The 55091-nt window shown below is 71.7% G+C and carries 53 protein-coding genes and 7 tRNA genes (2 of these 60 only partly in view); 19 read left to right on the forward strand and 41 right to left on the reverse strand.

Translation table 11 applies throughout. The features are described 5' to 3' along the window. The 8 genes from ruvC to pgsA form a co-directional block, all read right to left on the reverse strand. Positions 1-421, reverse strand: partial view of a crossover junction endodeoxyribonuclease RuvC gene (ruvC, locus tag AB0D53_RS08805; protein WP_362442168.1) — the 5' portion only. It extends 152 nt beyond the left edge of the window; the window shows 421 of its 573 coding nt (coding positions 1-421); the start codon lies at positions 419-421; the stop codon falls past the left edge of the window. Positions 422-545: 124 nt separating this feature from the next. Continuing rightward, on the reverse strand, positions 546-1298 hold the full coding sequence (locus AB0D53_RS08810) for a YebC/PmpR family DNA-binding transcriptional regulator (RefSeq protein WP_329817738.1): 753 nt from the start codon (positions 1296-1298) through the stop codon (positions 546-548). Between the two features lie 61 nt (positions 1299-1359). Beyond that, positions 1360-1953 carry a pyridoxal 5'-phosphate synthase glutaminase subunit PdxT gene (gene pdxT, locus AB0D53_RS08815; RefSeq protein ID WP_362442172.1) on the reverse strand — a complete coding sequence of 198 codons (594 nt, stop codon included), beginning with the start codon at positions 1951-1953 and terminating at the stop codon, positions 1360-1362. Between the two features lie 6 nt (positions 1954-1959). After that, on the reverse strand, positions 1960-2880 hold the full coding sequence (pdxS, locus tag AB0D53_RS08820) for a pyridoxal 5'-phosphate synthase lyase subunit PdxS (protein ID WP_266421896.1): 921 nt from the start codon (positions 2878-2880) through the stop codon (positions 1960-1962). A 169-nt stretch (positions 2881-3049) separates the two neighbouring features. Then, positions 3050-3547 carry a hypothetical protein gene (locus tag AB0D53_RS08825; RefSeq protein WP_362442953.1) on the reverse strand — a complete coding sequence of 166 codons (498 nt, stop codon included), beginning with the start codon at positions 3545-3547 and terminating at the stop codon, positions 3050-3052. Positions 3548-3670: 123 nt separating this feature from the next. Further along, on the reverse strand, positions 3671-4831 hold the full coding sequence (locus AB0D53_RS08830) for a glycosyltransferase family 4 protein (protein WP_329817740.1): 1161 nt from the start codon (positions 4829-4831) through the stop codon (positions 3671-3673). Further along, positions 4828-5763: a phosphatidylinositol mannoside acyltransferase gene (locus AB0D53_RS08835; protein WP_362442177.1), complete on the reverse strand. Its 936-nt coding sequence runs from the start codon at positions 5761-5763 to the stop codon at positions 4828-4830. Before AB0D53_RS08835 ends, AB0D53_RS08830 begins: the two co-directional genes overlap by 4 nt. Next, entirely contained in the window at positions 5760-6431 is a 672-nt protein-coding gene (gene pgsA / locus AB0D53_RS08840) for a phosphatidylinositol phosphate synthase (protein ID WP_362442180.1), read from the reverse strand. The genes AB0D53_RS08835 and pgsA overlap by 4 nt, the downstream gene beginning before the upstream one ends. 266 nt (positions 6432-6697) lie before the next feature. Here pgsA and AB0D53_RS08845 point away from each other — a divergent pair, with 266 nt between their 5' ends. Beyond that, positions 6698-8923: an elongation factor G-like protein EF-G2 gene (locus AB0D53_RS08845; RefSeq protein ID WP_362442183.1), complete on the forward strand. Its 2226-nt coding sequence runs from the start codon at positions 6698-6700 to the stop codon at positions 8921-8923. 147 nt (positions 8924-9070) lie between these two features. Further along, positions 9071-10741, forward strand: a complete 1671-nt coding sequence (locus AB0D53_RS08850) for a hypothetical protein (RefSeq protein ID WP_362442186.1) — start codon at positions 9071-9073, stop codon at positions 10739-10741. 76 nt (positions 10742-10817) lie between these two features. On the opposite strand, the gene AB0D53_RS08855 is transcribed toward AB0D53_RS08850, so the two are convergent. Then, positions 10818-11378, reverse strand: coding sequence for an HIT domain-containing protein (locus AB0D53_RS08855; RefSeq protein WP_362442189.1), 561 nt, complete (start codon positions 11376-11378; stop codon positions 10818-10820). Between the two features lie 66 nt (positions 11379-11444). On the opposite strand from AB0D53_RS08855, the gene AB0D53_RS08860 reads away from it, so the two are divergent. After that, positions 11445-12122, forward strand: a complete 678-nt coding sequence (locus tag AB0D53_RS08860; protein WP_362442192.1) for a potassium channel family protein — start codon at positions 11445-11447, stop codon at positions 12120-12122. A 30-nt stretch (positions 12123-12152) separates the two neighbouring features. Here the strand turns inward: AB0D53_RS08860 and thrS are convergent, their stop codons facing one another. The 3 genes from thrS to AB0D53_RS08875 form a co-directional block, all read right to left on the reverse strand. Then, the gene (gene thrS, locus AB0D53_RS08865; RefSeq protein WP_362442195.1) at positions 12153-14129 is read right to left on the reverse strand and encodes a threonine--tRNA ligase; all 1977 of its coding nucleotides are present in this window, start codon (positions 14127-14129) and stop codon (positions 12153-12155) included. Positions 14130-14267: 138 nt separating this feature from the next. Further along, complete coding sequence (locus AB0D53_RS08870) at positions 14268-15533, reverse strand: hypothetical protein (RefSeq protein WP_362442198.1); 1266 nt, start codon at positions 15531-15533, stop codon at positions 14268-14270. Beyond that, positions 15533-16099: a DUF4365 domain-containing protein gene (locus AB0D53_RS08875; RefSeq protein WP_329817750.1), complete on the reverse strand. Its 567-nt coding sequence runs from the start codon at positions 16097-16099 to the stop codon at positions 15533-15535. The genes AB0D53_RS08870 and AB0D53_RS08875 overlap by 1 nt, the downstream gene beginning before the upstream one ends. A gap of 191 nt (positions 16100-16290) precedes the next feature. On the opposite strand from AB0D53_RS08875, the gene AB0D53_RS08880 reads away from it, so the two are divergent. Beyond that, on the forward strand, positions 16291-17016 hold the full coding sequence (locus AB0D53_RS08880) for a 3'-5' exonuclease (protein ID WP_329817752.1): 726 nt from the start codon (positions 16291-16293) through the stop codon (positions 17014-17016). 55 nt (positions 17017-17071) lie between these two features. Here AB0D53_RS08880 and AB0D53_RS08885 read toward each other — a convergent pair. After that, a tRNA-Val gene (locus AB0D53_RS08885) sits at positions 17072-17143 on the reverse strand. Between the two features lie 39 nt (positions 17144-17182). Continuing rightward, entirely contained in the window at positions 17183-17629 is a 447-nt protein-coding gene (locus tag AB0D53_RS08890) for an SRPBCC family protein (RefSeq protein WP_362442202.1), read from the reverse strand. An 83-nt stretch (positions 17630-17712) separates the two neighbouring features. Here AB0D53_RS08890 and AB0D53_RS08895 point away from each other — a divergent pair, with 83 nt between their 5' ends. Then, positions 17713-20229 carry a hypothetical protein gene (locus AB0D53_RS08895; RefSeq protein WP_362442205.1) on the forward strand — a complete coding sequence of 839 codons (2517 nt, stop codon included), beginning with the start codon at positions 17713-17715 and terminating at the stop codon, positions 20227-20229. A gap of 374 nt (positions 20230-20603) precedes the next feature. On the opposite strand, the gene AB0D53_RS08900 is transcribed toward AB0D53_RS08895, so the two are convergent. Together AB0D53_RS08900 and AB0D53_RS08905 are read right to left on the reverse strand one after the other, a co-directional pair. Then, a tRNA-Val gene (locus AB0D53_RS08900) sits at positions 20604-20675 on the reverse strand. Positions 20676-20729: 54 nt separating this feature from the next. After that, positions 20730-21218, reverse strand: coding sequence for a TIGR02611 family protein (locus AB0D53_RS08905; protein ID WP_362442208.1), 489 nt, complete (start codon positions 21216-21218; stop codon positions 20730-20732). A gap of 190 nt (positions 21219-21408) precedes the next feature. Between AB0D53_RS08905 and AB0D53_RS08910 the strand changes: the two genes are divergently transcribed. Both AB0D53_RS08910 and AB0D53_RS08915 read left to right on the forward strand, forming a co-directional pair. Then, positions 21409-21822 (forward strand): SsgA family sporulation/cell division regulator, encoded by a 414-nt coding sequence (locus AB0D53_RS08910; protein ID WP_003959770.1) that lies wholly within the window; start codon positions 21409-21411, stop codon positions 21820-21822. 311 nt (positions 21823-22133) lie between these two features. After that, complete coding sequence (locus AB0D53_RS08915) at positions 22134-22721, forward strand: CGNR zinc finger domain-containing protein (RefSeq protein ID WP_362442211.1); 588 nt, start codon at positions 22134-22136, stop codon at positions 22719-22721. A 4-nt stretch (positions 22722-22725) separates the two neighbouring features. Here the strand turns inward: AB0D53_RS08915 and AB0D53_RS08920 are convergent, their stop codons facing one another. From AB0D53_RS08920 to AB0D53_RS08930, 3 genes are all read right to left on the reverse strand, one after another. Further along, positions 22726-22881: a hypothetical protein gene (locus AB0D53_RS08920; protein WP_177328061.1), complete on the reverse strand. Its 156-nt coding sequence runs from the start codon at positions 22879-22881 to the stop codon at positions 22726-22728. Positions 22882-23020: 139 nt separating this feature from the next. Beyond that, complete coding sequence (locus tag AB0D53_RS08925) at positions 23021-24040, reverse strand: LacI family DNA-binding transcriptional regulator (RefSeq protein ID WP_362442215.1); 1020 nt, start codon at positions 24038-24040, stop codon at positions 23021-23023. A 106-nt stretch (positions 24041-24146) separates the two neighbouring features. Continuing rightward, a complete protein-coding gene (locus AB0D53_RS08930) occupies positions 24147-24602 on the reverse strand; it encodes a hypothetical protein (RefSeq protein ID WP_362442218.1) in 456 nt (151 codons plus the stop codon). A 202-nt stretch (positions 24603-24804) separates the two neighbouring features. Here AB0D53_RS08930 and AB0D53_RS08935 point away from each other — a divergent pair, with 202 nt between their 5' ends. Continuing rightward, a complete protein-coding gene (locus AB0D53_RS08935) occupies positions 24805-25320 on the forward strand; it encodes a DsbA family protein (protein WP_362442221.1) in 516 nt (171 codons plus the stop codon). Positions 25321-25332: 12 nt separating this feature from the next. Here the strand turns inward: AB0D53_RS08935 and AB0D53_RS08940 are convergent, their stop codons facing one another. The 3 genes from AB0D53_RS08940 to AB0D53_RS08950 are packed head-to-tail and all read right to left on the reverse strand — an operon-like array spanning position 25333 to position 28067. Further along, positions 25333-26169 (reverse strand): GNAT family N-acetyltransferase, encoded by an 837-nt coding sequence (locus AB0D53_RS08940; protein WP_362442224.1) that lies wholly within the window; start codon positions 26167-26169, stop codon positions 25333-25335. A gap of 42 nt (positions 26170-26211) precedes the next feature. Next, on the reverse strand, positions 26212-27033 hold the full coding sequence (locus AB0D53_RS08945) for an aminodeoxychorismate lyase (protein ID WP_362442227.1): 822 nt from the start codon (positions 27031-27033) through the stop codon (positions 26212-26214). Next, positions 27030-28067, reverse strand: coding sequence for a chorismate-binding protein (locus AB0D53_RS08950; RefSeq protein ID WP_362442955.1), 1038 nt, complete (start codon positions 28065-28067; stop codon positions 27030-27032). Before AB0D53_RS08950 ends, AB0D53_RS08945 begins: the two co-directional genes overlap by 4 nt. A gap of 163 nt (positions 28068-28230) precedes the next feature. Here AB0D53_RS08950 and AB0D53_RS08955 point away from each other — a divergent pair. The 5 genes from AB0D53_RS08955 to AB0D53_RS08975 all read left to right on the forward strand — a co-directional run bounded on the left by AB0D53_RS08955 (position 28231) and on the right by AB0D53_RS08975 (position 28678). After that, positions 28231-28303: transfer RNA gene (locus AB0D53_RS08955), tRNA-Gly, on the forward strand. Positions 28304-28342: 39 nt separating this feature from the next. Beyond that, a tRNA-Cys gene (locus tag AB0D53_RS08960) sits at positions 28343-28416 on the forward strand. Between the two features lies 1 nt (position 28417). Continuing rightward, positions 28418-28489 (forward strand) — tRNA-Val (locus AB0D53_RS08965). A 19-nt stretch (positions 28490-28508) separates the two neighbouring features. Further along, a tRNA-Val gene (locus AB0D53_RS08970) sits at positions 28509-28580 on the forward strand. 23 nt (positions 28581-28603) lie between these two features. After that, positions 28604-28678, forward strand: a tRNA-Val gene (locus AB0D53_RS08975). 139 nt (positions 28679-28817) lie between these two features. Here the strand turns inward: AB0D53_RS08975 and AB0D53_RS08980 are convergent. The 3 genes from AB0D53_RS08980 to AB0D53_RS08990 form a co-directional block, all read right to left on the reverse strand. Continuing rightward, positions 28818-29102 carry a zf-TFIIB domain-containing protein gene (locus tag AB0D53_RS08980; protein ID WP_329817793.1) on the reverse strand — a complete coding sequence of 95 codons (285 nt, stop codon included), beginning with the start codon at positions 29100-29102 and terminating at the stop codon, positions 28818-28820. A 68-nt stretch (positions 29103-29170) separates the two neighbouring features. Next, a complete protein-coding gene (locus tag AB0D53_RS08985) occupies positions 29171-30133 on the reverse strand; it encodes an aminoglycoside phosphotransferase family protein (RefSeq protein ID WP_362442231.1) in 963 nt (320 codons plus the stop codon). A 208-nt stretch (positions 30134-30341) separates the two neighbouring features. Further along, positions 30342-30548 carry a hypothetical protein gene (locus tag AB0D53_RS08990; RefSeq protein WP_362442234.1) on the reverse strand — a complete coding sequence of 69 codons (207 nt, stop codon included), beginning with the start codon at positions 30546-30548 and terminating at the stop codon, positions 30342-30344. Positions 30549-31158: 610 nt separating this feature from the next. Between AB0D53_RS08990 and AB0D53_RS08995 the strand changes: the two genes are divergently transcribed. Further along, complete coding sequence (locus AB0D53_RS08995; protein ID WP_362442237.1) at positions 31159-32496, forward strand: serine/threonine-protein kinase; 1338 nt, start codon at positions 31159-31161, stop codon at positions 32494-32496. Positions 32497-32500: 4 nt separating this feature from the next. Here the strand turns inward: AB0D53_RS08995 and AB0D53_RS09000 are convergent, their stop codons facing one another. The 8 genes from AB0D53_RS09000 to AB0D53_RS09035 form a co-directional block, all read right to left on the reverse strand. Continuing rightward, positions 32501-33319, reverse strand: coding sequence for an RNA methyltransferase (locus tag AB0D53_RS09000; protein WP_362442240.1), 819 nt, complete (start codon positions 33317-33319; stop codon positions 32501-32503). Positions 33320-33421: 102 nt separating this feature from the next. Then, positions 33422-34678 (reverse strand): uroporphyrinogen-III C-methyltransferase, encoded by a 1257-nt coding sequence (gene cobA / locus AB0D53_RS09005; protein ID WP_362442244.1) that lies wholly within the window; start codon positions 34676-34678, stop codon positions 33422-33424. 237 nt (positions 34679-34915) lie between these two features. Then, the gene (gene cobT / locus AB0D53_RS09010) at positions 34916-38437 is read right to left on the reverse strand and encodes a nicotinate-nucleotide--dimethylbenzimidazole phosphoribosyltransferase (RefSeq protein WP_362442247.1); all 3522 of its coding nucleotides are present in this window, start codon (positions 38435-38437) and stop codon (positions 34916-34918) included. 333 nt (positions 38438-38770) lie between these two features. Next, the gene (gene cbiE, locus AB0D53_RS09015; protein WP_362442250.1) at positions 38771-40009 is read right to left on the reverse strand and encodes a precorrin-6y C5,15-methyltransferase (decarboxylating) subunit CbiE; all 1239 of its coding nucleotides are present in this window, start codon (positions 40007-40009) and stop codon (positions 38771-38773) included. A 106-nt stretch (positions 40010-40115) separates the two neighbouring features. After that, positions 40116-40763, reverse strand: coding sequence for a GNAT family N-acetyltransferase (locus tag AB0D53_RS09020; protein ID WP_362442253.1), 648 nt, complete (start codon positions 40761-40763; stop codon positions 40116-40118). Between the two features lie 141 nt (positions 40764-40904). Next, on the reverse strand, positions 40905-41768 hold the full coding sequence (locus tag AB0D53_RS09025) for a MetQ/NlpA family ABC transporter substrate-binding protein (protein ID WP_362442256.1): 864 nt from the start codon (positions 41766-41768) through the stop codon (positions 40905-40907). A gap of 75 nt (positions 41769-41843) precedes the next feature. Then, a complete protein-coding gene (locus AB0D53_RS09030; protein WP_329817803.1) occupies positions 41844-42515 on the reverse strand; it encodes a methionine ABC transporter permease in 672 nt (223 codons plus the stop codon). Then, on the reverse strand, positions 42512-43573 hold the full coding sequence (locus AB0D53_RS09035; RefSeq protein ID WP_362442260.1) for an ATP-binding cassette domain-containing protein: 1062 nt from the start codon (positions 43571-43573) through the stop codon (positions 42512-42514). The genes AB0D53_RS09030 and AB0D53_RS09035 overlap by 4 nt, the downstream gene beginning before the upstream one ends. Before the next feature lie 619 nt (positions 43574-44192). Between AB0D53_RS09035 and AB0D53_RS09040 the strand changes: the two genes are divergently transcribed. Together AB0D53_RS09040 and AB0D53_RS09045 are read left to right on the forward strand one after the other, a co-directional pair. After that, on the forward strand, positions 44193-44552 hold the full coding sequence (locus AB0D53_RS09040) for a hypothetical protein (protein WP_072484474.1): 360 nt from the start codon (positions 44193-44195) through the stop codon (positions 44550-44552). Between the two features lie 2 nt (positions 44553-44554). Then, the gene (locus AB0D53_RS09045) at positions 44555-44992 is read left to right on the forward strand and encodes a hypothetical protein (RefSeq protein WP_362442263.1); all 438 of its coding nucleotides are present in this window, start codon (positions 44555-44557) and stop codon (positions 44990-44992) included. Positions 44993-44996: 4 nt separating this feature from the next. Here AB0D53_RS09045 and AB0D53_RS09050 read toward each other — a convergent pair whose 3' ends face one another. The 3 genes from AB0D53_RS09050 to AB0D53_RS09060 all read right to left on the reverse strand — a co-directional run bounded on the left by AB0D53_RS09050 (position 44997) and on the right by AB0D53_RS09060 (position 47363). Beyond that, entirely contained in the window at positions 44997-45500 is a 504-nt protein-coding gene (locus tag AB0D53_RS09050) for a GNAT family N-acetyltransferase (RefSeq protein ID WP_329817806.1), read from the reverse strand. Positions 45501-45536: 36 nt separating this feature from the next. Next, a complete protein-coding gene (locus tag AB0D53_RS09055) occupies positions 45537-46097 on the reverse strand; it encodes a sigma-70 family RNA polymerase sigma factor (RefSeq protein WP_362442267.1) in 561 nt (186 codons plus the stop codon). Between the two features lie 93 nt (positions 46098-46190). Next, entirely contained in the window at positions 46191-47363 is a 1173-nt protein-coding gene (locus tag AB0D53_RS09060; protein WP_362442270.1) for a glycerophosphodiester phosphodiesterase family protein, read from the reverse strand. 234 nt (positions 47364-47597) lie between these two features. On the opposite strand from AB0D53_RS09060, the gene AB0D53_RS09065 reads away from it, so the two are divergent. Next, complete coding sequence (locus tag AB0D53_RS09065; RefSeq protein WP_362442273.1) at positions 47598-48269, forward strand: lysophospholipid acyltransferase family protein; 672 nt, start codon at positions 47598-47600, stop codon at positions 48267-48269. A 91-nt stretch (positions 48270-48360) separates the two neighbouring features. On the opposite strand, the gene AB0D53_RS09070 is transcribed toward AB0D53_RS09065, so the two are convergent. Next, positions 48361-49905, reverse strand: coding sequence for an MFS transporter (locus AB0D53_RS09070; RefSeq protein ID WP_362442276.1), 1545 nt, complete (start codon positions 49903-49905; stop codon positions 48361-48363). Next, entirely contained in the window at positions 49902-50453 is a 552-nt protein-coding gene (locus AB0D53_RS09075) for a helix-turn-helix domain-containing protein (protein WP_362442279.1), read from the reverse strand. The genes AB0D53_RS09070 and AB0D53_RS09075 overlap by 4 nt, the downstream gene beginning before the upstream one ends. Before the next feature lie 83 nt (positions 50454-50536). Between AB0D53_RS09075 and AB0D53_RS09080 the strand changes: the two genes are divergently transcribed. Next, positions 50537-51070, forward strand: coding sequence for a hypothetical protein (locus tag AB0D53_RS09080; RefSeq protein ID WP_362442282.1), 534 nt, complete (start codon positions 50537-50539; stop codon positions 51068-51070). Here AB0D53_RS09080 and AB0D53_RS09085 read toward each other — a convergent pair. From AB0D53_RS09085 to argH, 3 genes are all read right to left on the reverse strand, one after another. After that, a complete protein-coding gene (locus tag AB0D53_RS09085; RefSeq protein WP_362442285.1) occupies positions 51060-51953 on the reverse strand; it encodes a sigma-70 family RNA polymerase sigma factor in 894 nt (297 codons plus the stop codon). The two genes, AB0D53_RS09080 and AB0D53_RS09085, sit on opposite strands and share 11 nt — an antisense overlap. A gap of 84 nt (positions 51954-52037) precedes the next feature. Then, on the reverse strand, positions 52038-53009 hold the full coding sequence (locus AB0D53_RS09090) for an aldo/keto reductase (protein WP_362442288.1): 972 nt from the start codon (positions 53007-53009) through the stop codon (positions 52038-52040). A gap of 115 nt (positions 53010-53124) precedes the next feature. Beyond that, positions 53125-54558, reverse strand: a complete 1434-nt coding sequence (argH, locus tag AB0D53_RS09095; RefSeq protein WP_362442291.1) for an argininosuccinate lyase — start codon at positions 54556-54558, stop codon at positions 53125-53127. A 284-nt stretch (positions 54559-54842) separates the two neighbouring features. Between argH and AB0D53_RS09100 the strand changes: the two genes are divergently transcribed. Next, positions 54843-55091 carry the start of a pyridoxamine 5'-phosphate oxidase family protein gene (locus AB0D53_RS09100; protein WP_362442294.1) on the forward strand. It continues 351 nt past the right edge of the window, so the window shows 249 of its 600 coding nt (coding positions 1-249); its start codon is at positions 54843-54845; its stop codon lies beyond the right edge, outside the window.

Here is a 55091-nt window from a genome sequence, read left to right on the forward strand (position 1 = left end):
CGGCCGGCTTCGGCGGGGCGTCGAGCCGCAGCAGCCGGGTGACCATGGCGCCGACCTGGGCCTTGTCGGCGCGGCCGCTGCCAGTGACGGCCGCCTTGACCTCGCTCGGGGTGTGCAGGGCGACGGGTATGCCGCGGCGCGACGCGCAGAGCATGGCGACGGCGCTGGCCTGGGCGGTGCCCATGACCGTACGGACGTTGTGCTGGCTGAACACCCGCTCCACGGCGACGAATTCGGGCCGGTGCTCGTCGAGCCACTCCTCGATGCCCCGCTCGATGGCGACCAGCCGGTGACCGAGCTCCGCGTCGGGCGGGGTGCGGACGACGCCCACGCCGAGCATCGTCAGGGGGCGGCCCGCGACGCCTTCGACGACGCCGACACCGCACCGGGTCAGCCCCGGGTCCACGCCCAGCACCCGCATGGGACGCCCCCTCCGTACCGATCGGTCAACTGTTCCCGCAGGCTATCGGCTCGCACTGACAATGCGACGGGCCGACGGGGTGTGTCCCCGTCGGCCCGTCCGTGAAGGCTGCGCTGGGCGCGGCTCAGGCGTCGACCTTCTCCATGACCTCGTCGGACACGTCGAAGTTGGCGAAGACGTTCTGTACGTCGTCGCTGTCCTCCAGCGCGTCGATGAGCTTGAAGATCTTGCGCGCGCCCTCCTCGTCGAGGTCGACCTGCATGGTGGGCAGGAAGTTCGCCTCGGCCGAGTCGTAGTCGATGCCGGCCTCCTGGAGCGCGCTGCGGACCGCGACCATGTCGGTGGCCTCGCTGACGACCTCGTACGTGTCACCGAGGTCGTTGACCTCCTCGGCGCCCGCGTCGAGCACGGCACCCAGGACGTCGTCCTCGGTCAGCTCGCCCTTGGGGACGATGACGACGCCCTTGCGGTTGAAGAGGTACGAGACCGAACCCGGGTCGGCCATCGAGCCGCCGTTGCGGGTCATCGCCACACGCACGTCGGAGGCGGCACGGTTGCGGTTGTCGGTGAGGCACTCGATGAGCACCGCGACACCGTTCGGGCCGTAACCCTCGTACATGATCGTCTGGTAGTCGACGCCGCCCGCTTCGAGACCGCCACCGCGCTTGACCGCGGAGTCGATGTTCTTGTTCGGTACGGAGCTCTTCTTCGCCTTCTGGATCGCGTCCACGAGGGTCGGGTTTCCCTCGGGGTCCACACCGCCGGTGCGGGCCGCGACCTCGATGTTCTTGATCAGCTTCGCGAAGAGCTTGCCGCGCTTGGCGTCAATCACGGCCTTCTTGTGCTTCGTCGTAGCCCATTTAGAGTGGCCGGACATCTGCCTTCTCCTTCGCGTCACCAAAAACGATTCGAACCCGAGAGATCCTACCGGGATCGAGTCAGCCGACTGCGCGCACCATGTCCACGAACAGCGCGTGAACGCGGTGGTCTCCGGTCAATTCCGGGTGGAATGACGTGGCCAGGGCGTTTCCCTGACGTACGGCGACGATGTGACCGCCGTGCTCCGCCACCACCTCGGCCTGCGCACCGACCGACTCCACCCAGGGAGCGCGGATGAACACGCCCTCCACGGGGCCGCCCCCGATGCCGGCGACCTCGACGGCCGCCTCGAAGGACTCGTTCTGCCGCCCGAAGGCGTTGCGGCGCACGATCATGTCGATCCCGCCGACCGTCTCCTGGCCCGAGCGCGGGTCGAGGATCTTGTCGGCGAGCAGAATCATTCCGGCGCAGGTGCCGTAGACCGGCATTCCCTCCCGGACCCGCTCGCGCAGCGGTTCCAGCATGCCGAAGAGGGAAGCCAGCTTGGACATCGTGGTGGACTCGCCACCGGGAATGACCAGGCCGTCGACCTCGGCGAGTTCCTCGGGACGCCGGACCGGCCTGGCCAGGGCGTCAGCCGAGGCCAGGGCGATCAGGTGCTCCCGTACGTCGCCCTGGAGGGCCAGGACTCCGATCACAGGGGTGTCGCTCATCAGTGATTACCAGCCACGGTTGGCGTAGCGCTCGGCCTCGGGCAGAGTGTCGCAGTTGATGCCGACCATGGCCTCGCCCAGGTTCCGGGAAGCGTCCGCGATGATCTTGGGGTCGTCGTAGAAGGTGGTGGCCTTCACGATCGCGGCGGCGCGCTTGGCCGGGTCGCCGGACTTGAAGATCCCGGAGCCGACGAAGACGCCCTCGGCGCCGAGCTGGCGCATCAGCGCGGCGTCGGCGGGGGTGGCGACACCGCCCGCGGAGAACAGCACGACGGGCAGCTTGCCGAGCTCGGCGACCTCCTTGACCAGCTCGTACGGGGCGCGGAGTTCCTTGGCGGCGGCGTACAGCTCGTTGTTGTCGTAGCCGCGCAGACGGGCGATCTCGTTCTTGATCTGGCGCAGGTGGCGGACGGCCTCGACGACATTGCCGGTGCCGGCCTCGCCCTTCGAGCGGATCATGGCCGCGCCCTCGGCGATGCGGCGCAGGGCCTCGCCCAGGTTGGTGGCGCCGCAGACGAACGGGGTGGTGAAGGCGAACTTGTCGCTGTGGTTGACCTCGTCGGCCGGGGTGAGGACCTCGGACTCGTCGATGTAGTCGACCCCGAGGGACTGGAGGACCTGGGCCTCGACGAAGTGGCCGATACGGGACTTCGCCATCACCGGGATGGAGACGGCCTCGATGATCTCCTCGATCATGTTCGGGTCCGACATCCGGGCGACGCCGCCGTCCTTGCGGATGTCGGCCGGCACCCGCTCCAGGGCCATGACGGCCACGGCGCCCGCGTCCTCGGCGATCTTCGCCTGTTCGGCGTCGACGACGTCCATGATCACGCCGCCCTTGAGCTGCTCGGCCATGCCGCGCTTGACGCGCGCGGTGCCCGTGGCCGGGGAGTCGGCGGACTGCGGGGTGGTGGGAAGCGTGGACATGGATCGACCTCACTCGGAGAAAAAGTTGCTGAAAAGCGCTGGTTGATGCAGTGCTGAGCAAACTCTCCGGGAACAGTCCACTGCAAGGGCCAATGGAAGGCCGGTGGATCGTTTTGAACGCCTACGTGGCGGGATGTGGCCCCCGTCACGCGCGCATACGGCCGTCCGGTCAGCTGACGGGACGGTCGGCGAGGGCCACCGGGGGTTCGTCGTCCATCTCGAAGGCCAGCGGGAACGGGGCGTGCCCGGCCAGCCGGAACCACCGCACCTTGCGGTGCCGGCGCAGCGCGCGCGCCGCGCGCACCGCGTCGTTGTGGAACCGCCGGGCCATCGGGACGCGGCGCACGGCGGCGGCGAGTTCGGACGCCGCCTCCTCACCGCCGGGGATCTCCTTCACGGCCTCCACCTGTGCCGGCTCGCCGAAGACCGCCCGCAGCGCGGCGCTCAGCTCGCTCTCGGCGACCTCGCGGTGCTCCTCCTCGGCCTGGCGGGCGGCGTGCGCCGCCTCGTACAGGACGATGGACGCGGCCGGGTCGAGGACACCGGAGGTGGCCAGTTCCTGGGTGACCGACGCACGGCGCAGCAACTGTGCGTCGAGGGCGGCCCGTGCGGCATCGATGCGGGTGTGCAGGCGGTCCAGCCGCCCGGCGGTCCAGCTGAGGTACATGCCGATCGCGACGACCGCGACGGCGATCCAGATGAAGGTTTCGATCACGGGCGGCAAGGCTACCGTCGGGGCGCGGACGGCGTGGCGGTCCGGGTGCGGGCCCGGACCGCGGCCCCCGGACCGCTACTCCCGCGCCAGGCCGAACCGCGCACGCAGACCCGTGCGTTCGTCGGCCGCCACCGAGGCCGCACCGTCCGTCACCGTCTCGTACACCGCGAGGATGTCCGCCCCGACCGTCGACCAGTCGAACCGCCGCACGTGCGCGGCGCCCCGCTCACGCAGCTCCGCACGCCGCTCCGGGTCACCGAGCAGCCGGATCGCCGCATCGGCCAGCGCGTCCGCGTCCTCGTTGGCGAAGAGTTCGCCCGCCGCGCCGAGGTCCAGCACCTGGGCGAACGCGTCCAGGTCGCTGGCGAGGACCGGGGCGCCGGCCGACATCGCCTCGACCAGGATGATCCCGAAGCTCTCGCCGCCCGTGTTGGGTGCGACGTACACATCGACGCTGCGCAGCAGCCGCGCCTTGTCCTCGTCGCTCACCATGCCGAGGAATTCGACCCGCTCGCGCATCCCCTCGGGCAGCGAGGCTACGGCCTCCTCCTCGTCGCCCCGGCCGGCGACCAGCAGCCTGGTGTCCGGGCGGGCGGCGAGGATCGCGGGCAGCGCCCTCATCAGGACCGGCAGGCCCTTGCGGGGCTCGTCGATGCGCCCGATGAAGCCGATCGTCCCTCCCTGCCATTCGGGCCTGGGCTCGGCCTTGTCGAAGAAGCCGACGTCCACCCCGTTCGGGATGACGACCGCGTCGCCGCCGAGGTGCTCGACCAGGGTGCGGCGCGCGTACTCGCTCACCGCGATCCGCGCGCTGATCTTCTCCAGCGCCGGCTGCAGGATCGGGTACGCCGCGATCATGGCCCGGGAGCGCGGGTTGGAGGTGTGGAAGGTGGCGACGATCGGCCCCTGCGCGGCCCAGCAGGCGAGCAGTCCCAGCGAGGGCGAGGTGGGCTCGTGGATGTGGATCACGTCGAAGGTGCCGTCGTGCAGCCAGCGGCGCACCCGGGCGGCCGAGAGGAAGCCGAAGTTCAGCCGGGCGACGGAGCCGTTGTACGGGACGGGCACGGCGCGGCCCGCCGACACCACGTACGGCGGCAGCGGTGTCTCGTCGTCGGCGGGTGCCAGCACCGACACCTGGTGCCCCAGCCGGATCAGGTGCTCGGCCAGGTCGCGGATGTGGAACTGCACGCCGCCCGGTACGTCCCACGAGTAGGGGCAGACGATGCCGATCTTCACGTCGTTCCCTCCCGGGGTTCCAGATCGGCGAGCCAGAGCCGTTGCAGCATGTGCCAGTCCTCCGGATGCTCGGCGATTCCGACGGCGAAGGCATCGGCCAGCGCCTGTGTCATCGAGGACGTCTTCTCGGTGCGGCTGCCCGACCCGGGCGTCTCGACCGGCGGGTGGATGCGCGCCTTCATCACGGGCGTGTCGTCGTAGCCGAGCGTCACGGGCAGCAGCAGCGCACCGGTCTGCTGGGCCAGCAGCGCGGGCCCGGCGGGCATCCGCGCGGTGTCGCCGAAGAACTCGACCTCGACACCGGAGGCGGACAGGTCGCGGTCGGCGACCAGACAGATCAGCCCGCCGGCGCGCAGCCGTCGGGCCAGGGTGCCGAAGGCGGCGCCGCCGCTGTGCGGGAGGACCTCCATCCCGAGCCCCTCGCGGTAGGCCACGAACCGGTCGTACAGCGTCTCGGGCCTGAGCCGCTCGGCGACCGTGGTGAAGGGCACCTGGAGGTCGGTGGTGACCCAGGCTCCCGCCAGGTCCCAGTTGGCCAGGTGCGGCAGGGCGAGGATGACGCCGCGGCCGGTGTCCAGGCCGTCGGTCAGCCGGTGCGCGTCGGCCACCTCTATGGACGTCCTGATCCGCTCCGGGCTCCAGGTGGGCAGCCGGAACGACTCCATCCAGTAGCGCATGTACGAGCGCATCCCGGCCCTGGAGAGCTCGGCCAGCCGGGCCGGTGACGCCTCGGGCACGACCCGTGCCAGATTCGACTCCAGCCGCAGCACGCTCTTGCCCCGCCGCTTCCACGCCTGGTCGGCGATGGTGCGGAAGAGCGTCCGGGCGACCGGTTCGGGGAGCTTCTTGACGGCGGCCCAGCCGAGCCCGTACAGCCCGTCGGTCAGCCGGTCCCGCAGACCGGACCGCGTCTCCCCCGGGGCGTCGCTCACTGTGCGGTCCCGCTCCTGCGGCCGGCGTCGGCCTCGGCCGCGTCGGCCTCCGCGGACTCGCGGCGCACGGTCACGACCCGCTGCACCAGCGTGATCAGGCTGCCCACGGCGACGATCCACAGCGCGATCGGCAGCAGGACCTGGACCCCCGGGACACCGAACTTGTGCAGGCCCGCCAGTCCGGCCGCGACCAGCGAGATCACCAGGCGCTCGGCGCGCTCCACGAGACCGTTGACCGCGACCGGCAGCCCGATCGACTCGCCGCGCGCCTTGGTGTACGAGACCACCTGGCCGCTGGCCAGGCAGAAGATCGCGACGGCGCAGAGCACGTTGTCGTCGCCGTTGCCCGCGTACCAGAGGGCGAATCCGCCGAAGATCGCTCCGTCGGCGACCCGGTCCAGGGTCGAGTCCAGGAACGCGCCCCAGCGGCTGGAGATACCGGCCTGCCGGGCCATGTTGCCGTCGACGAGGTCGGAGAAGACGAAGATCGTGATGACGATGGTGCCCCAGAAGAACTCCCCCATCGGGAAGAAGACCAGCGCACCTGCCATCACCCCGGCCGTACCGATCAGAGTGACCGCGTCAGGGCTCACGCCGAGACGGAGCAACAGTGCGGCGAACGGTGTGAGGACACGCGTAAAAAATGCACGCGCGTACTTGTTCAGCATGGCCTTCCCGAGGGTCGGTGGGCCGAGCGGCCCCTTCGGCCACCGGCTGGCCCATCGTAGTCACGCCCGCCGGACTCCACCGTCCGGGCACCCGGCCTCGCGCGGCGCCGTGCCATGTATGGACGCGACCTGGCCCGAGTGGAAAGCTCGAATTACCGCGGGCGTCGCCTGAGCCGCCACGACGGCTCACCGGCACCCGTGCACATCTCCCCACATCGCGTCGGTAATCCCTCCGCATCGCACCCCTTGCTTGGGAGGCACGCATCATGGGCGACAAGACATACGCGCACACCGGGGCCGCCGGCAGGGCAGCGACGGCCGGCCGGCCCTCATCCGTACGGAATGTGGTGCTGGTCGGCCACAGCGGCTCCGGCAAGACCACCCTCGTGGAGGCCCTCGCGCTGACGGCGGGCGCGGTCAACCGGGCCGGCCGGGTCGAGGACGGCGCCACCGTCTCCGACTACGACGGGATCGAGCACCGCCAGCAACGCTCCGTACAGCTCTCCGTGGTCCCCGTCGACTGGGGCGGGTACCGGATCAATCTGCTGGACACCCCCGGCTACGCCGACTTCGTCGGGGAGCTCAGGGCCGGTCTGCGGGCTGCGGACGCGGCCCTGTTCGTCGTCTCCGCGGCCCAGGAGGCCGAGGCGGTGGCGGGCGCCACCCGTGCCGTGTGGGAGGAGTGTGCCGCCGTCGGCATGCCGCGCGCCATCGTCGTCACCCACCTCGACACGGCCCGCACCTCGTTCGACGGGATGACCCGGATCTGCGGCGAGATCTTCGGAGGCGACGACCCCGACGCCGTGCTCCCGCTCTACCTGCCCGTCCTCGGCCCCGAGGGCTCCGACGGCCATGCCCCGCTCACCGGGCTCACCGGCCTCCTCACCCGGAGCGTCCTCGACTACTCCTCGGGCGAGCGGCAGGAGAACCCGCCCGATCCCGCCGGGCAAGCGACGCTCCAGGAGGCCCGCGACCGGCTCATCGAGGGGATCATCGCCGAGAGCGAGGACGAGACCCTGATGGACCGCTATCTCGGCGGCGCCGAGGTCGATGTCGGGACACTCGTCGACGATCTCGAGCGTGCCGTCGCCCGGGGCACCTTCCACCCCGTCCTCACCGCGGCCCCCGCCGCCGCGGGCGCACGCCAGGGCATCGGCACCGTCGAGCTCCTGGATCTGATCACCGGCGGCTTCCCGACCCCGCTGGAGCGCCCGCTCCCCGGCGTCACCCCCCTGCACGGTGCGTCGCGACCGGTCCTGACCTGCGACCCCGACGGCGCGCTCGTCGCCGAGGTGGTCAAGACGGCCTCCGACCCGTATGTGGGCCGGGTCTCGCTGGTACGCGTCTTCTCCGGAACCCTTCGCCCCGACGAGACCGTCCATGTGTTCGGCCACGGCCTCACCGAACCCGGTCACGAGACCCGCCCCTTCCACGAGGCCGAGGTACGCATCGGCGCTCTGTCCTCCCCCTTCGGCAAGCAGCAGCGCCCCCTCACCGAGTGCATCGCGGGCGATCTGGCCTGCGTCGCCAAACTGGGCAGCGCCGAAACCGGGGACACCCTGTCCGACAAGGACCTTCCGCTGCTGATGGACCCCTGGACCGCTCCGGACCCGCTGCTGCCGCTCGCCATCGAGGCGCACAGCAAGGCGGACGAGGACAAGCTCTCCCAGGGGCTCGCCCGGCTGGTCGCCGAGGACCCCACCATGCGTCTGGAACAGAATCAGGACACCCACCAGGTGGTCCTGTGGTGCCTGGGCGAGGCCCACCAGGACGTGGCGCTGGACCGGCTGCGCAGCCGCTACGGCGTCCAGGTCGACGCCGTACCGCACAAGGTGTCGCTCCGCGAGACCTTCGCCGCCCCGTCCAGCGGGCGCGGGCGGCATGTGAAGCAGTCCGGCGGCCACGGCCAGTACGCCATCTGCGAGATCGACGTGGAGCCGCTGCCGCCGGGTTCGGGCATCGAATTCGTCGACAAGGTGGTCGGCGGGGCGGTGCCCCGGCAGTTCATCGCGTCCGTCGAGAAGGGTGTGCGCGCCCAGGCCGCCCGCGGCGTCGCGGCCGGGCATCCGCTCGTCGACGTACGCGTCACCCTGCGGGACGGCAAGTCCCACTCGGTGGACTCCTCCGACGCCGCCTTCCAGACCGCGGGCGCGCTGGCCCTGCGCGAAGCCGCCGCGGACACCCGCATCCAGCTCCTCGAACCCGTGGCCGAGGTCCAGGTCATGGTCCCGGACGACTATGTCGGGCCGGTGATGAGCGATCTGTCCGGGCGGCGCGGCAGAGTGATCGGGACCGAGCAGTCCGGCCCCGGCCGCACCCTCGTACGGGCCGAGGTGCCCGAACTGGAGATCGGCAGGTACGCGGTCGACCTGCGCTCCCTCTCCCATGGCGCCGGCCGCTTCGACCGGGCGTACGCCCGGCACGAAGCCATGCCCCCGCAACTCGCAGAACGCGTCCGGGAGGAGCAGAGGAACAACCCGGACCACTCATGACCAGCCATGCCGCCCGTCTTTGTCCACAGGGGCGGGCGGCGCGGCGATCCGGACGATACTCTTTGGTCCCAGCTCAGAAGGTGTGCCGGGCACGGCAGTTGGGAAACAGCCGCAGGAGCAGTTCCTCGGCGGCGAGTGGGGGCGACAGTGGCCAGCGACGGATTCGATTTCTCTCCCGGAGCACAGATCCCGCTCCAGGGTTCGGGCGGACAGGCGGTGGCGACGAACGCCCTCGCCTCCGCCGCGTACCGTGACAGCCCGGTGGAGAAGATCCTTGAAGCCAACAGCGAATGGCACAAGTCCGAAGTCAAGGCGGGCCGTTCCAAGTTCTTCAAGGCCGACTACTTCAAGCCCAATCTCGGCGAGGCGTTCTCCCGCGCCGTCCAGGAACGCATGCTGGGCGGTGCCCGAAAGGCCCTCATCCAGTCCTTCGGGACCGACCCGCAGACCGTCGTCGAGCACTGCCTGTCCGCGACCCGCCTCCGCAAGAGCCGTGACACCAAACTCACCGCCGTCACCGCCTTGTTCGGCTTTCTCTTCCTCCCCGGCATGATCCTCTGGGTCCTCGCGTTCCGCCTGCGCGACTACCTCGCCGGCACCAAGGACAAGGCGCTCTCCGCCCTGGGCGGCGCGCTGCTCCCGGTCATCGGCATCGTGGCGCTGGTCCTCATGGTCGGCCTTCCGCTCAACGGATTCCTGGCGCTCTACCTCCGCGCGATGATCGTCGCCCCCGTCATCGGCTGGTACATCGCCAAACGGATCGCCGAGTCCTCCGCCAAGGACATGCGCGCCCGGTGGGAAGGGCTGCTCTCCGGCGGCGGTGTCATCGCCAAGATCCCCGAGGCCGTGCCGAAGAACCCCAACGAGACCTCCCGCGAGGCGCTCCGCCAGGGTCTGGAGAAGCTCTCCGCCGAGCAGCAGTCGAACTCGGTGTTCTACGCGGGCCCCAAGGGGATCCTGGGCATGGGCACCCGCTGGGGCAGCTGGCAGCTCGCCGAGGAGCTGGTCTCCAAGGATCCGGGCAAGGAGTTCCACCAGTTCCGCAGCTGGGACCTGGTGCGGGCCATCCACGACCAGCTCAAGGTGCTGGAGCGCGGTCCGCTGAACACCGGGGGGTTCCCCACCCCGTCGGTCACCCACTGGATCGTGTCCCCCGTCGGCGAGAACGCCGACTCGGTCTCCCGCCCCGACGGCGAGGACGTCGCCACCTTCCAGGTCAAGCCGCACGAGATACAGCGGATCTGCAACCACCAGCAGTTCGGCAGCGGTGACCGGCACTATCTGGGCGTCCAGTTCACCCTCTGGGAAGGCCAGTTGATCATCACGATGATGATCACGGTCACGGTGCTCCACGAAACGCTGCGCATCGAGGTCACCGGACACGCGCTCGGCCCGGTCCACTCCCTCTTCACCAGCAAGCCCGCGGCCAAGACCAAGACGGTCAACAAGACCGTCCGGTTCTGGGAGACCCGCGACATCACGCTCCCGCTGGTCGAACCCAGTGAGGTCGTCCGCCTCGCCCTGCGCGCCCCGTTCACCTGGTACCCGCCGCTGCTGGACTACCTGGGCGGCAAGATCGCCCTGCCCGAGCCCTTCGGCCTGCGTCACGCCTGGGCCGAGAAGCCGTGGCGCCACCGCTTCATGGCGGACGACGCGATGCGCGCCGCCACGCCCGTCCTGCGTGCCGTCCACAGCGCCGCGCTGCGCGTTCTCGGTGAGAACGGCGTCGACACCGAGCGCTTCGACAACCGCTCGATGGTGCTGAGCGGCGCGGTCCAGGACCCGACCCCGCGCAAGGCCGACGTCTACGACGCGTAGCGGGCCGCCCGGACACGCGAAGGCCGCCCCGGCAGGCAGATGCCGGGGCGGCCCCGTCGTGGAGCGGCAGCCGGGGTCAGTCGACGGGCCAGGCGTCGGCCAGCATCTTGCGGGTGTCGGCGAGCAGCTGCGGCAGCACCTTGGTGTGCCCGACCACCGGCATGAAGTTGGTGTCGCCGCCCCAGCGCGGCACCAGGTGCTGGTGGAGATGGGCCGCGATGCCGGCCCCCGCCACCGAGCCCTGGTTCATGCCGATGTTGAATCCGTGCGCCCCCGAGGCCGTCCGCAGAGCCACCATCGCCCGCTTGGTGAAATCGGCCAGCTCCATGGTCTCCGGGCCGTCCAGCTCCGTGTAGTCGGCGACATGCCGGTAGGGCACCACCATCAGATGCCCGCCGTTGTACGGGTACAGATTCAGCACGGCGTAGACATGCCTGCCACGTGCGACGACGAGCCCGTCCTCGTCCGAATTCGACGGGATCCCGCAGAACGGACAGCCGTCACCGGCCTCCGGACCGGTCGGCTTGTTCTCGCCCTGGATGTACGCCATCCGATGGGGCGTCCACAGGCGCTGGAACGCGTCGGGCGTCCCCACTCCGATCTGCTGCTCCGGCTCACTCGTCATGGCGATCAGCATATTGCTTCGCTCCCGGGGTGCGTGTCGCCGGGGCCACACCTGTCGGCGTACGGCGATGCTGAGGTGATGAGCGACCGGCCCGCCGACTCCGCCCCTCCTCGCTTCCGGCGCTGGGAGCAACGCACGGAAGTGCCGCTCTTCGGCGCCTCGCTGGTCTTCCTGCTCGGCTACGCGGTCCGCGTGCTCGCCCCCGAGGACATCGGGCCCTGGCGGGACATCGCACTCGCGCTGGTCGGCGCCACCTGGCTGGTCTTCGCGGCGGACTACGCCGTACGGATCCGGCTCAGCGGCCTCGGCCCCCGCTTCGTGCGGGTGCACTGGCTGGACACGGTGGTGCTGCTGCTTCCGCTGCTGCGGCCACTGCGGCTGATCCGGGTCTACACCGCGGTCCAGCAGCGACAGGAGCGGGCGCGGCTGAGCCTGTACGCCCGGGTGATCAGCTACGCCGGCGCGTCCGCCCTGCTGCTCGGCTTCTCCGCCGCGCTCGCCGTCTACAACCAGGAGCACAAGGCGCCGGGGGCGTCGATCCGTACCTTCGGTGACGCGGCATGGTGGGCGTGCGAGACGCTGACGACCGTGGGGTACGGGGACACGGTGCCGGTCACGACGGGCGGCCGGATCGTGGCCTCGGGCCTGATGGCCTGCGGGCTGGCGTTGCTGGGGGCGGTGACGGGGTCGTTCTCCTCGTGGCTGGTGCAGGTCTTCACCCGGGAGGACGAGAAGAGGCCCCCGGAGCGCGAGTAGCGCTCCGGGGGCCTCCTGCCCGTGTGCCGGTCAGACCTGGACGCGGTCCTCGACGGCCTTCTGGATCTTGGCGATGGCGTCCTCGACCGGGATGCCGTTCTCCTGCGATCCGTCGCGGTAGCGGAAGGAGACGGCACCGTTGGCCATGTCCTCATCACCCGCGATGATCATGAAGGGCACCTTGGCCTTCTGCTGGTTGCGGATCTTCTTCTGCATCCGGTCGGAGGAGGCGTCCACGTCGACCCGCAGCCCCTTCTTCCGGGCCTTGGCCGCGAACTCCTGGAGGTACGGGATGTGCGCGTCGCCGATCGGGATGCCGACCGCCTGGACCGGGGCCAGCCACACCGGGAACGCACCCGCGTAGTGCTCCAGGAGCACCGCGAAGAAGCGCTCGATGGAACCGAACAGGGCACGGTGGATCATGACCGGGCGCTGCTTGGTGCCGTCCGGACCGGTGTACTCCAGGTCGAAGCGCTCCGGGAGGTTGAAGTCGAGCTGCACGGTCGACATCTGCCAGGTGCGGCCGATGGCGTCCTTGCACTGCACCGAGATCTTCGGGCCGTAGAACGCGGCGCCGCCCGGGTCCGGGACCAGCGGCAGGCCCTGCTTCTCGGCGACCTGGCGCAGCGTCTCGGTGGCCTCCTCCCAGATCTCGTCGGAGCCGACGAACTTCTCCGGGTCCTTGGTGGAGAGCTCCAGGTAGAAGTCGGTCAGGCCGTAGTCGCGCAGCAGGTTCAGGACGAAGGTGAGCGTGCGGTCGAGTTCCTCCGCCATCTGCTCCTTGGTGCAGTAGATGTGCGCATCGTCCTGCGTGAAGCCGCGCGAGCGGGTCAGGCCGTGCACCACGCCGGACTTCTCGTACCGGTACACCGTGCCGAACTCGAAGAGGCGCAGCGGAAGTTCACGGTAGGAGCGGCCGCGCGCGTCGAAGATCAGGTTGTGCATCGGGCAGTTCATCGGCTTGAGGTAGTAGTCCACCCCGTCGTCGAGCTGCATGGGCGGGTACATGCCGTCGGCGTACCAGTCCAGGTGGCCGGACTTCTCGAAGAGCTTGCCCTTGGTGGCGTGCGGGGAGTAGACGAACTCGTAGCCCTCCTCCTCGTGGCGCCGGCGCGAGTAGTCCTCCATGGCACGGCGGATGATGCCGCCCTTGGGGTGGAAGACCGCGAGACCGGGGCCGATCTCGTCCGGGAAGGAGAAGAGGTCCAGCTCGTTGCCGAGCTTGCGGTGGTCGCGCTTGGCGGCCTCCTCCAGGAACTCCAGGTGGGCCTTCAGCTCGTCCTTGGTGGGCCACGCGGTGCCGTAGATGCGCTGGAGCATCGGGTTCTTCTCGCTGCCGCGCCAGTACGCCGCGGCATTGCGCATCAGCTTGAACGCCGGGATGAACCGGGTGGTCGGCAGGTGCGGACCACGGCAGAGGTCCTTCCAGCACAGGTCGCCGCTCTTCGGGTCGAGGTTGTCGTAGATGGTCAGCTCGCCGCCGCCCACCTCGACGTCCGCGCCGTCGTCCGAGGACGCGGAGCCCTTGATGCCGATGAGCTCCAGCTTGTACGGCTCGTCGGCCAGCTCCTGGCGGGCGGCCTCGTCCGTCACGACCCGGCGGGAGAACCTCTGCCCCCGCTTCTGGATCTCCTGCATCTTCTTCTCGATGGCCTTGAGGTCCTCGGGCGTGAACGGCTTCTCGACGTCGAAGTCGTAGTAGAAGCCGTCCTTGACCGGCGGGCCGATGCCCAGCTTGGCCTCGGGGAAGAGCTGCTGCACGGCCTGGGCCATCACGTGCGCGGTGGAGTGCCGCAGGATGTTCAGGCCGTCCTCGGAGGAGATCTCGACGGGCTCGACGACCTCGCCGTCGGCGACGACGTACGCGAGGTCCTTCAGCTCACCGGCGACCCGGGCGGCGACGACGGTGCGCTCGCCGGGGAAGAGCTCGGCTGCCGTAGTGCCCGTCGTCACCACGCGCTCTTCCCGCTCGGAATCGCGTTGGATGATCACACGGACGTCTGACACCGGTCTCTCCTGACTCAGGGGGTACGCACGCGTTCGTGGTGCACGTGCGATACGAATCGTACCGAGCCGCGGGCCCCCTCTGCGAAACGGCCGAGCACGAAGCCCGCCCGCTCCCCCGCGGCCTCCTCCCCCACGGCCCTATTCGCCGGTGCACGCCTCCTCGAACTGGTCGACGTTCTCCTGGAGGGACTTCATCAGCCGGTCCCGCTCCGCCTCGTCGACCTGCACGGGCACGACCTGCGAGGTCCGGGTCAGCCGCCGGAAGCCGCCGCGGCTCTCCAGCCTGCCCTCCACCCGGATCGGCAGCCCCACCAGATGGGCGTGGCCGGCGATCCGGTACGCCTCCTCGTCCAGCTCCAGCCGTACGTGCGGCACCTCGGCGCCCGCCAGCACCCGCAGCCGCACGATTCCGGCGCCGCGCGGTGCCGAGCGGCGCATGCGGACGACGGCGCCCGTGATCCGTACGGTCACGGCGGGCTCGTCGCGCAGGTAGCGGGCGCCCGCCCGGCGCAGCGCGGGCAGGTCGCCCGGTGAGAACTCCACCGGCTCGGGGCGGGCCGGGCAGCCCTCGGGGGGTCCGGCGGCGGGCGCCCACTCCAGGGCGATTCCCGCCCCCTCCGAGCCCCGGACCAGCGCGACGACCGCCTCGGTCAGTTCCCGGCTGACGCCCGCCCCGACGGCCGTGTCGAAGGCTTCGAAGCCACCGGTGGCCCGCTGGTAGTCCACGGCCTCGCGGGTGGCGTGCAGGGCGTGGTGGAGGCGTACGGCTACGGCGCGGCCCGGTTCCACCGGCACGAACGCGGCGAGCTCCCGGCCGCCGGGAGCGGGACCGACGAGGATGCCTTCGAGCGCCGCCCGGGCCCTGCGGCGGTGGCGGGCGCCGTGGTAGCCGGCGCTTCCCCGTACGGCGAGTGCGCCGGCGAGCAGTATCTGCCGGGCTGCGGTGTGCAGCCGCTCGGCGCCCGTCCAGCCGACCGCGCCCGCGAGCGGTTCGGGGACCTCGCGCCACCAGCGGATCTCGTCGCTGGGGACCGCTAGGGAGACCAGGACCTCGCGGGCGGAGGGGGCGGCGCTGCGGGCGAGCGCGGTCAGGGCCTCGCCGAGGAGGTCCTCGCTGTCGGGGAAGGCGGTGGTGTCGGGGACCAGGAGGCTCGTCCCGCCCCCGGGCGGGGCCGGTGGTCCCGGCGGGGTCCAGCGGCTGTAGCGCCCGGCTGCGCCGCCGCGGCGCTGCCAGCCGTGCCGGTCCAGCAGCGCGGCGAGGACTGCGGGGTCCACGCGGGCGGGGTCGGGGATGTCCCCGGGCGGCCGGGGGCCGTCGGGCCACGCTCCCGCGGTTTCGGCGGGGCGCGGGCGGGTGGCCTTCGGGATCGCTCCGTCGGCGTACTCGTCCATCGGCCGGTGCATCAGGGCCTCCCTCCCGCCCCTACGCGGGTCATGATCTCGCAGAGCGCCCGGTCGTCGAAGATGCGCGAGGTCGGGATCCGCACGGTGGTCCGGTGCCGGCCCGTCACCGCGTGGCCGGCCAGATTGGTCCAGTAGCAGCAGTGCCGCAGGTCGAGCCGGTCGTGCCCGGCGCGCAGCCAGTCGTCCTGGCTGCGCGGCACGATCATCACCACGAGGATCTTGTGCACCGACACGGGGGTCCGCGCGAGCTTCACCAGGTGGGCGTTGTCGAGTGTGAAGGCGAACGTCGGTCCCGGCGGGTTCGGCGGGATCTGGTAGGTGCATTTGAGCTGCACCTTTATGGTCACTTCGTCGTCCACGGCATGGCCGGGGGCGCCGTGGCTGACGTGCCAGTCGATTCCGTTGTCGGGGAAGGGCTGCGACAGGGAGCACCCCGCCGCGGCCGCGACCGCGTGCAGATAGCCCACCTGGAGCGTCTCCATGCAGGCGGTGGTTGCGAGTGTGCCGCGCAGCGGTTCGGTCCGCTGGGACAGCAGCCCGCTCGGTTCGGGCTGCGCGAGCGCCATGGCTGCGTGTGCCTTCCGGGCTGTGCCGATCGGTTCTCCGGTGCGGGGTGACGGACAACTTCCGCTCCCCCCACCTGTGTTGTCACCGCACGGGACGCCCCGCAAACGGCGTACCAGGCAAAGGGTGCGGGTATCACCGAACCGGGCAGGGGAATCACACCATCTGCCGTTCGCGCACGAGGAGTTCGGGGATGACGTACTGGTTCGAGGGGCCGCTGGCCGCTTTTGACACCGAGACAACAGGAGTCGACGTCGAGGGGGACCGGATCGTCTCGGCCGCCCTGGTCGTCCAGGACCAGGCGGGCGGGCGGACGCGCGTCACCCGCTGGCTGGTGAACCCGGGGGTGCCGGTGCCCGTCGGGGCGACCGAGATCCACGGTCTGACCGACGATCACCTCCAGCGCAACGGGCGCTGGCCCGCACCGGTCGTGGAGGAGATAGCCCGCGCGCTGGCCGAGCAGTGCGCGGCCGGGCGCCCGCTGGTGGTGATGAACGCGCCGTTCGACCTGACGCTGCTGGACCGCGAGCTGAAGCGCCATCGCGCCTCGTCGCTCGCGGCGTATCTGCAGAATTCACCGCTGTGCGTGCTGGATCCGCGCGTGCTGGACAAGCATCTGGACCGCTATCGCAAGGGGCGGCGGACCCTCACCGATCTGTGCGAGCTGTACGGCGTGGTGCTCGACGGCGCGCATGACGCGGCGGCCGACGCGGCGGCCTCACTGGAGCTGGTACGCGCGGTGGGACGGCGGTTCTCGTCCCGCCTGGAACGGCTGACCCCGCCGGAGCTGCACACCCTGCAGGCCGTGTGGCACGCGGCGCAGGCGCGTGGACTCCAGGCGTGGTTCGCGAAGAACGGCACGGCGGAGATGGTGGATCCGGCCTGGCCGCTGCGCCCGGATCTTCCCGCCGCGGCGTGACCGGACACGCAGAGGCCGGTCCGTCGATTCTGCTGACGGACCGGCCTCTTCCGGGTGGGCGATACTGGGTTCGAACCAGTGACCTCTTCGGTGTGAACGAAGCGCTCTCCCACTGAGCTAATCGCCCGGGAACGGGTTGAACCATACAGGGCTCGGCGGGTCCGGTTCAAACTCCTTCCAGCCTGGCCACCAGGCCCCGCCGGCCGGCGCGCATCATCAGGGCGTGATTGGCCCGGAACACCGGGCGTCCGGGCACCGCCAGGAGCCGCATCAGGCGCCTGCGCACCTCGACCTCCTGCTCGTAGACGGCCCGGCAGCCGCCGCCGTGCGGGGTGACCGTCCAGCGGACCCAGCCGTCGAGGTCGCCGCCGAGCGTCGCCTCGATGACTCCGGCCCCGGGGTCACGGCGGCGTTCGCGGACGGTCATGACGAGGTCGTACGGGAGGAAGGAGCGGATGCGGGTGGTGCCGCTGGTCCCGTCGACCGACGTGACCTCGCGGACCTGTGGCCACCATCGCGGGTAGTCGTCGGCCCGTCCGAGGATCTCGAACACGGCGTCGGGCGGGGCAGGCAGATCCCAGATGCTCACGAATCGGTAGTGGCTCCAGTCCATGGCCCCAGTCTGCTCGTACTCAGCCGGGGAACTGAGTATCCGAGCGCATGTCCGAGTCCGTGGCTCGCACCACACTCGCGTCCATGGAACATGTGCCGCCACCCGCCGAGGAATTGGCGCTCCTCGATCGCGAACTGGTCCGGCTGGACGCCCGCCGCTCCCAGTTGCTGGTCCGCCGTGCCTGGCTGCTGAGTGTGCTGACGCCGCCCGCCGGGCCCCCGTCCGCGCCGCCGGTGCCGCAGCCGGCCGCCCCGTTCGGGCCGCCGGCTCCGTTCGCGGCTCCCGCCGGGCAGGCCGGACCGCGCAGTGCGCAGAATGTGCTGCTCACCCTGGGCGGTCTGCTCCTGACGGTCGCGGCGATCGCGTTCACCCTGGTCAGCTGGGGCCACATGGGGATCTCCGGCCGCTCGGCGGTGCTCGCCGTGGTGACGCTGGCAGCGCTCGCCGCTCCCGCCGTGCTGCTGCGCCGCGGGCTCTTCGCGACCGCCGAGTCGCTCGGCGCCGTGGCGTCCGTGCTGATGATTCTCGACGCCTACGCGCTGCACCGGGTGGCATTGCCGCAGGCCGGTGGCGCCGGTTTCGCCGCGGCCGCCTCGGCGGTGCTGGCGGTGCTGTGGGGCGGGTACGGGCTGCTGCTCGGCCGGCTACGGCTGCCGCTGCCCCTGGCGGTGGTGAGCGCTCAGCTGCCGCTGCTGCTGTGGGCCTGGTCGGCGGGGGCGGGCGCCTCGGTGTTCGGCTGGGCACTGCTGCTGACGGCGGCGCTGGACTGCGCGATCGCGTGGTCGGGTCCGGGCCTCGCGGTACGGGTGACGGCCTGTGTCGGCTGCTGGACGACGGGCCTGCTGGGACTTCTGGTGGCCCTCTCGCAGTCGGTGTCCGCCGGATCGGCGCCGGACGCGTCGGCGTCGGCCGCGCTGCTGCTCGCGGGTGCCGCGCTCGCGCTGGCCGGGGCGTGGCGTGCGCCCACCGGGCTCGCGGTGGCGGGCGGAGTGCTGGCCGGGCTGTGCGCGGTGGCCGCGGTGGGTGGTGTGCTGAGTGCCGGAATGGAATGGGGCTGGTCGGTACCGGTGTATCTGGTGTGCGGCGCGATGCTGCCGGCCGCGCTGCGCGCACCGCTGCCGCGACCGGTCGGGCAGGGCGTGGTGTGGGCCTCGTCGGCGGTGACCGCGGGCGCGGTGCTGTCCGCGGCGCCGCCGGTCGGCATGGCGCTGATGGGCACGGTGTCGCAGCTGGCCCGCGTGTGGTCCGGCGCTCCCGACGGTGTCCGGGGCGCTCTGGGTACAAAGGGGCTCGGGTGGTCCCACCTGGCCGCGGCCCCGGTGGTACTGCTGACGGTGGCCGCTCTGCTGGGTCTCGCACACCGGTCGTGGGACCGGCTGGCACGGGCGGCGGGGCCGGTGCTCCCTGCGGGAGCGGCCGGGCGGAGTGCGGCGGGCGCCGCTGCGGTGGCCCTGTGCTGGGCGGGCTTCACCGCCTCGCCCGCGGTGCTGGGGCTGTCGTACGCGGCGGGCGTGACGGTGCAGTCGGTGCTGGTCGTCGCGGTGTTCGCGGTGGCGGTACGGGCACTGCGGCGCGGTTCGGGCGCGATGGGGACGACCGCGCTGGTGTGCGGGCTGACCGGCGCGGTGAGCGCCGGGTTCCTCTCGCTCGCCGCCGAGGCCGCGACGTACGCGGTGTTCTCGGTGCTGCTGGTGGTGCTCGGGGCCGTAGCGGCGCTGCTCGACGGCGCCGCGGCGCGGGCGCTGCCCGATGCCGGGGCGGTGCGCACGGCAAGGGCGCTGCGGATCGCGCAGGCGGTGCCGGCGTGCGGGGCCGTGGTGTGCGGGGCGGTGCTCGCCCGCGCCGCCGGGGCGTCGCTGGGGCTCACCGGGGACCGCGCGGCGCCGGTCATGCTGCTGGTCCCCGCGGTGACGGTGCTCCTCGGGGCCCGGCTGCGGGGCCGCCCGGTAGCTCTGCCGGTCGAGCTGGCGGGAGCCGCGGCGGCTGCGGTGGCGGTGGTCATGGCAGTACCGGACCTGCCGTTCCTGGCACTGGTGCTGGCGCTGAACGGGGTGCTCGCGGCGGGCACGGCCCTGCGTGCCGAGCGGCGTCCGGTGGCCGGACACCTGGCGGTGGCGCTCTTCGTCCTGGCGAGCTGGGTGCGGCTCTCGGCCTCGGGGGTGTCGACCCCGGAGGCGTACACACTGCCGGTGACGGTGCCCGCCCTGGTGGTCGGTGTCCTGCGCCGACGCCGCGACCCGGAGGCGTCGTCGTGGACGGCGTACGGGGCGGGTCTCGCGGCGACGCTGGTCCCGAGCCTCTTCGCGGCCTGGACCGATCCGCACTGGCTCCGCCCGCTGCTGCTCGGCGTGGCGGCCCTGGTGATCACACTGGCGGGCGCCCGGCTGCGGCTCCAGGCGCTGCTGCTGCTCGGTGGCGCGGTGCTGGCCCTGGACGCCATGCACGAACTGGCGCCGTACGTGGTCCAGGTCGTCGGCGCGCTCCCCCGCTGGCTGCCGCCGGCGCTGGCCGGGGTACTGCTGCTGGTGGTCGGGGCGACGTACGAGCAACGGCTGCGCGACGCGCGGCGGCTGAGGGAGACGGTGGGCCGGATGCGCTGACGGTGCGTCGTACGACCTGCCCGGGAGCGGCCCGGCCGAACTCGCCCGAGAAATCGCGCAGTTCACGCCGGTGGCCGCTCCCCGGCATTTTCCGGCGGGAGTTCGCGAATGGCCGGAGCATTGTCCGTGGATAGCGGCGGCCGACCCGTTTCCGCGGGAATTCCCGTGGCCGTCGGAGTCCGCCCGGCCGCGTTATCCGGATACCCCTGCTCGATCACCGGATCCCGCCCGCCGGCCGCCACCCGGATCGAATCGTTCACGAAAGCGCTTGTGAATCTTCGAGGCGTCCGGCCGGAAACCCGAGGAACCGGCCGGACGCGGGAAACGCAGAGGGCCCGTGAGACTCTGCGGTCTCACGGGCCCTCTGTCCGGGGTGGGCGATACTGGGTTCGAACCAGTGACCTCTTCGGTGTGAACGAAGCGCTCTCCCACTGAGCTAATCGCCCGGGCGCAGGCCAAACATTACCCCATGTCAGCGACGCCCCATGACCACCCCCGGGTCACTCGTGGATCTTCCACGGCATGGTGATGCCGAACTTCCAGACGTAGATCCCCACCAGCACCACGATGATCACCAGGCCGACCGAGGTGAGGATGATGTTGCGCCGCCGGACCTTGGGGTCGAGCGCCCGCTGGGCGGCCTCGGTGACCTTCCGCCTGGTCCAGCGGAGCACCAGCTGGGCCCAGACGAACTCGGTCGCCCAGATCGCCATGCCACCGAAGATCACCAGCCAGCCGGGCCCGGGCAGCGGCAGCATGATGATGCCCGCCACGACCACGGCGAGGCCGACCACGAAGACGCCGACCTGCCAGCTCAGATGCAGCGTCCTGGACGCCTTGATGAAGCCGGGCGCCCGGGAGCCGAGATCCCGCTCCTTGGTCACACCCTCGGTGACCTCACCCGTCACGCCGCCCGTGCTGTCCCCCGTGTCGGACACCGGCACCGCCGCTGCGGCACCCCCGTCCCGCGCGTCACGCTCCGCATTCATGGAAGCCAACCTACCGGAACGGCCTTCATCACCGGAATGGACGCATAACCGAAAGTTACACACCGCCGTACGAGCTACCTGAAGGAACACAAAAAGGTCAGAGGGGTTTACAACGCCACCGTAGGTGGCATGTCGATTTCGCCGACGTGCGAATCCCCGAGCGCACACTGAGCGAAAGGCCCTGGCGCTTATGAACACCACGGTCAGCTGCGAGCTGCACCTGCGCCTCGTTGTGTCGAGCGAGTCCTCACTGCCTGTACCCGCGGGCCTGCGGTATGACACGGCCGATCCGTATGCCGTGCACGCCACCTTCCATACCGGAGCGGAGGAGACGGTCGAATGGGTATTCGCCCGTGACCTCCTTGCCGAGGGGCTGCACCGGCCCACCGGCACCGGAGACGTCCGCGTCTGGCCATCCCGTAGTCACGGCCAGGGCGTCGTCTGCATCGCGCTGAGCTCCCCAGAGGGCGAAGCCCTGCTCGAAGCCCCGGCGAGGGCCCTGGAGTCGTTCCTGAAGCGGACCGACGCCGCGGTGCCTCCGGGCACCGAGCATCGCCACTTCGACCTCGATACGGAGCTCTCACACATCCTGGCCGAGAGCTGAGCCAGGCCGAGAGCTGCACGGCGCCGTCCGACTCGGGGAGACGGCGCCGCGCGGAAAACCTCATACGGTGACACCGGCGCCGTCATCACGGAATCCACCGTGGTGACGGCGCCGGTGTGCGCCCACGGGAGCCCGTGGCGCCTCGCTCACGCCCCGGGCGGACGGCCACCGGCCACGGGTACCCACCCGTGGCCGGTATCCGCTCTCCTCGCCCCTCCCGGGCCCTCTCGGGCCGCTGTGCGCCGCGGTCGAGCCAGTAGAGTCAGCCCGCATCGGCGGGGACCCGCCCGCCGGAGGCAGGGAGCGAAAGCGTGCTGATCCCCCACGACACCCGGATCGCCCTCGACACGGTGGTCGACCTGTTGAACACCGCCCCGGAGAGCGAGCCACCGGCGAGCGGGCAGCCGGAAGGCGGGCGGAGCGACGGCCTCGCCGGCATCGAAGCGCTGTACGACTTCGCGCGGCGCCATCGCATCAGCGGTGTGGGAAAGCTGCACGAGAAGGACCTGCGGGCCGTACAGGACGTACGGACGCGCTTCGCCGAGATCTTCGCGACGGACGACACCCGGACCGCCGCCGCGCTCGTCAACGCGCTCGTCGCCGCCGCCGGCACGACACCGCAGCTCAGCGATCACGACGGCTACGACTGGCATGTGCACTACTTCGCACCCGACGCGTCGATCGCCGACCACCTCGCGGCCGACTGCGGCATGGCGCTGGCCTTCATCGTGGTGGCGGGCGAGCTGGAGCGGCTGCGGCGGTGCGAGGCGCCGGACTGCCGGCACGCCTTCGTCGACCTGTCCCGGAACCGCTCCCGCCGCTACTGCTCCAGCCGCACCTGCGGCAACCGTCTGCATGTGGCCGCGTACCGGGCACGCCGCAAGGAAGCGGCCGGCTGACCGTTCACAGCATGAAGAGATCATGCAACGCGGCCATCAGCAGGAGACTGCCGACCACCGCGAGGAAGATCATCAGAGGGGGCTGGGAAAGCGCGAAGAGGCAGCCGCGCGGCTCTTCGGCAGGGGTTGCGGGGGCATCGCCCCGGGAGGTGTCCACCATCTCGGGACGATCATGACTCACTCGGGGGGCTGTTGGCGATCAACGCGCCTCTTTGTACCGGGAGTTCACCCTTCCCGGACAGCCGGAATTCGCTCCGGCGTCCGATCGGCCGCCAGATATTCGGTACGGCTCCGCGCGCTCAGCGCGGTGCCGAACTGGAGGCCCGCACCACGAGCTCCGGCTGGAGCACCACGCTGCGGTGCTCATGGGTGCCGTCCTCGTCGTCCGACTCCTCCAGCAGGAGCTCCGCGGCCATCCTGCCCATCACGACCGCGGGCTGGCGGACCGAGGTGAGCGGCACGGCAGCGGCGGCGGCGAACTCGATGTCGTCGTAACCGACGAGGGCGATGTCGTGCGGCACCCCGACACCCGCGGCGTACAGCGCCTGGAGCACCCCCAGGGCGAGCAGGTCGTTGGCGCAGAACACCGCCGTCGGCCGGGGCACGAGGCCGAGCAGCCGGGCCCCGGCATCGCGGCCCGCCGCCACGTCCAGCCGGCCGGAGGGGATCTCCACGAGCGCCTCGGGCGGCAGCCCGGCCTCGGCGAGGGCCGACAGGGCGCCTTCGCGCCGGTCCCGGATCTGATGGAGGTCGCCCGGGCCGCTGACGTACGCCACCGAACGGTGCCCGGCCGAGACCAGATGCCCCACGGCGAGGGCGCCGCCGCGGACGTCGTCGACGGAGACCGCGCAGGTCCCCGCGCCGGGCGCCACCCGGTCCACCAGGACGAAGGGGATGCGGTGGCGGCCGAACGCCTCCAGGTTCCGGCCGGTCGCGTCGGCCGGGGTGACCAGGACACCGCAGACCCGCTGCTCGGCGAAGAGCCCCAGGTACTCGGCCTCCTCCGCCGGGCTCTGGTCGCTGTTGCAGACCATGACGCGGAGGCCGGCCTCCCGGGCGGCGCGCTCGGCGCCACGGGCCACGTCCACGAAGAAGGGGTTGCCCATGTCGAGGACGAGCAGGGCCATGATCCGGCTGCGCCCCGCCCTCAACTGGCGCGCCGACTCGCTGCGCACGTAACCGAGTTCCTCGATGGCGGCGAGCACCCGGGCGCGGGTCTCCGGCAGCACCGCCTCGGGCCGGTTGATCACGTTGGACACGGTGCCCACGGAGACCCCGGCCTGCCGGGCCACGTCCTTGATCCCTGCCACACGCCCCACTTGCCCTGCCCCACTGATGGCTTCGGCCGCACGCGTCCGCGACGTGTCCCCATCGTACGGACGGCGCCCGGGGACGGGCCTCCCGGCCGGGGCGGGCAGGCGGGGATCAGATGCCGTGCTTCTTCAGGATGGCCTCGATGTCGCTGAAGTCCTCGGCCGGGGCGGCGGACTGCTGCCGGGGCTTCGCCTGCGGACGCGACGAGGAGTCCGGGAGCCCCGACCCGAGCGAGGGCACCGAGGCCGCGGGGGCGACCGCCTCGCCCTGCGCCGCACGTGCGGCGGCCCTGCGCTCCTTGCGGGTGCCACCGCTGCGGCGCTCGATCGCGCGTGTGATCGCGAACAGCAGCCAGGCCACCGCGAGCAGCCCGAAACCCAGCCAGACAGTGGGCTTGAAGGCGATTGGGGCGACCCATTCCACGAATCCGGTCAGCACCAGCGCGATCGGGACCAGGGAGTAGGCGGCGATCCGGGTCGCAGTCAGGAAGCGCCTTCGCCAGGCGGTGACGGCGGCGATGCCCAGGCCCGCCGCGGACGCCGCGGAGCAGATGGTCTCGGCAAGCATCGGTGCCTCCAGGCGCAGGGGAAACGTCCCTTCCATCCTGCACCGCTGACCGGCCCGGAGGCCACGATCCGCCACCGCATCAGGGACATTTCAGGGCCGGGATCCTCCCCAGGTGCCGCTCGGCAGCGCCCCGGGTCGCACCGGGCCGTGGCGGAACGGGTGCCGATTGGGCGGCTCGCGCGGGCCCTGGGAGACTGGCCGCATGAGCGATTCCACCCCTGCGGCCCCCGTCGTCCTCGACGTCTGGTGCGAGCTCCAGTGCCCCGACTGTCACCAGGCCCTCACCGATGTGCACGCCCTGCGGGCCAAGTACGGCGACCGGCTGGACGTGCGGCTGCGCCACTTCCCGCTGGAGAAGCACAAGCACGCCTACGCCGCCGCGCAGGCCGCCGAGGAGGCCGCCGCCCAGGGCAAGGACTGGCCGTACATCGAGGCGGTGCTCGCCCGGACCGCCGATCTCGCCCGCACCGGCGAACCGCTGCTCGTCGAGGTGGCGCGGGAACTCGGCCTGGACGCCGAGGAGATGGACACCGCGCTGATCGACGGACGCCACATGCTGATCGTCGACGCCGACCAGGCCGAGGGCAAGGCGATCGGGGTCACCGGCACCCCGACGTATGTGATCGGCGACGAGCGGCTGGACGGCGGCAAGAGCCAGGACGGGCTGCGCGAACGGATCGAGGACATCGCCGACCGGCTGCTCGCCGAGAAGGGCTGAGCACCCCGGTCCTCAGAGGTTCTTGGACAGGTTGTACCGGGTCGTCCGGTACCCGAGCGACTCGTACAGCCGTAGAGCCGGCGTGTTGGCGGCGAACACGTGCAGCCCGAGGCGGCGGGAACCCGCGGCCAGGGTGATGTGCTCGGCCCGCGCCATCAGGGCACGCCCGTATCCCCGGCCCCGGTACTCCTCGGCCACCTCGACGTCGAAGACGAATCCGGCCCTCCCGCCGTCGTCGCCCTCGCGCACCGACACCCACACATGGCCGACGACCGCGTCCCCGACCACGAGGACATGGACGTACATGCCCTCGGTGTCCAGTCCGTCCGGCAGGTTGCGGGCATGGTCGGCCCGGGACTTGTGCATGGCCTGTTCCACCGGAACGCCCTGATCGATCCAGGACTGGGCGTACGCGTCCACGCTGGTGCGCTGCCAGGCCTCGAACTCCTCGGCACTCATCTCCCTGGCCCCTGCACCGTCCGGCAGCACCGGGGCCGTCGGGCCGAGGTCCTTGACCATGTTGCGGCTGCGGTCGGTGTAGCCGAGGGTGGCCGCCAGGCGGCGGGCCGCCTCGTTGCCCTCCGGGACCGACAGGTGCGCCAGGCCGCAGCCCCATCCGCGCAGCACCTCCTCGGCGGCGAGACCGGCGATGGTGCCGCGACCCCGGCGCCGGCTCGGTTCGTCGATGCTCAGGGAACGCAGTTCGCCGGTGGCACCGCCGAACGCGGCGTCGGTGCCGATCTCGACGGTGCCGACGGGCCGCCCGTTGTCGCACACGTCGTACGTGCGGCTCTTCGCGCCGTCGGCGCTTTCCTGGATCGGCCCGGTCGGCCGGAGGGTGGTGGTCATCGGAGATGTTCTATCCGCTGGAGCCCGGTCCGTCACCCCGATTTACGGGTCGAGGTCGTCGCCGGCCCGCTCGTCGAAGATCCGCATGGCCTTGGCGGTCACCGGTCCGGGCCCGCCCGGCAGCTCCCGCCCGTCCACCCGGTGGACGGCCTGCACGTCGCGCAGGGTGGAGGTGAGGAAGATCTCCTCGGCCCGCTCCAGGATGTCGAACGGCAGCTCGGTCTCCTGCGCGCCGGTCCACTCCACGGCCAGCGCGCGGGTGATCCCGGCGAGGCAGCCGGAGGCGACCGGCGGGGTGTGCAGCTGTCCGTCGAGGACGACGAAGACATTGGACCCGGTGCCTTCGCAGAGCTGCCCGGCCGTGTTGGCGAAGAGCGCCTCCGACGCGCCGTGCTCCTGGGCCCGGGCGAGGGCGACGACGTTCTCGGCGTACGAAGTGGTCTTGAGCCCGGCGAGCGCACTGCGTTCGTTGCGCGTCCAGGGAACGGTGATCACCGCGGTGGTGTCGGGACGGCGGGCCGCCTCGCCGAGGGCGACGACAAGGCTCGGGCCGTTCTCGCCCCGGTCGGAGCCGAGCGGGGAGAGCCCTCCGGTGTACGTGATGCGCAGCCTGCCGAGCGCCATCGGGTTGGCGTCGATGACGTCGGCGCAGGCTCGGCGGACCTCGTCGGGGTCGGGGTCGGGGAGTCCGAGACCGCGGGCCGAGCGGGTCAGCCTGTCGAGGTGGCGGGTGAGGGCGAAGGGCCTGCCGCCGACGGTCTTGACCGTCTCGAAGATGCCGTCCCCCACGGTGAGCCCGTGGTCCAGCACGGACACCCTGGCGTCCTCGGCGTCGCGCAGTCCGCCGTTGACCCAAATCCTCATGACGCGGTCCTTCCGGTTGCTTCGTGCGCGCCCGACGCTACAGCGAGCAGTCTGGACGCCTTGAGTTCGGTCTCGTCCCACTCGCGTTCCGGGTCGGAGCCCCAGGTGATGCCGGCCCCGGTACCGAAACGGAGGACCGGGGCGGTGCCGGTGCGGTCGATCCAGAAGGTACGTATGCCGACGGCGAGCGACGCGGTGCGGCGGTCGGCGTCGACCCAGCCGATGCCTCCGCAGTAGGGACCGCGCGGTGCGATCTCCAGCTCCTCGATGATCCGCAGGGCGCTGGACTTGGGTGCGCCGGTGACGGAGCCGGGCGGAAACGCCGCGCCGAGGAGTCCGGACCAGCCGGAGTGCTCGGCGAGCTCTCCGCGCACGGTGGAGACGAGGTGGACCAGGCCGGGGTGCTTCTCGACCACGCAGAGGTCGGGAACGGTGACCGATCCGGTGGCGCAGACCCGGCCCAGGTCGTTGCGGACCAGGTCGACGATCATCACGTTCTCGGCGTGGTCCTTCTCCAGCAGGTCCGCCTCGGTCCGGCCGGTCCCCTTGATCGGCCCCGACTCGACGGTCCGGCCGTCCCGCTTCAGGAAGAGCTCGGGCGACGCGGTGGCGATCTCCACGCCGTGCCCCGGCAGCCGAATCGTTCCTGCGTACGGGGCGGGGTTGCCGCGGGCGAGCAGCGCGGTCAGCGCGTCGACGTCCGCGGCACCCGGGTCGGGCAGCGGCGCCGTCAGCACCCGGCAGAGATTGGCCTGGTAGACCTCGCCCGCCGCGATGTACTCACGGATCCGCCGCACGCCCGCGACGTATGCGGCGCGGTCCAGCGACGAGGTCCAGTCACCGGCCGCGGGCCCGTGCCAGGCGCCCGGCACGGGCGCGGGCACCTCCCGCGTACGCACGGAGCCGAAGCGCGCGCAGACGAGGCGGCCCTCGAAATCGGCGGATACGGCCCAGAAACCGGACGATTCGAGGGCTGTGGGATCACTGGTCACGTCCTGCAGATCGGACGCGACGAGGCCGCCGAAGCGGGCCATTGGAGCTAGGTCGTGCACGTCGTCGAGTCTAGGGCGGTGCGCGATGACCTGCGCCGGGGCGAGCGCACCTCAGCACGCTGCACAAACGCGTTTTTGTACTGGCCCGGGAATCCGCTAGAGTTCAACACGTCGCCGGGACGCGCAAGCGGACCGGGAAAGACAAGCGGACGTAGCTCAGTTGGTAGAGCGCAACCTTGCCAAGGTTGAGGTCGCCAGTTCGAACCTGGTCGTCCGCTCGCACAAAGTGGGGGGATCTTCCCGAACCCCCCACTCGTGGTGGAGTGGCCGAGAGGCGAGGCAACGGCCTGCAAAGCCGTCTACACGGGTTCAAATCCCGTCTCCACCTCCAAGGACGATTAGCTCAGCGGGAGAGCGCTTCCCTGACACGGAAGAGGTCACTGGTTCAATCCCAGTATCGTCCACTGATCCACAAGGATCCCCGCGCGATTAGCTCAGCGGGAGAGCGCTTCCCTGACACGGAAGAGGTCACTGGTTCAATCCCAGTATCGCGCACGCAGTACACGCAGGTTCACCCTGCGCGATTAGCTCAGCGGGAGAGCGCTTCCCTGACACGGAAGAGGTCACTGGTTCAATCCCAGTATCGCGCACCATCGAGAGCCCCGGTCGTTCCGACGACCGGGGCTCTGTCGTGCTCCGACCCATGGGCACCGGCACGGCCCGGACGGAAGGCGTCCGGGCCCGCGGTCAGGCACTCGCCGGTGCCGGCCCGTTCAGGACGAGTCGGACCGTTCAGGACGAGAAGAGCATGCGGCCGAAGCTCTTGTGCCGGTAGTGACCGCCGTGGTGGCCGCCCTGGTACTGCGGAGCTCCCCAGGCGGGTGCCGGGGCGGCCGGATAGGCCTGCGGGGCGGGCGGGGCGGGCGGAGCCTGCTGCGTCCACTGCGCCTCGATACGGGTGAGGGACTCCAGCTCGCCGTAGTCGAGGAAGATTCCCCGGCAGCCGCTGCACTGCTCGATCTGTATGCCGTTGCGGTTGTACGTGTGCATCTGCGCGTGGCACTTGGGACACTGCATCGTTCGGCTCACTCCTCGCCGTCGGGTCGCCGTCGCCGGAATTCAGGCCCGCCGACGGTCGGTTCAGCCTACGACGGGTGTCCGGCGCCCAACTCGGGCGGGAGGGATGCGATTCGGGCACAGGCATCGATCATCGCCTGCTCCACCTCGTCCGGAATCCGGCCCTCCGTCGCGGACTTGGCGAACGCCAGCGCGGCGGTCTGGACGGTCAGGGCGCGGGCCGGCACATCCAGCTCCGGCCAGGGGTCGCCCCCGGCGCGCACGGCGGGGCCGCCCGCCGCCCGGTAGGCGTCCAGGAAACGGAGCCAGACCTCGGGGGGCAGGATCCCGGCGGCGTACCAGGCGGCGGGGCGGGCGAGGTCCCAGGCGGGGTCGCCGAGACCGGCGTCGTCGATGTCGATGAGCAGCCAGGGTCCGTGCGGGGCAGGGTGCCGGACGAGCTGGCCCAGGTGCAGATCGCCGTGGCAGAGGAAGTGCGCACGGTGGGCGGGTGCGGTGGCCTCGTCGCGGGCCCAGGCCGGCAGGCGGTGCCAGGCTTCGAGTACGGGGACGGTGGCCGGGTCGGCCGGCCGGGCGGTGCGCATCCGGGCGACGGCGAGCGCGGCCTTCGCGGGGCCGCGCATGGGCGGGAGCGCGAGGGCGGGCGGGGCCGGGGTCCGGTGCAGTCCGGCCAGCAGTTCGCCGGCCTCTTCCCACGGAGCGGCGTCGGGGTCGGCGGGGTCGACGGGAAGGCCATGGGGCCACAGGGTGACGGGGCGGTCGTCGAGGGGTGGGGCGGGGTGGGGTTCCAGCGGGGCGAGCAGGATGCCGGTCAGGCGCGGGTCGTACGCGAGGCCGAGGCGGGTGAGCAGGCCGGAGGTGTCCGTGCCGGGGGCGTGGGCCTTGGCGACGACGGCCCCGCTGCGGACCACCGTGCCGTCCGGACGGTCCGCGAGCACGGCCGGGGGCGGGCAGGCACAGGGTTCCCCGGAGCGGGGGTGGGCGGCCCGGTGGGCGAGGGAGCCCAGCTCGCGTACGACTGCGGTGGTCACGGTCTCCCCCGGTGGCGAACAGGTGCGGGCGGCCGGTCCGCGCCGGGCCCGCCGATGAGCGTACGACGTGAACGGGCCCGGACAGCGCGATGTCCGGTCAGCTCCCCAGCTGACCGGACAAACGCTGCCGTCCGCCGCACCCCCGTCCCCACGGGGTTGTTGGCCGGATGTCCCGGTCCGGACCGCTCTTCCGGACCCGGGGCGCCGCTCAGCGCCCCAGCATCACGCCCACGGACGACGCCTGTGTGACCACTGCGTCCCAGCCGCCGAAGACGACTACGAGCAGGGTCGCCAGGGGAAGAACCATCGCCGTCGCCACCAGGGGGTGGCGGGTGCCGGAGGACGGGCGGCTGCCGAACGGGGCACGGGCCCTGCGTCCCGTGCGGATCAGGGTCCGCGTTGCCGTGTCCGCCATGGTTCCTCTCCCGACTCGTATATAGGGGCGGCGGGCGTGTGACCTCGGGGGACGAGTGCTGCGCCCGCCGCTTGACCTCAACATTAGGGAGGCGCGGGGCGCGGGGCGTCATGCCCGCGTACCGATTGCCGGGCCTCCCGGAGGATGAGCCCCGGGCCGTGGATGTACTCCCCTGGGTGGAGACCGGGCACCTGATCCCGGGGGACATCCCGGAGGGGTTGCGGCGAACTTCCGGCGGCGCCGGATTCGTTGGACGGTGCGGCCCACGAGGCGTACGGCCGCAGTTGCCGTGACCTCGCTCACGCTCCGCTCCCCCGGTCCCCGGGCGCCGGCCCCGGTGTGCCGGTGGAGGCCGCTCGGCGGCGTCCGGACCGGGGTCCACGCCGTGCCACCGGCCCGGCCGGGGCGGGCTCCAACCCCCCTTCCCCGCAACCGCCTTGGCGTCCGGACGCGGCCGGCACCGAATCCGTGCCGGCTGTACGCCCCGTCATGGGCCGCGCCGCGCACCGACAATCGATCGACCGGTGAGGGCGCGGCCTCTGAGCGCCCCGGGCGCCGGGTACGTAAGCTGTGCCTCGTCAGGCGGACCAGGCAGCGGGGATGGGCAGACATGGCGATGATGCGGCTCCGGCGCGAGGACCCGCGTGTCGTCGGCTCGTTCAGGCTGCACCGGCGGCTCGGGGCGGGCGGCATGGGTGTCGTCTACCTGGGTTCGGACCGGCGGGGGCAGCGGGTGGCCCTCAAGGTGATCCGCCCCGATCTGGCGGAGGACCAGGAGTTCCGCTCCCGTTTCGCGCGCGAGGTGTCCGCCGCCCGGCGGATCCGCGGCGGCTGCACGGCGCGCCTGGTGGCCGCGGACCTGGAGGCGGACCGTCCGTGGTTCGCCACGCAGTATGTCCCGGGGCCCTCGCTGCACGACAAGGTGGCCGAGGAGGGACCGCTGTCGGCCGCCGAGGTCGCCTCGATCGGGGCCGCGCTCTCCGAGGGCCTGGTGGCGGTGCACGAGGCCGGTGTCGTCCACCGTGACCTGAAGCCGTCGAACATCCTGCTCTCTCCCAAGGGTCCCCGGATCATCGACTTCGGGATCGCCTGGGCGACCGGGGCCTCCACCCTCACCCATGTCGGTACGGCGGTGGGCTCGCCGGGGTTCCTCGCGCCCGAGCAGGTGCGCGGCGCGGCCGTGACACCCGCGACCGACGTGTTCTCGCTCGGGGCCACGCTGGCGTACGCGGCCATGGCCGATTCGCCCTTCGGGCACGGCAGTTCCGAGGTGATGCTGTACCGCGTGGTGCACGAGGAGCCCCAGCTGCACGATGTGCACGACGCGCTGGCGCCGCTGGTGAGCGCCTGTCTGGCCAAGGATCCCGAGGAGCGGCCGAGCACGCTCCAACTCTCCATGCGGCTCAAGGAGATCGCGGCACGCGAGGCGCAGGGGCTGCACGAGAGCCGGCCGCCCGTGCAGCGTTCGGCGCAGGAGCTGGACCGGCCGACCGGCCGCCTCGACGGCCCGTACACCGAGCAGCAGACGCGGCGATCGGCTCCTCCCGCGCCCCGTCAGCAGAAGCAGAAGCAGCCCCAGGGCAGCAGGCCGTCCTCGTCCTCGCGGTCCGGGGCGCCCCGGACGGGTGGTTCGCGCCCGCGTCAGCAGCAGCCCCGCAGTACCACCCGGTCCGGCAGGCGTCCGCAGGGTACGAACGGGACGAACGGCCGGCCGGGCACCCGGCCCGGGGCCCGTCCGACGTCGGCGGGGCTGCGGCCCGCCAATCCGCGGCTGCTGAGGCAGCGGCTCGTCGTCTTCGTGGTGGTGACGCTGCTGGTGGCGCTCGGCATCGCGGCGGCCCAGGGCTGTCAGGGGCCGTCCCGCGGGCTGGGTACGGATCCGAGCCGACCCGGGACGAGCACCCAGACCCAGGTCGAGAGCCCGGTCCGGGACCGGCAGCTCCCGTAGCCGGTCAGTTCTCCGGACGGCCCGATGCCACCGCGTAGAACGCGACCGCCGCGGCCGCTCCCACGTTGAGCGAGTCGACGCCGTGCGCCATCGGGATGCGTACCCATTCGTCGGCGGCGACCAGGGCCCGGGTGGAGAGGCCGTCGCCCTCGGCGCCCAGCATCAGGGCCACCTTGTCCATCCGGTGCGGTGCCGCCTCGTCGATGCTGCCGGCCTTCTCGTCCGGGGTCAGCGCGAGGAGTCTGAAGCCCGCTTCCCGTACGGCCTCCAGGTCCTTGGGCCAGGTGGCGAGGCGGGCGTAGGGGACGGAGAAGACCGCGCCCATCGAGACCTTGACGGAGCGCCGGTAGAGCGGGTCCGCGCAGTCCGGGGAGAGCAGGACGGCGTCCATGCCGAGGGCGGCGGCGCTGCGGAAGATCGCCCCGATGTTGGTGTGGTCGTTGACGGCCTCCATGACGACCACCCGGCGGGCCGTCGTCAGCAGCTCGTCCGGGGTCGGCAGCGGTTTGCGCTGCATCGAGGCGAGGGCACCGCGGTGGACGTGGTAGCCGGTGACGCGCTCGGCGAGCTCGGGGCTGACCGAGTACACCGGGGCCGGGACCTCGTCGATCACGTCGCGCATCAGGTCGACCCACTTCGCCGAGAGCAGCATCGACCGCATCTCGTACCCGGCGTGCCTGGCGCGTCTGATGACCTTCTCGCCCTCGGCGATGAAGAGGCCCTCGGCGGGCTCCCGCCTGCGCCGGAGTTCGACATCGGTCAGCCCGGTGTAGTCGCGCAGGCGCGGGTCGTCGGGGTCGTCGACGGTGATGAGATCAGCCACGGGTTCGATACTGCCTTGTCCGGTGTGTGGTGCCAACGGCTCGGAAGAAGATCCGTTACCGCTGGTTACTCTGCGGGGTGGTGCGGGCGGTGTCCGGGCCGGTTACCCGGCGGGGCGCGGTGCGGCGCCGGTGCCGACCGCGACGACGTCGCCGATGACGATGACGGCCGGGGGGCGTACGTCTTCGGCGGCGGCCCGTTCGGCGACGGTCGCCAAGGTCGCGTCGACACGGCGCTGGGATGCCGTGGTGCCCTCCTGGACCAGGGCGACCGGGGTGTCCGGGGACTTTCCGTGGGCCACGAGGGCCTTCGCGATGGCGCCGATCTTGTCGACGGCCATCAGCAGCACCAGGGTGCCGCGCAGCTGTGCGAGCGCCGCCCAGTCGACCAGCGAACGCTCGTCGTCGGGCGCGACATGACCGCTGACGACGGTGAACTCATGGGCGACGCCGCGGTGGGTGACGGGGATTCCGGCCGCGCCGGGTACGGAGATCGAGCTGGAGATGCCGGGGACGACGGTGCACGGGATGCCTTCGGCGGCGAGCGCCTGGGCCTCCTCCATGCCCCGGCCGAAGACGAACGGGTCGCCGCCCTTGAGCCGCACGACGGCCTTGCCGGCCTTGGCGTGCTCGATGAGCGCCTGGTTGATCGCCTCCTGCGCCATGAAGCGGCCGTACGGGATCTTCGCCGCGTCGATCACCTGGACGTGCGGCGGCAGTTCGTCGAGCAGGTCGCGGGGGCCGAGCCGGTCGGCGATGACGACGTCGGCCTCGGCGAGGAGACGGCGGCCGCGCACGGTGATCAGGTCGGGGTCGCCGGGGCCGCCGCCGACCAGGGAGACACCGGGGGCGGGCCGGGTGCGGTGGTGCGGGGCGGCGAGCGTGCCGTCGCGCAGTCCCTCGACGATGGCGTCGCGGACGGCGGCGGAGTGGCGCGGGTCGCGGCCCTGGGCGTCGGTGGAGAGGACGGCGACGGTCACGCCCTCGCTGCGGCCGGTGGCCGGGGTCCAGGCGGTGGCCACATCGGCGTTGTCGCTGCGCACGCACCAGGTACGGGTGCGCTCGGCCTCGGCGGACGCGGCATCGTTGGCGGCATCGTCGTCGGAGGCGATGAGCGCGTACCAGGTGTCGGCGAGGTCGCCGTCCTCGTAGCGGCGGCGCTCCCAGCGGATCTCTCCGGCGTCGGCCATCGCCTCGACGGACGGGGTCGCGGACGGCGATACGAGGGTGATGTCGGCGCCCGCCGCGATGAGCGCCGGGAGGCGGCGCTGCGCGACCTGGCCGCCGCCTACGACGACGACGCGGCGCCCGCTCAGACGCAGTCCGACGGGGTACGCGGGGTGATCGGCGTGCTCGGCCATGGCGGTGCGGACTCCTCGTGCGATGCGAAGTGCGGGCCGCTGCGACGGTGGAGCGGCTGTGACGTGCGGTTTTATGGGGGCGGGTCCACGATACGGGGTGCGCCGGGGGCCGTGGCGGGCACTGCGGTGGCGGAGCGGGCGACGGCGGCGGGCCGTCCCTTCCCCGCCCCTCGACCGGGGCCGCGCCCCGGACCCCGCTCCTCACCCGCCGGAGGGGCTTGAGGAGCGGGGTCCGGTCTACTTCTCCGTCACGCCCGCCGAGTCGAACGTCGCGACCTCGTGCATCGCGCGCGCCGCGCTCTGCACGATCGGGAGCGCCAGCAGCGCACCGGTTCCCTCGCCGAGGCGGAGGTCGAGGTCGACCAGCGGGCGCAGGCCCAGCTTGTTCAGCGCGGCCACATGGCCGGGCTCGGCGCTGCGGTGGCCCGCGATGCAGGCGGCCAGGGCCTCCGGGGCGATCGCCCGGGCGACCAGGGCCGCGGCGCCCGCGCTCACGCCGTCGAGGATGACGGGCGTACGGAGCGAGGCGCCGCCCAGCAGGAATCCGGCCATCGCGGCGTGCTCCAGGCCGCCGACCGCCGCCAGGACACCGATCGGGTCGGCCGGGTCGGGCTGGTGGAGTTCGAGGGCGCGACGGACCACGTCCACCTTGCGGGCGTGCATCTCGTCGTTGATGCCGGTGCCGCGTCCGGTCACCTCGGCCGGGTCCATGCCCGTGTACACACAGATCAGGGCGGCCGACGCCGTGGTGTTGGCGATCCCCATCTCACCGGTGAGCAGGCCCTTGTTGCCCGCAGCGACCAGATCGCGGGCGGTCTCGATGCCGACCTCGATCGCCGCGAGCACCTCTTCGCGGGTGAGCGCGGGACCGGTCGTGAAGTCCGCCGTACCGGCGCGCACCTTGCGGGGCAGGAGGCCGGGTGTCGCGGGCAGTTCCATGGCCACGCCGACGTCGACCACGCACACCTCGGCGCCGACCTGGGCCGCGAAGGCGTTGCAGACCGCGCCGCCGCCGAGGAAGTTGGCGACCATCTGGCCGGTGACCTCCTGCGGCCAGGCCGTGACGCCCTGGGCGTGCACTCCGTGATCGCCCGCGAAGATCGCGACGGCCGCGGGCTCGGGGATCGGCGGCGGGCACATCCGGGAGAGCCCGGACAGCTGCGCCGAGATGATCTCCAGCATGCCGAGCGCGCCGGCCGGCTTGGTCATCCGCTTCTGGCGTTCCCATGCCTCGCCGAGCGCCTTGGCGTCCAGCGGGCGGATGTTGGAGATGGTCTCCTGGAGCAGGTCGTGCGGCTCCTCGCCGGGCAGGGCACGGCGGCCGTAGGTCTCCTCGTGGACCACCCAGGACAGCGGGCGCCGCTTGGACCAGCCCGCCTGCATCAGCTCGGGTTCCTCGGGGAACTCGTCGACGTAACCCACGCACAGGTAGGCGACGACTTCGAGGTGCTCGGGCAGGCCCAGGGCACGGACCATCTCGCGCTCGTCGAAGAAGCTGACCCAGCCGACGCCGAGTCCCTCGGCGCGCGCGGCGAGCCAGAGGTTCTCGACGGCGAGCGCGGAGGAGTACGGGGCCATCTGCGGCTGGGTGTGCCGGCCGAGGGTGTGCCGGCCGCCCCGGGTGGGGTCGGCGGTGACGACGATGTTCACCGGGGTGTCGAGGATGGCCTCGATCTTCAGTTCCTTGAACTGCTTGGCCCGCCCCTTGGGCAGCGACTTGGCGTAGGCGTCGCGCTGACGCTGCGCCAGTTCGTGCATGGAGCGACGGGTCTCCGCCGAGCGGATGACGACGAAGTCCCAGGGCTGCGAGTGACCGACGCTGGGCGCCGTGTGCGCGGCTTCGAGGACGCGGAGCAGGACCTCGTGCGGGATGGGGTCGCTGCGGAAGCCGTTGCGGATGTCGCGGCGCTCACGCATGACACGGAGCACCGCCTCGCGCTCGGCGTCGTCGTAGCCGGGGGCCGGCGGGCCGGCGGGAGCCTCGGCCTCGGGGGCGTCCGCCTCGGCGGGCTCCTGGGGCTGTGCCCCGGGCTCCACGGATTCCAGGTGCCCGGCCTCGGGGGCCTCGGGGGCATCCGTCGCCACGGCCGCCGCCGCTGCGGGCTCCGCGACCGGGGCGGTTTCCGCACCGTCCACGATGTCCGCGGGGGCCGTGGTGCCGGGGGTCTCGACGACCTCCGGGCCCTGTCCGGCCTCCGGCTCGGGCACCGTCGGAACCCCGGCCTCGGGGGCGGGAACGGGGACCGGCACGGGGGCTTCGGCGGGCATCGCGTGCACGACCGCGTCGGCATTCACGACGGGTTCGGCAGCCTCGACGGCCTCGGCGCTCGCGACGAGCTCGGCCGGTTCGGCGTGCGCGGGGAGCTCGACGGCCTCCTCGGCCTCCACCGACTGCTCCTGCTGGGCCTCGGCGATCTCCGGCCGGGGCACCTGCACGGGCTCCATGGCGATCGGCACACGCTCGGCCTCGGGCTCCGGCTCGGCCTCGGGTCCGGTCGCGGGCTCCGCCTCGACGGTCTGCTCGACGACGGGCGTCGGCGCCAGGTGCGGAGTCGTCGGCACCGAACCCTCCACGGGCACGAACAGGCCCATGGGAGCGGCTTCCGCGGTGTCCTGCGGCGTGATCTCTTCGGCGGGGGCCCCGGCATCGGCGGAGACTTCGGCGGGGATGTCGGCGGGTGTTCCGGCCACGGCCGGTACCGGCTCGGCGGCCGGGGCGACCGCGGCCTCCGGTTCCACGACCGGAGCGGACTGAACCGGCTGGGACTCTCGCACCGGCTCGGCAACGGGTTCCGGAGCGACCTGCCCCGCGACGGCCGGTTCGACGACGACGGCCGTCTCCTCGACGACCGGTTCGACGACGACGGCCGTCTCCTCGACGACCGGTTCGACGACGACGGCCGTTTCCGCGACGGCCGGTTCTGCCGCCACCGGTGCGGCCTCCGGCTGCGGTGCCTGGGCCCCCCACGGGCTGCCGCCCTGCGGCAGGATCTCCCCGAGCTGCGGGCCCGGCAGCGCGGACGCGTCCTCGGCCGGCATCTCGAAGTACTCCGGGCCGGTGGTCGGCGGACCGGCGTGCCGCGCGGAGGCCTGGGGCCGGACCTGTGCCTGGGGCGCGCCCGCGGGGCCGCGGTCGGCGAGCGAACGCACCACTCCGCCGGTCGCCGGCCCGCCGTACGACGGCGCGCCGTCGGCGGCGACCGGGCCGCGGTGCAGCGGACGGCGCACCGGGGCCTGGGCCTGCGGCTGGGCCGCCGGAGCGGGGGCCGGGGCGGGCGACGGAATCCGTACGCCCCTCAGGTCGACCGAACCGGAGTCGCGGCCGCCGGACTCATGGGTCCCCTGGCCCGCCTCGGGCAGCGACTCCGCCACCGCCTGCTGGGCCGCGTACACGTCCGCGGCCTGAGCCTGGAGCGGGAGCTCCTGCACCTGGACCTGAACGGGCCCCTGGGGCTGCGCGGGGGCCTCGCCGGCCGGCTGGGCGTAGGGCTGTGCCACGGGCGGGGCCTGGTAGGCGGCCTGTCCGGGCACCTGGGCCTGGGCGGCGACGCCCTCGGGGTACTGGCCCGGGGCCGGTACGGCCTGCGGGTCGCTCCAGGCTCCCTGCGGGCTCGGCATCAGGAGGATGTCGTCGTCCTCGGAGACATGCTCGGAGGGAGCGAGGTAGGTGTAGGCATCCGGGGCGGCGACGCCCGGCTGCTCCACCGTGCCTGCGTTCTCCGGCAGTCCCTCACCCGGGATCTGGCCGGTGTCACTCATGCGTACCCCTCGCCCATCGTCAGTGCTCCTTCGGCCCTTCGCCCGGGACGCCCGAACACGGCACGCCGGCGCTCGTCAACAAGAACGAGCGGGCTCGCCGCGCGGCACGAATCGGTCGCGGACATACTGCATTCTCGCGGCCGTTCGCCGCCGCGGCAGCTCATTTCGCCACGGCCCGCTGTGGACTGCGCCACGTCGCGCACCCCCCGGTTCCGCCGTACCACAACGGGGGCCAAAACGGTCCTCTTTTCCGGACATTGACGAACGAAGCGACGAACGTCCGGGCGCGGTACAACGATCGGCCAGCCTACCTCCCGCTGTACGCCGACCGGGTCACGGGGCGAGGTCGGAGCGCAGCGCCGAGAGGAGGAACACGACCGAGCGTTCGCGCTCCGACCAGGCGGCCGTGTCGAGTTCGACGGACTGGAGGAGCGAGCAGCGGACGGTGTATCCGTTCGCGCTCAGGGCGGCTCCGAGCGCCTCGGCCTCGTCCCGCGTCGAGGCATGGGTCACGATGCGTTCCGGCCGCCGTTCGGTGACGGCGGTGACGACGGGGACCCCGCCGCCCCCGATCCGTACGACATCGGGTTCCGGCAGCCGTTCCAGCACATGGGGAGCCCGGCCCTCGACGACCTGGAGCTGGACTCCGAACACCCGCGCCGCCGCCGCGGTACGGGCGCAGGCCGCCGGGTCGCTGTCGACGGCCAGGACCGCCGAGCCGAAGCGGGCTGCCTCCACCGCGAGGGCCCCGCTGCCGGAGCCGATGTCCCAGAGGAGGTCGCCGGTCCGGGGGCCCAGGCGGGCCAGTTGGGCGGCGCGCAGCCCCGGGGACTCGCCCTCGCCGCTGTTCCGGCCGCCCTCGGTGGCGCTGCTCGCGTAGGCCTGCGGGGGCAGCGCCCAGCCGCGTACGCCCTGGGGGTGGGCGGGGTGACGGCCGGCGATCCAGGCGCCGGTGGCCTGCGGTTCGGGGCCGCTGCCGATGACGATGACCACGTTGGGGTCGCGCCAGACGTGGTCGGCGGCCTTGTCGGAGGTGACGACGGTGACCTGTTCGCGGGCGGTGCCGAGCTCCTCGCAGATGACGAAGGTGCGGTGCACGCCCTCCAGGAGCAGGGCGAGTTCGGCGGGGCCCGCGCCCGGCGAGGTGAGCACGGCGACCTTGTGGTGGGCGCGGCAGACGTTGACGGCGCGGCGCAGGGTGCGGGGGTGGGCGACGACCGTCTGGGCGTCCTCCCACGGCATTCCCGCGCGGGCGAACGCGGCGGCGACGGAGGACACGGCCGGGACGACCTCGACCTCCAGGCCGTGTTCGGGTGCGCGGAGGTTGCGTACGACGCCGAAGAAGCCCGGGTCCCCGTCGGCGAGGACCACGGCGCTGCCGCGGTGGCCGGCGATCCGGCGGGCGGCCAGGTCGATGGAGCCCAGGCGGATCCGTTCGGCGTTCGCCGGGACTTCGGGGAGTGCGAGGTGGTGGGCGGCTCCGGCGACGAGCGTGGCGGCCGAGAGGGCGGCCGTGGCCACTTCGGTCAGTGGTGAGCCGTCCCAGCCGATCACGGTGACCCGATCGGCCATCTGTCGTCAGTCTCCTGGAGTCGTCGCAGGTGGGGATGGTGGTGAAGTGGGGCAGAGCGAGAGTACCCGGTCCGTACCAGAAGGGCGTCAGGGCCCCTTCCGGGGGTCAGTTCCAGTCGTTGTAGGCGCCGTAGCCGCCCGCGTCGGCGAGCTGCTCGGCGACGCCTTCGAGGTCCTCGGGGAGCAGGCCCCAGACGATCAGGTCGGTCCTGATGTCGGTCCAGCCTCCGTCCGTGCCGTTCTCGGTCCGGGTGCGCGCTATGCGGGCGTTGCGCAGGACGCCCTCGCTGATGCAGCCGAGCTTCTGGGCGACCTGCTGGGAGGAGGTGTTGTCGGCGGCGGTGCGCAGTTCGATGCGCTCGAAGCCCTGGTCGCGGAAGAGCCACTGGGCCACGGCCAGTACGGACTCGGTGGCGTAGCCCTCGCCGCGGGCCCACGGGGCGGTGATGTAGGAGACCTCGGTGGAGAGGGTGCGCCAGTCGGTGTTGCGGAGCCGGACCGAGCCGACGAGCCGCTGGGTGAGGAACTCGGTGACGGCGAGGACGATGCCGTCACCGGTGGTGCGCTGGGCGGGGGCGATCCTGCGGACCCAGCGTTCGGCGTCGACCTGGGTGTAGGGGTGGGGTGCCTCGGTCCAGGCGACGACGAGTTCGTCGTTCATCATCTCGATGTACGCGGGGACGTCCGCCATGTCGAAGGGGCGCAGCACCAACCGATCCGTGCTGATGGAGATGTCCGGAAAGGTGGAAGTCATGCGCAGCTCCATACCGAAGACCGTTAAAGGCACAGCATGCAGCATCGGCCGCATGCCGTGCATGGTCGGGTCCGCACGACGGAGCCCCGCGCCCCCCTCGGTGGGGTGCGCGGGGCTCCTGGGACAAATGCCGTACGGGTGTCAGGACTTGGCGGCGGTGCCGAAGGCGGGGACGACGGATCCCTGGTAGGTGTCCTCGATGAACTTCTTGACCTCGTCGGAGTGCAGGAGCTTCACGAGCTTCTGGATGCGGGGGTCCTGCTCGTTGCCCTTCTTCACGGCGATGATGTTCGCGTAGGGGTTGCCGTCGGCCTTTTCGAGCACGAGGGCGTCCTTGGCGGGCTTGAGGTCGGCCTCGATGGCGTAGTTGCCGTTGATGACGGCGGCGTCGACGTCGTTCAGGGCGCGGGGCACGGTGGCGGCCTCCAGCTCCTTGAACTCCAGGCCCTTCTTGTCGGTGATGTCGCTCAGCTTGGCGCTGGTGCCGACGCCGGCCTTGAGGGTGATGAGGCCGTTCTCGGCGAGTAGCTGGAGGGCGCGGCCCTCGTTGGTGGTGTCGTTGGGGACGGCGACGGTCTGGCCGGCCTTGATGTCCTTCAGGTCCTTGACCTTCTTGGAGTACAGGCCGAGGGGCTCCAGGTGGACGGTGCCGACCGAGACGAGGTGGGTGTTCTTCTTCTTGTTGAAGTCGTCGAGGTACGGCTGGTGCTGGAAGAAGTTGGCGTCGACCTGGCCGGTCTCGGTGGCGGTGTTCGGCAGGACGTAGTCCGTGAACTCCTTGACCTCCAGCTTGAGGCCCGCCTTCTCGGCCAGGTTCTTCTTGACGAAGTCCAGGATGTCGGCGTGCGGCGTCGGGGACGCGGCGACGACGAGCGACTTGGAGGTGTCGGCCTTGGCACCGGTCTCGCCCTTGGCGCCCGGGTCGGACGACGTGCCGCAGGCGGTGAGGCCGAGGGCGATGGCGGCGGTGGCGGCGGCGGCGGTGATCTTGATGTTCCTGCGCACGAAAAGTGCCTCTTTCTGGTGGTGAGGGTGGTGCGCCCGGACAAGGAGTTCGGGCTTGTGAGCGGAGAGGAGGTCTCAGGAGGCGGTGCGGCCCCGGCGGGCGAGCAGGCGCACGGCCAGGTCGCCGATCAGCTGGATCACGGTCACGATGACGATCAGCAGCGCGACGGTGATGAGCATGAACTGGTTGTCGAAGCGCTGGAATCCGTAGGTGACGGCCTTGGAGCCGAGCCCTTCGCCGCCGACCGCGCCGGCCATCGCGGAGTAGCCGATGAGCACGATGACGGTCGTGGTGACGCCCGAGATGAGCGAGGGCAGCGCCTGCGGCAGCAGGACCTTGCGGACGATCGTCGGGATGGACCCGCCCATCGACTGGACGGCCTCGACGAGCCCGTGGTCGACCTCGCGGACGGCGGTCTCGACGAGCCGGGCGAAGAACGGGATGGCGCCGACGGAGAGCGGAACGATCATCGCGGACGGGCCGATGAAGGTGCCGACGACCCAGGTGGTGAAGGGGATCAGGGCGATCAGCAGGATGATGAACGGCAGCGAGCGGCCGATGTTCACGATCACCCCGATGACCTTGTTCACCGGGGTGTTCTGGAGCAGTCCGCCCTTGTCGGTGAGGACCAGCAGGACCCCGAGCGGCAGTCCCACGAGCACGGTGACGACCGTGGACCAGAGCACCATGTAGAGGGTGTCGATGGTTCCCTGGGTGAGCAGCGGCTGCATTTCGGACCAGGTCACTTCGCCACCTCCTCGGTGAGCGGGGCGGGGGTCTGTACGGGGACGGCGGGGTCGTCGTCCGTCACGACCTCGGCCTGGAGGCCCTGCTCGCGCAGGAAGCCGATCGGGACGACGTTCTCCTCGAAGCGGCCGGGCAGCTCGATGCGCATCCGGCCGATCTGCTTGCCGCCGACGGTGTCCATCGCGGCGCCCAGGATCGAGATGTCGATGTTGTACGTGCGCGAGAGCTGGGAGATCACCGGCCGGCCGGCCGCGTCGCCGTGGAAGGTGACGTCGACGACCGTGCACTCGGGGCCGGAGGCCGTACCGCCGACGGGGAACAGTTCGTGGGCCAGCTCGGAGCCGGGGGTGGCGAGCAGTTCGCCGACGGTGCCGGACTCGACGACGCGTCCCTTCTGCATCAGCGCGGCGGAGTCGCAGATCGTCTTGACGACGTCCATCTCGTGCGTGATGAGCAGGACGGTCAGGCCGAGCTGCTGGTTGAGGTCGCGCAGCAGCTGGAGGATGGAGCGGGTGGTCTCGGGGTCGAGGGCCGAGGTCGCCTCGTCGGAGAGCAGCACCTTGGGGTCGCCGGCCAGGGCGCGGGCGATGCCGACGCGCTGCTTCTGGCCGCCGGAGAGCTGGCCGGGGTAGGCCTTGGCCTTGTCGGCGAGGCCTACCAGGCCGAGGAGTTCGAGGGCCTTGCGGGAGCGGTCCCGGCCGGAGACGCCGAGGATCTCCAGCGGGAGTTCGACGTTGTCCTGAACCGTGCGGGAGGCCAGCAGGTTGAAGTGCTGGAAGACCATGCCGATGCGGCTGCGCGCCTCGCGCAGTTCCCTGCCGGCCCGGCGGCCGCGTCCGGCGAGTGCGGTGAGGTCCTGGCCGGCCACGGTCACGGTGCCGGAGGTGGGGCGTTCCAGGAGGTTGATGCAGCGGATCAGGGAGGACTTGCCGGCGCCGCTCTGTCCGATGACGCCGTACACCTCGCCCTCGCGGACGTGCAGGTCGACGCCGTCCAGGGCGGTGACCTCCCGGCCGCGCGACTGATAGACCTTCGTGAGGCCCGAAGTGGTGATCACAGGGTTTCCGTCACTGTCGAGTGCGCGGCGCGGTGTCCGCCGGGCACGGGGCATTCGTCTGATGAGACTGTTTCGGACGTTCCGATCGGACGTTCCGAGCGGGGTCCCGGCACGGCTCGCAGCGGCAGGTGGCCGGGCGGCGGTGCGGGGCGGGCTCGTTCCGCCGGATGCGGACGGCCGGGCTCGGTCTCGCTTCGGGGCGCGAGGAGCGGGGGGCCCTCAGAAGGTGCGCATTCGACACATACAACGAGCACCGGGCGTCGTGTTCGCCTCGGTCGCAAGGATGCGGCTGCTCGTCGTGGTCATGGCCCAAGTAAAACAGACGTAACGATCCGCCCGATCCGTCTGTCCGAATAGCGGACAGGCGTGGATGGTGTCGCGAGCCGGTTCGACCGGTTGTCGAATTCTCCGCCCACACCGCTGTGACCTGCACCGACACAACAGGGAGGGCATCGATGACCGCATCCGCGACCGGCCAGGAGCGGGTTCCGGGCTGTGGCCAAGGCCACGACCCTCCGCCCTGCCGCCCGTCCGCCCTCGCGGCCCGGCGGCGGGGGCGCACGCGGACGGGAGCGGGGGCGCACACAGGGGGCCGTCCGCTCCGTAATACCCTCGGCTCATGCTTGACGCCCTGACGGTCGCGGTCGCCGTGACCGCGCTCGCCCTCGCCGCCTGGTGCGGATTCGCCGCGTACCGCGATCAGCCGACCAAGGACTGGCACTTCATCGGGATGGCCGTGGTCTCGCTGCTGGCGCTGGCACAGCTGGTGGTGGGCATCGTGCAGTTGTCCCGCGGCGAACGGCCCGAGCAGGGCATGACGATCTTCATCGCGTATCTGATCGGGGCGTTCCTCGCCGTGCCCGCGGCCGGCTTCCTGTCGCTGACCGAGCGGACCCGGTGGGGTTCGGTGACGGTGGCGGCGGGCGCGGTCGTGCTGGCCGTCCTCGAAGTACGGCTCTACGACATCTGGGGAAACTGACCGTGACCGACACCGAACGCACTCCCGCGGCGGCCACCGGCGAGAAGCAGCCCTTCGATCTGGGCACGGGTCCCGGCCGGGTACTGGTCTGGTTCTACGGGGTGTTCACCGTCGCGGCCGCCTCCCGCTCGATCGTCCAGATGATCCTGGACTTCGGCAGGGCGCCGCTCGCCTATGTACTGTCCGCCGTCGCCGCGCTCGTGTACGGGTTCATCACGTACTCGCTGGTGCGCGGGGGCGAGAGGGCGCGCCGGACCGCGCTGGTGTGCTGCGCCGCCGAGCTGCTGGGCGTGCTGGTCGTCGGGACCTGGACGATGGCGGAGCCTTCGGCGTTCGCGGACGCCACCGTCTGGTCCGACTTCGGCATGGGGTACCTGTTCATCCCGGTGATCCTGCCGGTCACCGGGATGATGTGGCTGCGCCGGGCGCGGAAGAACTAGCGGCTCAGGCGCTGGCCACGTACACGGGCTTGGTGGCGTCCTTCTCCAGAAGGATCATCAGGACGCCGTCCCTGCCGGTCTCGTTGCCCACGGGGGCGTAGCCCGCCCGCCGGTAGAGCCGCAGATTGCTCTCGCTGCGATGACCGGTGTGCAGCCGGAACAGGGTGGCCGAGCGCTCGTCGGCGAGTCCCGACTCCGCCGCCCGCAGCAGCCGGGCACCGAGACCATGGCCCTGGAGCCGGGGGTGGACGCAGAGCCTGCCGATCTCGCCCGCACCGTCCGTGCCGACGGCTCCCCGGACCGAGCCCACGACCTCGTCGCCCAGCCGCGCCACGAACACCAGGTTGGTGGCGATCTCGGTGCGCAGCGAGTCGAGGGTCTGGACGAGCGGGTCGATCCGGTAGTTCCCGTACAGCTCCGCCTCGCTCTGGAAGCAGAGGTACTGGAGTTTCAAGATCTGTTCGGCGTCCTGTGCCGTCGCCGTCGAGATGATCACGCTCATGCCCATCCGCGCATGCCTCCGCCCACCTGATCCACCGGTTGTCTAACGCTCCTTTCCCCGCAGTTCAGGAGCAGCAACCTCCGCCGCGAGCATTCTGCGCAGACATCCAAGGCAACGGGAACGGATCGGGCCCAAACTCCCCTGTGACATACCCAACTTCCCTGCGATTTCCCGGTAGGTCGGATCGCTGGGCGCGAGCATCGCCGACATCAGCCGGGCGCACCTGCCGGGCAGCCGGTCCACCGCCGCGCGCAGCGCGCGGCGTTCGTCGGCGCCGAGGGCGAGCCGCTCGGGGCAGCCGGCCGGGTCCGCTGCGGTGTCGTCGCGGTAGGGGCGTTCGCGCCGGGCGGTGCGGCGGGCCCTGCGAGCCTCTCCCCGTACGGCCTCGCGCACCCAGCGGGCCGGGTCGGCCGGTGGCCCCTCCCCCGCGAGCCGCTCCAGCAGCCGCAGCCAGACGGCCTGTTCGAGATCGGCCGGTTCGATCGCCGCGCCCGTGACGGAGGCGGCCGCCTCGGCCGTGGCCTCGGCGCTCACCAGCGGATGCAGGTCACGGACCAGGGACGCGGGGGCGGGTCCTGCGGGAACAAGATCGAGAAGCGTCATGTCCCGGCCGACGCGCCCGTGACCGCGGCCGGTTGCCGTACCGGGCGAGCACCACCCGACCGGGGCACGCCCCGGCCGGGTGCTGACGCTTTGTCACTTCGCGGCGAAGTCCGCCGCGGCGAGCAGGGCCGTGTCGGGGTTGTCGGAGAAGACTCCGTCGATGCCCGTCGCGAAGTACGCCCGGAACGCGCCGAACGCGTCTCCGTAGGCGTTGGGGTCCGTGCCGCGCCGGAAGTCGGCGGGCAGGAAGGTGTTCTCGTTGCGCATGGTGTAGGGGTGCAGGACCAGGCCCTGGTCGTGCGCGTCCTCGACCAGCGTGGTGGGTGCGGTGAGCCGCCCCGAGGCGTCCTTGGGGATGACCAGGTCCAGGGTCGGGCCGATGCCCTGCGCGAAGGAGGCCATCCACTTCAGCCCCTCGGGCTTCACCAGGTCCGCCACCGTGCGCGGGTCACCGGACGTGACGAAGTCCCAGGGGCGCTCGCCCGCACCGGAGAGCAGCACGACGCGCGGGGTCGCGACGAGCCGCGCCAGCCGCTGGATGCTGCCGGGCTCGAAGGACTGGAGGATGAGCGGCGACTGCTGACGGTGCCGGCCGTAGCGGCGCAGCAGCTTGGCGAGCGGCTCTTCGAGGCCGAGGCCGAGACCGCGGAAGTAGGTGGGGTGCTTGGTCTCGACGTACAGCCAGACGGGCTTGGAGCGCCTGCGGCCCTCGCGGTCGGCCCAGCGCAGGACCTCCTCGAAGGTGGGGATCTCCCAGCGGCCGTCGTAGAGCGTGTTCTTCTGGCGGGTGCCGGGGATGCGCTCCTTGGCGCGCAGCGTCTTCAGTTCGGCGAGGGTGAAGTCCTCGGTGAACCAGCCGGTGAGGGAGACGCCGTCGACCTTCTTCGTGGTCCTGCGGCTCGCGAACTCGGGGTGTTCGGAGACATCGGTGGTGGCGGTGATGTCGTTCTCGTGACGGCATACGAGATGGCCGTCCTTGGTCGGCACCAGGTCCTGCTCGATCACGTGCGCGCCCATGTCGAGGGCCAGCTGGTAGGAGCCGAGGGTGTGCTCGGGCCGGTAGCCGCTGGTGCCGCGGTGTCCGATGACGGTGGGCACCGGCAGGTCGAGGCGGAAGCCGTGACCGCCGTGGCGTCCCGCGGTGCCGGCCTCGCCTTCGGCGGAGGCCGGGCCGCCGGCCAGTCCGAGGGCGGCCGTGCCCAGTACGGCGGCTCCCGCTCCCAGCATGGTTCTGCGGCCGGGACCGGCCTGCGCGCGCTCAGTCATGAATGCTCCTCGCGTGTGATGTCTGGCACCTGTCGGGCGAGGCCCGAGCGTAGGCAGCGGTACCGTCGTGGGGGCAGCTCCTGGACGAACATGGCGGAAACTCATGTCAACACCGCGTATCCGCTCCGTGAACCCGATGTGCGTTCAGCGAGTACCCGCGAGTATCGTCCTCACCTGCATGGACCGTCACGATCCCGCTCCTCGGCCGGCCCGGCCACTACACCGGAGGAACCGTTGTCCCGACACGCACTCATCAAGGCAGTGCTCGGACCGATCTTGCGCCTGATGTTCCGCCCCCAGGTGGAGGGTGTGGAGAACATCCCCGGGGACGGTCCGGTGATCCTCGCGGGCAACCATCTGACGTTCATCGACTCGATGATCATGCCGATCTGCTGCGACCGGCCGGTGTTCTACATCGGCAAGGACGAGTACGTGACGGGCAAGGGGATCAAGGGCCGGGCGATGGCCTGGTTCTTCACCGGCTGCGGCATGATCCCGGTGGACCGGGACGGCGGCCGCGGCGGTGTCGCGGCGCTGATGACGGGCCGTCGGGTGCTGGAGGAGGGCAAGGCGTTCGCCATCTACCCCGAGGGCACCCGCTCCCCCGACGGCCGTCTGTACCGTGGCCGTACGGGCATCGCCCGGCTGACGCTGATGACGGGCGCGCCGGTGGTGCCGTTCGCGATGATCGGCACGGACAAGCTGCAGCCCGGCGGGTCCGGCCTGCCCCGTCCCGGCAAGGTGACGGTCCGCTTCGGTACGCCGATGGAGTTCTCCCGCTACGAGGGCATGGACCGCGACCGCTATGTGCTGCGGGCGGTGACCGACTCCGTGATGGCCGAGGTGATGCGGCTTTCCGGTCAGGAGTACGTCGACATCTACGCCACGAAGGCCAAGGCGGCGTGAGCTGAGGCGCGAGGCGCCGACGGCAGGACATACGGAAGGGCCCGTACCCCGGTTTCCCGGTGGTACGGGCCCTTTCGCGCGTCCGGGCGGGCTACTGGTGCACGATGCCGTCCTCCAGCTTCTGACCGCGCAACAGGAACCAGGCGGCGACGGCCGTCGCCAGCAGGACCGCCGCGCCGACCCCCGCGGCGAGCCGCAGTCCTTCGACGAACGAGTCCTGCGCCGCGGCGAGCAGCGCCTGTGCCTGCTGGGCCGGCAGACCGTGGGCCGCCTCGACCGCGCCGCCCAGCGATTCGTGCGCCGCGGCGGCGTTGGCCGGCGGGGTGCCCGCAGGCGACTGGAAGGTCTGGTAGGCGCCGGTGACGATGGAGCCGAGCAGGGCGATGCCGAGGGCCGCGCCGAGTTCGTACGCCGTCTCGGAGACCGCGCCGGCCGAGCCCGCCTGCTCCTTCGGGACGCTGGAGAGGATCACGTCGGAGGTGACGGTGAAGGCGAAGCCCGCACCCACTCCGACGATGAGCAGCACCGCGCCGATCAGCGGGTAGGCGGTCTCCTTGTGGATCAGGGTGACCGCGGCGAGCGCCAGGCCGATCGCCCCGAGACCGCCGGTCACCACCGAGCGCACCGAGAAGCGCCGGGCCGCCCGGCCGGCGATCAGACCCGCGACGACCGCTCCGACCGCCGCGGGCAGTTCGGCGAGACCGGCCTCCAGCGGGCCCCGCCCCTGCACCAGTTGGAGGAACTGGGAGAGGAAGAAGACCAGCCCGGACAGGCCGAGGATGGTCAGCAGGTCGGCGAGGACCGCGCCCGAGAAGCCCCGGTGGTGGAAGAGCCGCATGTCCAGCAGGGGCGCGGGCAGCGTGAGTTGCCTGCGTACGAACCAGCAGAGTGCGGCCACGCCGCCGAGACCCGCGGCAATGGTCCCGATGCTCGGGCCGTGCGCCGCCAGCTCCTTGATGGCGTACACGACGCCGATCATGCCCATGAAGGAGAGCGCCACGCTGACCAGGTCCCAGGGGCCCGGGGCGGGGTTCTTGGACTCGGGGATCATCTTGGCGCCGACGACCACGAGGACCGCCATCACCGGCAGGTTGATCAGGAAGACCGAGCCCCACCAGAAGTGCTCCAGCAGCAGTCCGCCGACCACGGGTCCGACGGCCGCGCCCGCCGAGGCCATCGCTCCCCAGATGCCGATGGCCAGGCTGCGCTCGCGCGGGTCGTGGAAGAGATTGCGGATCAGGGCGAGCGTGGACGGCATGAGGGTGGCGCCCGCGACACCGAGCAGTGCCCGCGCCAGGATCATCATCTCGGGGGTGTGCGCGTAGGCGTTGAGCACCGAGACCGCTCCGAACGCCGTCGCTCCGAACAGCAGCAGCTTCTTGCGGCCGATGCGGTCGCCGAGGCTGCCCATCGAGACCAGGAGTCCGGCGATGACGAAGGAGTAGACGTCGCCGATCCACAGGAGTTGGGTGCCGGTGGGTTCGAGGTCCTCGGTGAGGAAGGGGGTCGCGAGGCCGAGGACGGTGGCGTCGATCGCCACGAGCAGTACGGCGAGGACGAGCACGGCCAGGGCGAGCCACCGCCCGGGGCGGTGCAGCTCGTTCGGGGTTTCCACCTGTTGTGCGATACGGCTCATTGCTCCACGCTCCGGCGTGCACCGCCGAGCAGCAACTCGACGATCATGTACTGGAAGTCCTGGCTTGCGACCCGGCCGTCCTGGACGGCCCAGGCGGCGGACGAGATGAGCCCGTAGAGGGCCTCGGTCAGCCAGGCGGGGGTGAGGTCGATCCGGAATTCGCCGCGCTCCTGGCCGCGCCGGAAGAAGGCGGAGACCCGGGCGTCGAGGCGGTTCCAGCCCTCGTTCTGCCCTTCGCCCTCGAAGAGCTGGTTCTCGGTGACGAGGAAGGAGAGCAGTCCGGCGCTCGGCTCGACGGCCGCGACGAAGCGGCGCAGCGCGTCCTGCGCGGGGCCCTCGTCGAGCGCGGCGGCGTCCAGGGCCGCTTCGACCTCCTGGATACCCAGGCTCTCCAGCGCTCTGACCAGGGCGTCCCGCCCGGCGAAGTGCCGGTGCAGGGTGGCGCGCCCGATGCCTGCGGCTCTGGCGACCTCGTCCATGGTGGCGGTCGATTTGCGGGTCAGCAGAGCGGCGGCGCTGCGCAGCACCTGCTCACGGTCGAGACTCATGAGACGAGCATAGACCATATGAGACATCAATGTCTCACCAGAAAGGCGTGCCCATCCTTGCGGGGAGGGAGGACCATGGCGCCATGAAGCCGCTGCTGCTGATCGACATCGACGGTCCGCTCAATCCCTACGCGGCGCTCGCGCACCCGCGGCCACCGGATGGTTATGCGAAGCACCTGACGCGGCCGACGGGGTGGGACCACGGCCATCCGCTTCCCGTCCTCCTCAACCCGGAGCACGGCAAGTCGCTGCTGGCCCTGGCCGGCCGGTACGAGCTGGTCTGGGCGACGACCTGGAAGGACGAGGCGAACGTCTGGATAGGGCCGCGGCTGGGGCTGCCCCCGCTGCCGTACATCGACTGGCCCTCGATGCACGGCAGCGCGCCGGACGGCACGTACTGGAAGACGCAGTACGTCGTGGAGTACGCGGCCGGCCGGCCGTTCGCCTGGGTCGACGACGAGATCGCCGAGCAGGACCGGCGGTGGGTCCTGGGCCAGGGGGTCGCCGAGGCGCTGCTCCACCGGGTCGACCCCTGGACCGGACTGCTGCCGTCCGACTTCGCGGCGCTCGCGGCGTGGGCGGACGGCAGCGGCCGGGCCGGGCCCGTCAGTCGTTGAGGACCGTCAGATCGAGGCCGGGGAGGCGGGCCGGGTCGTTGATCACGGACAGCTCGACGACCTTCCCCCCGACGACCGTGAAGACCATGACCGCGAAGCGCCCGCCCTCGCGCGCCGCGATGACGGCCGGCTTCCCGTCGACCAGTGCCTGCTGCGACGACCGCGCGAACGGCGCGAACATCGTCGCCCGACGGGCCACCGTCCCGGCGCCCCGCACCAGGGCCGGGGCACCGCCCCCGCCGGTGTCGGACCGCACCACCACGTCCGGGTCGAGCACAGCCACCAGGGCCTCGAAGTCGCCGTCGCGGGCGGCGGCCAGGAAGGCGGCGACGACCTCGCGCCTGCGGGCGAGAGAGGGGTCCGGGCCCGGCTCCGCGCCCCGCACCCGGCGCCGCGCCCGGCTGGCGAGCTGCCGGGCCGCGGCCGGGGTGCGGTCCACGACCCCGGCGATCTCGTCGAAGGGCACGGCGAACATGTCGTGCAGCACGAAGGCGAGCCGCTCGGCGGGGTCGAGCGTTTCGAGCACGACGAGCATCGCGATCCCGACCGAGTCGGCCATCAGCGCCTGCTGCTCGGGGTCGGTGCCCGGCCGGCCGCCGAGGTCCGGACCACCGGCGTGTTCCTCGGGAACCCCGGTGTCCAGGGGCTCCTCCCGGCGGGAGCGGCGGGAGCGGAGCATGTCCAGGCACACCCGCCCGACCACCGTCGTCAGCCAGCCGCCCAGATTCTCGATCGCCAGGCCGTCGGAGCGGCCGAGCCGGATCCAGGCCTCCTGGACGGCGTCCTCCGCCTCGCTGGTCGAGCCGAGCATCCGGTAGGCCACGCCCTTCAGCCGGCTCCGGTTCTCCTCGAAGCGCTCCGCCAGGAACTCATGTCCGTCCACAGTCGCATTCCTCCGTCGTGTGCCGTCACAGCACTGACGTACGGAACCCCGCCGATGTGACGGACGGCGGCCGGCGCTCCTGGGTCAGCTCCAGCGCAGCCCGGCGCGGTGGCGCCAGTACGCCTCGGGCTCCTCCACCAGTGCGTCGAGGCGGGCGCGCCGCTCCTCGTCGAGGTCCACGAGGGGCGCGTGCAGGTTCCCGGAGAGCTGGTCGACGGTGGCCGCGCCGGAGAGCACGACCCCGGCCCAGGGCTGGTGCAGTACGAACGCCATCGCCACCGCGTCGCTGCCGAGGCCGGCTTCGGCGGCGATCTCCCGGACCACGGCGGGGGCCTCCGTACCGGCGAGCCGCCCGTTGGCCATGGCCTCCTTGACGATCACGGTGAGTCCGGCGGCATGCGCCTCGGCGAGCGCCGCCCCGGCCGAGGTCTCCAGGGCGTTGTAGGTGGCCTGGACGGTGCTGAAGAGCGGCTCGCCGTCGACGGTGACGGCGAGGGCGGCGCGGATCGCGTCCGCCTGGGCGGGGCCGCTGACCGAAAGACCGATGCTGATGCCCTCCGCGGCGAGCGCGGCCAGCCGGGCGTGCAGCTCCTTGTCGGTGAGGGCCGGGCTGTCGGCGGTGACCGAGTGGATCTGGTAGAGGTCGAGGCGGTCGCCGAGCAGCTCATCGGTCTCGGCCCGCTGGCGCAGGAACGTGGCGAGGCTGTGGTCCTTGACCTCGTGCGCCTCGGCTTCGACGCTCCATGCCGCGGTGTAGGTGTAGCCCCATTTGCTGCCGACGACGACGTCGTCGGCCTCGGGCCGCGCGGTCAGCCAGTCGGCCAGGAACTCCTCCGAACGGCCGTAGGAACGGGCCACGTCGAAGTAGCGGACGCCCTGTGCGTAGGCGGCGTCGAGCAGCTCGTGGGTGCGTTCGCGCATCGCCGCGACGCTGCGGTCGGCGGGCAGATCACGGTCGCGGTGGAGGTTGATGTAGCCGGGCCTGCCGACCGCCGCCAGGCCGAGCCCGATGTGGGCGGTCGGTGTGGTCGCTGTGGCCAGCCGGGCGAAAGGCATCGTTGGGCTCCTCGTCGGTCGGGTGTGCTCCCCCGTCAACGTAACCCAGCTCACGGAAACCGGAAGGCGGGGAGCGTACTGGCCGCTCCCCGCCCCGATGCCGTCCCTGCCGTGCTCAGTTCTTCGCGGTGGCCCAGGCCTGCTGGGTGGCGAGGTCGGCCTTCACCTCGGCGAGCTGGACGGCCACGGCCGACGGGGCCGTACCGCCGCGGCCGCTGCGGGAGGCCAGCGCACCGGCCACGTCGAGGACCGTGCGGACCTCGGGGGTGAGGTGCTCGGAGATCTTGGCGAACTGCTCGTCGCTCAGCTGGTCGAGCTCGATGCCGTGCTGCTCGCACTCCTTGACGCACTCACCGGCGACCTCGTGGGCGACGCGGAAGGGCACGCCCTGCTTGACCAGCCACTCGGCGATGTCGGTGGCGAGCGAGAAGCCGGCCGGGGCCAGTTCCTCCATGCGCTCGCGGTTGACGGTGAGGGTGGCCATCATGCCGGTGAAGGCGGGCAGCAGGACCTCCAGCTGGTCGCAGGAGTCGAAGACCGGCTCCTTGTCCTCCTGGAGGTCGCGGTTGTACGCGAGCGGGAGCGCCTTGAGCGTGGCCATCAGGCCGGTCAGGTTGCCGATCAGGCGGCCGGACTTGCCACGTGCCAGCTCGGCGATGTCCGGGTTCTTCTTCTGCGGCATGATCGAGGAGCCGGTGGAGAAGGCGTCGTGCAGGGTGACGAAGGAGAACTCCTTCGTGTTCCAGATGATGACCTCCTCCGCGATCCGGGAGAGGTTCACACCGATCATCGCGGTGATGAAGGCGAACTCGGCGACGAAGTCGCGGGAGGCCGTTCCGTCGATGGAGTTGCCGACGGACCCGCGCTCGAAGCCGAGGTCGGCGGCGACCGCCTCCGGGTCGAGGCCGAGGGACGACCCGGCCAGGGCGCCGGAGCCGTACGGCGACACGGCGGTCCGCTCGTCCCACTGGCGCAGCCGCTCGGCGTCCCTGGACAGGGACTGCGCATGGGCCAGGACGTGGTGGGCGAAGAGCACCGGCTGGGCGTGCTGCAGATGCGTACGGCCGGGCATCGCGACGTCCGGGTGCGCCTCGGCGAGGCCGACCAGCGCACCCTGCAGCTCGGCGACCAGGCCGCCGATGATCCGGGCGTGGTCGCGCAGGTACATCCGGAAGAGGGTGGCGATCTGGTCGTTGCGGGACCGGCCCGCCCGCAGCTTGCCGCCGAGGTCGGGGCCGAGGCGCTCCAGCAGTCCGCGCTCCAGCGCCGTGTGGACGTCCTCGTCGGCGATGGTGCCGGTGAAGGAGCCGTCGGCGACATCGGCTTCGAGCTGGTCGAGACCGGCGATCATGCGGCTCAGCTCGTCCCCGGTGAGCAGGCCCGCCTTGTTCAGCACACGCGCGTGGGCGCGGGAACCGGCGATGTCGTACGGCGCGAGCCGCCAGTCGAAGTGGACGGAGGCGGACAGCTTCGCCAGCGCCTCGGCCGGACCGTCGGCGAAGCGGGCGCCCCAGAGGCGTACGTCGCTGTTGCCGTTGCCGTTGCTCACTGCGTGCTCCTCGGGAAGAACAGGGTGGTGGGTGTGCGGCCGCCTCCCCGTGCGGAGGGCCGGGGAGGCGGAGACGTAACTGCTGGGGATCGGGCGAGGTCACGCCTCCCGGGCTTCCGCCCGGTCACCGGTCTCTCCGTACGGCGCGATCACCGATAGGCATAACTATGCAGAGCAATGCATGTTTTGTCAAAGACGCGACTGCCGCCCGGCACCCCGGAACAAACGTCCCACCAGGTGAAATCACCTCGCCCGCACCGGAGTCGGGGCCGACAATGGCCACCATGGGGAAAACACATGAACGCATCGACGGACGGATCAGGACCTTCATCGAAGAGCAGCACATCTTCTTCACCGCGACGGCACCCCTGGACGGCGAGGGCACGGTCAACCTCTCCCCCAAGGGAGTCAGCGGTTCGTTCGCCGTGATCGACGGGCTGACCGTGGCCTACCTGGACTTCGCGGGCAGCAATGCCGAGACCGTCGCCCACCTCCGTGAGAACGGCCGGATCACGCTGATGTGGTGCGCCTTC

Source organism: Streptomyces sp. NPDC048295 (genome assembly GCF_040652135.1).
Taxonomy (GTDB): domain Bacteria; phylum Actinomycetota; class Actinomycetes; order Streptomycetales; family Streptomycetaceae; genus Streptomyces.

Excerpts from the sequence above, each read along its gene's own strand:
- AB0D53_RS08810 (WP_329817738.1), bottom strand. The coding sequence starts at position 1,298 with ATGTCCGGCCACTCTAAATGGGCTACGACGAAGCACAAGAAGGCCGTG.
- pdxT (WP_362442172.1), bottom strand. The coding sequence starts at position 1,953 with ATGAGCGACACCCCTGTGATCGGAGTCCTGGCCCTCCAGGGCGACGTA.
- pdxS (WP_266421896.1), bottom strand. The coding sequence starts at position 2,880 with ATGTCCACGCTTCCCACCACCCCGCAGTCCGCCGACTCCCCGGCCACG.
- AB0D53_RS08825 (WP_362442953.1), bottom strand. The coding sequence starts at position 3,547 with ATGTACCTCAGCTGGACCGCCGGGCGGCTGGACCGCCTGCACACCCGC.
- pgsA (WP_362442180.1), bottom strand. The coding sequence starts at position 6,431 with ATGCTGAACAAGTACGCGCGTGCATTTTTTACGCGTGTCCTCACACCG.
- AB0D53_RS08845 (WP_362442183.1), top strand. The coding sequence starts at position 6,698 with ATGGGCGACAAGACATACGCGCACACCGGGGCCGCCGGCAGGGCAGCG.
- AB0D53_RS08855 (WP_362442189.1), bottom strand. The coding sequence starts at position 11,378 with ATGCTGATCGCCATGACGAGTGAGCCGGAGCAGCAGATCGGAGTGGGG.
- AB0D53_RS08860 (WP_362442192.1), top strand. The coding sequence starts at position 11,445 with ATGAGCGACCGGCCCGCCGACTCCGCCCCTCCTCGCTTCCGGCGCTGG.
- AB0D53_RS08870 (WP_362442198.1), bottom strand. The coding sequence starts at position 15,533 with ATGCACCGGCCGATGGACGAGTACGCCGACGGAGCGATCCCGAAGGCC.
- AB0D53_RS08875 (WP_329817750.1), bottom strand. The coding sequence starts at position 16,099 with ATGGCGCTCGCGCAGCCCGAACCGAGCGGGCTGCTGTCCCAGCGGACC.
- AB0D53_RS08880 (WP_329817752.1), top strand. The coding sequence starts at position 16,291 with ATGACGTACTGGTTCGAGGGGCCGCTGGCCGCTTTTGACACCGAGACA.
- AB0D53_RS08890 (WP_362442202.1), bottom strand. The coding sequence starts at position 17,629 with ATGGACTGGAGCCACTACCGATTCGTGAGCATCTGGGATCTGCCTGCC.
- AB0D53_RS08895 (WP_362442205.1), top strand. The coding sequence starts at position 17,713 with ATGGAACATGTGCCGCCACCCGCCGAGGAATTGGCGCTCCTCGATCGC.
- AB0D53_RS08905 (WP_362442208.1), bottom strand. The coding sequence starts at position 21,218 with ATGAATGCGGAGCGTGACGCGCGGGACGGGGGTGCCGCAGCGGCGGTG.
- AB0D53_RS08910 (WP_003959770.1), top strand. The coding sequence starts at position 21,409 with ATGAACACCACGGTCAGCTGCGAGCTGCACCTGCGCCTCGTTGTGTCG.
- AB0D53_RS08920 (WP_177328061.1), bottom strand. The coding sequence starts at position 22,881 with ATGGTGGACACCTCCCGGGGCGATGCCCCCGCAACCCCTGCCGAAGAG.
- AB0D53_RS08930 (WP_362442218.1), bottom strand. The coding sequence starts at position 24,602 with ATGCTTGCCGAGACCATCTGCTCCGCGGCGTCCGCGGCGGGCCTGGGC.
- AB0D53_RS08935 (WP_362442221.1), top strand. The coding sequence starts at position 24,805 with ATGAGCGATTCCACCCCTGCGGCCCCCGTCGTCCTCGACGTCTGGTGC.
- AB0D53_RS08940 (WP_362442224.1), bottom strand. The coding sequence starts at position 26,169 with ATGACCACCACCCTCCGGCCGACCGGGCCGATCCAGGAAAGCGCCGAC.
- AB0D53_RS08945 (WP_362442227.1), bottom strand. The coding sequence starts at position 27,033 with ATGAGGATTTGGGTCAACGGCGGACTGCGCGACGCCGAGGACGCCAGG.
- AB0D53_RS08950 (WP_362442955.1), bottom strand. The coding sequence starts at position 28,067 with ATGGCCCGCTTCGGCGGCCTCGTCGCGTCCGATCTGCAGGACGTGACC.
- AB0D53_RS08980 (WP_329817793.1), bottom strand. The coding sequence starts at position 29,102 with ATGCAGTGTCCCAAGTGCCACGCGCAGATGCACACGTACAACCGCAAC.
- AB0D53_RS08990 (WP_362442234.1), bottom strand. The coding sequence starts at position 30,548 with ATGGCGGACACGGCAACGCGGACCCTGATCCGCACGGGACGCAGGGCC.
- AB0D53_RS08995 (WP_362442237.1), top strand. The coding sequence starts at position 31,159 with ATGGCGATGATGCGGCTCCGGCGCGAGGACCCGCGTGTCGTCGGCTCG.
- cobA (WP_362442244.1), bottom strand. The coding sequence starts at position 34,678 with ATGGCCGAGCACGCCGATCACCCCGCGTACCCCGTCGGACTGCGTCTG.
- cobT (WP_362442247.1), bottom strand. The coding sequence starts at position 38,437 with ATGAGTGACACCGGCCAGATCCCGGGTGAGGGACTGCCGGAGAACGCA.
- cbiE (WP_362442250.1), bottom strand. The coding sequence starts at position 40,009 with ATGGCCGATCGGGTCACCGTGATCGGCTGGGACGGCTCACCACTGACC.
- AB0D53_RS09020 (WP_362442253.1), bottom strand. The coding sequence starts at position 40,763 with ATGACTTCCACCTTTCCGGACATCTCCATCAGCACGGATCGGTTGGTG.
- AB0D53_RS09040 (WP_072484474.1), top strand. The coding sequence starts at position 44,193 with ATGCTTGACGCCCTGACGGTCGCGGTCGCCGTGACCGCGCTCGCCCTC.
- AB0D53_RS09050 (WP_329817806.1), bottom strand. The coding sequence starts at position 45,500 with ATGGGCATGAGCGTGATCATCTCGACGGCGACGGCACAGGACGCCGAA.
- AB0D53_RS09055 (WP_362442267.1), bottom strand. The coding sequence starts at position 46,097 with ATGACGCTTCTCGATCTTGTTCCCGCAGGACCCGCCCCCGCGTCCCTG.
- AB0D53_RS09060 (WP_362442270.1), bottom strand. The coding sequence starts at position 47,363 with ATGACTGAGCGCGCGCAGGCCGGTCCCGGCCGCAGAACCATGCTGGGA.
- AB0D53_RS09070 (WP_362442276.1), bottom strand. The coding sequence starts at position 49,905 with ATGAGCCGTATCGCACAACAGGTGGAAACCCCGAACGAGCTGCACCGC.
- AB0D53_RS09075 (WP_362442279.1), bottom strand. The coding sequence starts at position 50,453 with ATGAGTCTCGACCGTGAGCAGGTGCTGCGCAGCGCCGCCGCTCTGCTG.
- AB0D53_RS09080 (WP_362442282.1), top strand. The coding sequence starts at position 50,537 with ATGAAGCCGCTGCTGCTGATCGACATCGACGGTCCGCTCAATCCCTAC.
- AB0D53_RS09090 (WP_362442288.1), bottom strand. The coding sequence starts at position 53,009 with ATGCCTTTCGCCCGGCTGGCCACAGCGACCACACCGACCGCCCACATC.